We start from the raw sequence: 54,205 nt of genomic DNA, 5'->3' as shown, positions 1-54,205 counted from the left end.
GGCGCGAGGACGCCCTCGATGCCGGCATCGAGGGCGGTCGCCACCGTGCTCGAGCAGTTGCGGCTGGTCAGATTGTAGGTGGCGTCCGCGCCATAGGCCTCCCAGAAGCGGCGGAGCGCCGCCGCGTCCACGCCGGGGATGGCGACCTTCATGGTGGAGTCGCACCAGCCCGCGGCCTCCTCGGCATAGCTCGGCTGGAAGCGGCCGGGCACGTCGTTGTCCGGCGTGGCGCGGAGCGTGCGGCGGAAGTCGTCCGGCGAGCGCTCGATCTCCACCGCGGGATAGTGGCTGATATAGAGGCCGCCGGCCTCGAGCGCGGCATGGCCGGTCGAGATCACGCCCTGCGCGTCGCGCGCCGCGACATAGCGGCTGACGGCGCGGTCCACCGAGGCGAGGGCGCCGGTCGGGGTCCAGACATGCACCGTGGCGGTGATGCGCGGGCCGGCCGGGAGGGGCGGGAGCGCGGGCAGGCGCTGCATCATCGCCAGGCCGCGGCCGCGCTTGAGGAGGCCGCGCGCGACGGCGCGCGAGATCGGCGCGCCCGCCGGCAGCCAGGCCAGGCGCCAGGTCAGGGTGCAGAGGCCGAGGGCGGAGTACATGAGCAGCGTGCCGACATCGATGCCCACCTGGCCGCGCCAGTTCGTCGGCCAGGGGATGAAGGACCAGACCGCGAAGGCGGCCTCGAGGACGGAGAAGGCGATGGCGCGCCGCCAGCCGGCGAACCGGACGACATGGGCGCTGCTCGCCCGCCAGGCCGCGTCGACGAGCAGGAAGGTGCCGGCGGCGAAGCCGATCACCATGTCGGCGCGCCCGGCCGTCGCGTAGATCAGCAGGGCGAGGAACAGGAACAGCCCGGCCTTGGCGTAGCGCAGCCCCTTGCCGGCGCCGATGCTGCCGAAGGCGGCGCCCAGCGAGAGCAGGCCGTCGATGACGAGCGGGATGGTGAACCAGACGGGGTTGATCCGGACTTCCTCCGTCAGCGCGTTGACGAAGATGCCGAGGCCCAGCGCGAACCACAGCAGCCCGCAGGCGCCGAGCAGCCACCAGCGGCGCCGCACCACGGCGCCGCCATACAGGATCAGCACGAGTTCGATCATCGACGGGCTCCGGGCTGACGCGGGGACGTTCCGGCCTGCGCGCCGCGCCCGGCCGCCGGGCACGGGCGTGGAACAGGCGTTGGCATCATATGCGAATCATGTCATTCTTATAATGAACAGAAAAGGCGGAGGCTGGAAAGATGCAAGCGCGGCGATGCGGAGGCTGACCCATGTCCCATGACCGGCCGGCCCTCTCGCCGCGGGCGCGGCGCCTCTCCCTCGCGGCCGTCATCGCGGCCGCGACCATCTTCGGCCTGACCTACAGCCTGGCCGCGCCGCTGCTCGCCCTGAACCTCGCCGCGCGCGGCCTGGGCGAGACGATGATCGGCCTCAACGCCGCCATGCATGCGCTCGGCGTGCTGCTGGTGGCGCCCGCCCTGCCGCGCCTCGCGGGGCGCTTCGGCGCCCGGCCGCTGATCCTCTTCGCCCTGCTGCTCACCGCCCTGCTGCTGCCGCTGTTTCCCGCCCTGCCGCTGGTCTGGGCCTGGTTCCTGCTGCGCATCGGGCTCGGCATCGGCGCCGAGATCCTCTTCGTGCTGACCGAGACCTGGGCGAGCGAGCTCAGCGACGACGCGACGCGCGGCCGCATCATGGCGACCTACACCGCGCTGCTCTCGCTCGGCTTCGCCGGCGGGCCGCTGCTCCTCTCCCTCACCGGGGCGGAGGGGCTGCTACCCTTCGCGGCCGGCAGCGGCATCGCGCTGCTCGCCCTGCTGCTGATGCTGCATCCGGGCGTGGTGCGGCCGCCGATGCGGGCGCATGGCCCTGGCGGCCTGCTGCGCTGGCTGCGCCTCGCGCCCGTCGCCATGGCGACGACGGCGCTCAATGCCGGGGTGGAGACGGCGGGCCTCTCCTTCCTCACCCTCTATGCCGTCCGGCTGGGCTGGGAGGAGCAGGCGGGCACGCAGCTCATCACCACGCTCATGCTCGGCGCCATCCTGCTGCAGCTTCCCATCGGCTGGCTCTGCGACCGGATGGACCGGCGCCGGCTGATGCTCGGCCTCGGCCTGCTGGCCACGCTCGGGGCGCTGGCCTGGCCGGTGCTGCTGCGCGAGCCCTGGATCGCCTATCCCGCCCTGTTCCTCTGGGGCGGCGTCTTCGTCGGCCTCTACACCACCATGCTGGCGATCATCGGCGACCGCTTCCGCGGCACCGACCTGGTCGGCGTCTATGCCGCGATGGGGCTGCTCTGGGGCGCAGGGGCGCTGCTCGGGCCGAGCCTCGCCGGCCTCGCCCTCGATCTCTCGACGCATGGCCTGCCGCTCGTCGTCGCGCTCGCCTGCGGCGTCTTCACCGGCTTCCTGCTGCTGCGGCGGGAAGCGCATCGCGGGCCGGCCCGGGAGGCATCCGCCACATGACCCTTTCCTCGATCTGGCGGCGCGGCCTGGCGCTGCCCGGCCTGCTGGCCGCGTTCATCGCGGCGCCGGCCCTGGCGCAGGAGCCGCCGGATGTCGGCCGGAAGCGCCAGGGCTTCGAGCTCAACCTCGGCGCCGGGGCGACCTTCTGGCCGGCCTATCCGGGCAGCGCCGTCACCCGGGTGCGGCCCTTCCCCTTCATCAATGGCGGCTATGGGGAGTGGCTCGATGTCGATGTGCTGGACGGGCTGCGGCTCTCGGCGCTGCGCGGCCATGGCGTCTCCTTCGGGCCAATCCTGCGCTTCCGCGAGGGGCGCGATTCGGATGCCAGCCGGCGCAACCTGACCGGGCTGCGCAGCTTTGCCGACACGGTGGAGGCGGGGCTCTTCCTCGCCTACGAGTCCGGCCCCTTCTACGCCGATGCGAGCTTCACCCAGGACGTGGCGCACAACCACCGCGGCGCGGCGCTCGATGCCCGGGCCTTGCTCTCCGTGCCGGTCGGCCGGGTCGCCTTCTCGATCGGCCCGGAGCTGCGCGTGGTGACGCAGCGCTTCGCGCAATCCTTCTACGGCGTCGGCGAGGCGGAGGCGGCGACCTCCCGCTACCAGCCCTATCGCGCGGGCGGCGGGCTCGAGCGCATCGGCGGGCTGCTCGCCGTGCAATGGCAGGTGACGGAGCGCTGGAGCCTGTTCGGCTATGCCGAATACGGGAGGCTGCAGGGCGCGGCCGCCGATTCGCCGATCGTGCGGACCACCGACGGGTCGGCCGACCAGGTGCTCGGCGGCCTCTTCCTCTCCTACCGCTTCTACTGAGCGCGCACTGATACGAACGGCTGTTGATGGTGACCCATCAACAGCCCCTCCGTCGCCGGGCGGTTTGCTCCGCAACCCTTGGCACCGCGCCGTCGCGCCGTCAGGCGCGCCTGACGGCGCGACCGGCGCCCATCCGGGCGCTCGGCATCAGCCGCGCGGCGCCGCCGCCCGTGCCAGCCGGTCGTTGATGGCGGCGCCGAGCCCGGTCTCCGGCACAGGCATGACGGCGATGCCGCGGCAGCCGCGCCGCGTGCCCTCGGCATCCAGCCAGCGCAGCCCGGCGAAGAGCCGCGCCGCCGCCTCCTGCAGGTCGCCGCGCTCGGAGAGGTTCCAGGCCAGGGCGGCGCCGGGCAGCGGCCGGCCGAAGGCGAGCAGCGCCTCGTCCGGCGCCAGGCTGATGGCGTCCAGCCGCACCGGCAGGCCGGGCGCGTAATGCGAGAGCAGCAGGCCCGGCGAGCGCAGGCTCGCGGTCGCCGCCGCGGCGGCGACCGGCAGGGCGCGGCCGATCGGGCCGAGCAGCGCCTCGATCGCCTCGGCCGGCACGCCGCCCGGGCGCAGCAGCACCGCGGCCCCCTCGGGCCCGTTGCCGGCGAGGTCGAGCACCGTACTCTCGACCCCGACCGTGCAGGGGCCGCCATCCACCACCGCGGCGATGCGGCCGCCGAGCCCGTCCAGCACATGCGCGGCCGTGGTCGGGCTCACCTGGCCGGAGCGGTTGGCCGAGGGGGCGGCGACCGGCACCCCGACCTCGCGCAGCAGGGCGCGGGCCAGCGGGTTGGCCGGCACCCGCACCGCCAGCGTGTCGAGCCCGGCGCCGGCCAGCAGATCGACCCGGCAGGCCGCGGCGCGCGGCAGCACCAGGGTCAGCGCGCCGGGCCAGAACTGCGCGGCGAGGCGGTGCGCCCGCTCGTCGGCCAGGACATCGGCGAAGGCCGCCTCGGCCGAGGGATAGTGGCAGATCAGCGGGTTGAAATGCGGCCGCCCCTTGGCGGCGAAGATGCCGGCCACGGCCTCGGCATTGGTGGCGTCGCCGCCGAGGCCGTAGACGGTCTCGGTCGGGAAGGCGACGAGGCGGCCGTCGCGCAGCAGCGCCGCGGCGCGGGCGAGGTCCCCGGGGCCGAGCAGCTCGGTCATGCCCCCGCCCCGCCATGGCAGACGAAATCCGGGTTGCGCCAGCCCGGCTTGCCGTAGCGCAGCGGGCCACCATCGACCAGCGTGACGCTGCCCCCCGCCGCCTCGACGATCGCCTGGCCGGCCGCCGTGTCCCATTCCATGGTGCCGCCGAAGCGCGGGTAGAGATCGGCCGCGCCCTCGGCGACGCGGCAGAATTTCAGCGCCGAGGAGACCGCCTGCCGCGTGGCGATCGGCCGGCCGGCGAGGAAGGGCCGCATGCGCGGGTCCTCCGCATAGGCGCGGCTGGCGAGGACGGTGAGCCCCTCGGGCGGCACCCGCCGCACCGCGATCGGCCGCCGGCCGCCGGCATCCTCCTTCCAGGCGCCGGCGCCGCGGCGGCCGGCGAAGAGCTCGCCGCTCGCCGGCAGGGCGATGGCGCCGAGCAGCGGCCGCCCCTCCTCGATCAGCCCGATGCAGGTGGCGTATTCCCGGCTGCCCTTGGCGAAGTCGCGCGTGCCGTCGAGCGGATCGACCAGCCAGGTGCGCCGCGCCGCGGCGGTGACGATGCCGGCCGCGACCTCCTCCTCGGCGACCACCGGCCAGTCCGGCGTCGCCTCGCGCAGCGCCTCGACGATCAGCGCCTCGGCGACGCGGTCGGCCTCGGTGACCGGGCTCTCATCCGTCTTGCGCTCGACCGCGAAGCCGGCGCGCTTCACCGCCTCGATGGCGGCGGCGGCGCGGCGGGCGAGGGCGGCGGCGAGGTCCAGCAGGTCGGCATCGGTCATGGAAGGGGTGTAGCAGGCCGGGCGGGGCGGCAGAATGGCGCATCCCCGCCCAGGCCCGCCACCCAGGCCCGCCGCCCGTGCCTGGGGGACCATGCCCCCGCCCGCTGGCGGCCCCGCAGGCGGGTGCTATCCTCGGGCGAGGCCGCCAGCCAAGGATTCCTGCAGGATGCTCGACATCGCCTTCGTGAAGCCCGCCCTGCCGCGCAGCGGCGCCCTGGTGCTGCCCCTGCCCGAGGGGGGCGACGGCACGCTGGCGCTCGCGGGCCTCGCCCAGGCGATCGACGCGGCGAGCGGCGGCGCCATCGCCCGCGGCCTCGCCGCCGCTGGCTTCAAGGGCCGCAAGGGCCAGAGCGCGACGCTCTGGGCGCCGGCGCTCGAGGGCGGCGCGCCCGGCCCGGCCCGGGTGGTGGCGATCGGCCTCGGCAAGCCGGGCGAGCTGACGCCCGAGGCGGCGGAGGCCGCCGGCGGCGCCGCCCTGCCGCTGGTCAGCGCCGAGCGCGAGGCGGTGGTCGCCGCCGAGGCGCTGGCGGCGCCGCATGCCGCCGCCTTCGCCCTCGGCCTGCTGCTGCGCAGCTACCGCTTCGACCGCTACCGCACCACGGTGAAGGAGGAGGAGAAGCCGAAGCTCGAGCGCGTGGCGCTGGCGAGCGACGCGGCGACGGCGGCGAAGACCGCCTGGGCGCCGATGCGGGCGGTGGCCGAGGGCGTCTTCCTCAGCCGCGACCTGGTCTCCGAGCCGCCCAACATCCTCGACCCCGAGGAGATGGCCGAGCGCTGCAAGGTGCTGGAGAAGCTCGGCGTCGAGGTCGAGATCCTCGGCCCGAAGGAGATGCGCAAGCTCGGCATGGGCGCGCTGCTCGGCGTGGCGCAGGGCTCGGTGAAGGAGCCGCGCCTCGTCGTCATGCAGTGGCACGGCGCCGGCGGCGGCAAGGGCAAGAAGGCGACGACGACCCCCGTCGCCTTCATCGGCAAGGGCGTCACCTTTGACACCGGCGGCATCTCCATCAAGCCCGCGGGCGGCATGGAGGACATGAAGTGGGACATGGCCGGCGCCGGCGCGGTGGTCGGGCTGATGGCCGCGCTCGCCGGGCGCAAGGCGAAGGTCGATGCGGTCGGCCTGGTCGGGCTGACCGAGAACATGCCCTCCGGCGAGGCGCAGCGCCCGGGCGACGTGGTGCGGACGATGAGCGGCCAGACCGTCGAGGTCATCAACACCGACGCCGAGGGCCGCCTCGTCCTCGCCGACGTCATCCATTACTGCCAGGAGCGCTTCGCGCCGCGCTTCATGGTCGACCTCGCCACGCTGACCGGCGCCATCATCGTCGCGCTCGGCCATGAGCATGCCGGGCTGTTCAGCAACGACGACACGCTGGCGCAGCAACTCGCCGCGGCCGGCAAGTCGGTCGGCGAGGCGCTCTGGCGCATGCCGATGGGCGAGCCCTACGACAAGGCGCTGAAATCCGACATCGCCGACATGAAGAATGTCGGCGGCCGGCCGGGCGGCTCGATCACCGCGGCGCAGTTCATCCTGCGCTTCGTGGGCAAGGCCGGGCCGGCGCAGGCCCCGATCCCCTGGGCGCATCTCGACATCGCCGGCACCGCCTGGAGCAGCAAGGACCTGCCGACGGTGCCGAAGGGCGCGACCGCCTTCGGCGTGCGCCTGCTCGACCGGCTGGTGGCCGACCATTACGAGGGCTGAGGCGGGGCGGGGCCGCGCGCCCGGATCGGGCGGGTGCTGAAGGTCCGGCTGCGGCCGGCGCCGCGCGGCCGGGGCGAGCCGCGGCTGCTGCCGGTCGCCGGGGCGGCCGGGGTGCCGCATGCCCTGCGGGCCGCCGCCGCGGCGGCCGGCTTCACCGGCGCCGCCGGGCAGTGCCTCGACCTGCCGGAGGACGGGGCGCAGGGCGGGCCGCAAGGGGGCGCGCCGGGCGGGAGCGCGGCCCGGCTGGTGCTGGTCGGCACCGGCGCGCCGCGGCGGTCGCTGGACTGGGAGCGGGCCGGCGGCGCCGGGCTCGCCGCGGCCGGCGCCGTGCGGCACCTCGCCCTCGACGCAAGGGGCCTGCCGCCGGAGGCCGCCGCGGCGTTGGCGGCCGGCGCCTGCCTGCGCGCCTGGCGCTTCGAGGCGGCGCGCTCCGAGGCCGCGCGCCGCGGCGCGCCGCCCGCGCCCGAGGCGCTCGACCTGCTCGTCGACAGCCCCGAGGCCACGGCGCCGCATTGGGAGCGCGCCGCGGCCGGGGTGCGGGGCTGCCTGCTGGCCCGCGACCTCGCCGCCGCGCCGGGCAACCACCTGACCACCCGCGCCTTCGCGGCGCGGCTGGAGACGCTGGCCGAGCATGGCATCGCGGTCGACGTGCTCGGCCGCAAGCGGCTGGCGCGGGAGGGGCTGGGCGGGCTGCTCGCGGTCGGCGGCGGCAGCGCCAACCCGCCGCGCCTCGCCGTGCTGCGCTGGCGCGGCAGCCATGCCGCGCCGCCCGTCGCCTTCATCGGCAAGGGGCTCTGCTTCGACACCGGCGGCCTCAGCCTGAAGCCCGCCGCCGGCATGGCGGCGATGCGCGCCGACATGGCCGGCGCCGCCGCCTGCGCCGGCGCCATGCTGGCGCTCGCGCTGCGCCGCTCGCCGGCCCCGGCCGTCGCGGTGCTGCCGCTGGCCGAGAACGCCATCGGCGGCGCCGCCTACCGCCCCGGCGACGTGCTGCGCATGGGGTCCGGCAGGACGGTCGAGGTGGTGGACACCGATGCCGAGGGGCGGCTGGTGCTGGCCGATGCGCTGCATGTGGCGCGCCGCTTCCGCCCGGCGGCGATGCTCGACCTGGCGACGCTGACGGGCGCCATCGTCACCGCCCTGGGCGCGCATCGCGCCGGGCTCTTCGGCACCGATGCGGCGCTGATGGCGCAGGCGGCGGCGGCGGGGGAGGCGGTGGGCGAGCCGCTCTGGGCGATGCCGATCGGCGCCCGCCACCGCGAGGACCTGGCCAGCGACATCGCCGACCTGCGGCAATGCGCCAGCGGCCGGCTGCAGCCGGATGCCTGCCACGCCGCCGCCTTCCTGCGCGAGTTCGCCGGCGACTGCCCCTGGGCGCATCTCGACATCGCCGGCGTCGAGGTCCGGGCCGGCGCGGATGCGCTCGGGCCGAAGGGGCCGAGCGGCTTCGGCGCGCGGCTGCTCGATTCCCTGGTCGCGCATTACTTCGAGGACCCCGACCGGATCTGACACCCGGCGCACGAGGTGCCGACCTGCGGCCCGCGGGGCCGAGCGCCCGGATGGGCGCCGCCGCACGCGCGGCAAAGGCCCAGCGGTTGAGGCGCGGGACGGTGAAACCGTCCTGCGCTCGGCATGCGGCGGGCAACGGGCCCCGCCGCGCGGCGTTCCGGCCCCGTTGGCCAGCGGAGCGGGGCGGCGGATGCGGGACGGGGCGGCGAGGCCGGAGGCGGATTTCGATGACGAGACCCTGGCCTTCGCCCGGCGCGTCTTCCAGGCGGCGCGCGCCGGCGAGGGCGAGGCGCTCGCCGAGCTGCTGCGGCGCGGCCTGCCGCCCAACCTGCGCAACGAGAAGGGCGATAGCCTGCTGATGCTCGCCGCCTATCACGGCCAGCTCGGGGCGGTGCGGGCGCTGCTCGCGGGCGGCGCCGATCCGGACCTCGCCAATGATCGGGGCCAGATGCCGCTCGCCGCCGCCGCCTTCAAGGGCGCGGCGCCGGTGGTGACGGAACTGCTCGATCGCGGCGCCTCGGTGGACGGGCGCGGCGAGGGCGGCCGCACCGCGCTGATGGTGGCCGCGATGTTCAATCGCACCGAGATCGTCGCGCTGCTGCTCGCCCGCGGCGCCGATCCCTTCCTCGAGGACGGCGCCGGCCATACCGCCCTGAGCGCCGCCGAGCAGATGGGCGCGCAGGACACGCCGGAGCAGTTGCGCGAGGCGATGGCCTAGCGGGCGCGCCAGGCGGCCCGCTGAGTGGCCTGATGACCGGGATGCCGGGTGGGTCGCTCCCGCCGGCGGGCCGCGATAGTCTCGGCCGGGCATGGCCGAGATCGCCTTCTACCACCTCACCCGCACGCCGCTGGACCAGGCGCTGCCGAAGCTGCTCGGCCGCGTGCTGGCGGGCGGCGACCGCGCCCTGGTGCTCTGCGGCTCCGAGGACCGGGTCGCCGCGCTCGATGCCGCGCTCTGGCTGAGCAGCGACCCGGACTGGCTGCCGCATGGCAGCAAGGCGACGGGGCATGCGGCGCAGCAGCCGATCTGGCTCACCGCCGAGGATGTGGGCGAGGCGGGGGCGCCGAACGGCGCGCGCTTCCTGGTCCTGGTCGATGGCGCGGAGAGCGCCCGGCTGGTGCTGTTCGACCGCGTGCTCGACCTCTTCGATGGCGGCGACGAGGCGGCGGTCGCCGCGGCGCGCCGGCGCTGGAGCGCGGCGCGGGCGGCGGGGCATGCGCTCTCCTACTGGCAGCAGGGCCCGCGCGGCTGGGAGAAGAAGATGGGCTGAGCCCTGGCGCGGCGATTGCACGGCGCGGATCGCAGCAGGAGCCCGGCCCATGATGCCACGCCGCCGTCGCCGCCCGCCGATGCCGCGATTCGAGGCACCGCGCCCGGAAAGCGCGCCGCCGCCGCGGGCCGGCCACAACAACGGTCCGCCCCTCGATCCGGCGGAGAGCTGGCGCGGCTTCGTCTGGCGGAAAAAATGCAAGCAGGCCTGGAAGGTGCCGCGGGAGATCGCGCTGCGCCGCCTCGCCCGGGCCGAGGCGCTCGGCATGAGCTACCGCGACTACACGCTCGAGATCCTGGAGCGCGGGCGGTACCTCTGATACCCGGCGTACGACGGTCCGGCCCGCAGGGCCGAGCGCCCGAACGGGCGCCGCCGCGGCGCGGTCCTACCCCTCCAGCCGGATGCCGGTGAGCTCGACCAGCCCGCGCCACCGCGCCACCTCCGCCCGCTGGAAGGCGGCGAATTCCACCGCCGGCAGCGGCGCCGGCAGGAAGCCGAGAGTGGCCAGCCGCGCCGTCATCCCCGGCTCCGCCAGGATGCGCGGCAGCGCCGCGGAGAGCCGGTCGATGATCGGCTGCGGCGTCTGCGCGGGCGCCCAGAGGCCGAACCAGGCATCGACCGCCATATAGGGCGCGCCGGCCTCGGCGAAGCTCGGCACCTCCGGCAGCTCGGCCAGGCGCCGCGGCGCGCCGAGGCCGAGGCAGCGCAGCCGCCCGTCCTGCACCAGCGTCACCACCTGCGGCCAGGTGGAGACGAAGAAATCGACCGTGCCGGCGACCGTGTCCGTCACCGCCTGGGCGCCGCCGCGATAGGGCACATGCACCGCCTGCAGCCTCTCGCGCCGCACGAAGCTCTCGGCGATCACATGGCTCGCCGAGCCGACGCCGGAGGAGGCGTAGGTGAGCGGCCCGCCCTCCCGGCCGCGCGCCGCCAGCGCGGCGAGGCTGCGCGCGGCTGAGCTGGCCGGCACCACCAGCGCGTGGTGCACCTCGGCGAGCCGGCCGATCGGCGCGAAATCCTCGACCGGGCGATAGGGCAGGTCGCGCACCATGGCGGCGTTGGCGGCATGCGTCTGGTTGGTGCCGAGGCTGAGCGTGTAGCCGTCCGGCGCCGCCACCGCCGCCGCCTGGGTGCCGACCACGGCCGCGCCGCCTGGGCGGTTCTCCACCACGAAGCCGGGGCCGCCGAGCGTCGCCGCCAGCCGCTCGGCCAGCGTGCGCGCCAGCACATCCGTGCTGCCGCCGGGCGGGTAGGCGAGGAGGATGCGAACCGGGCGGCTCGGCCAGGTCTCGGGCGCCGCCGGCGCCTGGGCCCGGGCCCGCGCCAGCCCGGCCGGGACGAGGGAGACGGCGAGCAGCCGGCGACGGGCGATCATGGATGCATCCTCCTTGCGACATGACGGGGCGACATGACGGGGCGACATGACGGGGCGACGTGGCGGGGGCGAGTCGGCAGGGCCGCGACGGGCTTGCCGCAGGATCGGCGCCCTGGCCAGGGCCGGCGGCCGGAGCGGGTCGCCGGGGCGGGCGGCGCTGCACGCCGGCCCCCCGATGGATTTCAATACCGCAATAATCACTGTGTTGTGCAATCCACACCAGGGCAAAAGCAGCACTTGGAAACATTCGGTATTGTTTCCGTCGTCATTACGCCACAGCAGTTGTGCGATAGTGCGTCCGCAACCAGGGGTACGGAACATGTCGGGCGGGCAGGCATCCCCTCACAGGACGGGCCGGAGGTGACGCGCATGGAAAAACGCGTCGATCCCTGGGGCGACTTCCTGCGGCGGCTGCTGCTCTCGGCCAGCCTGGCGGGCACCGCCCTGCCGGCGGCGGCCGCCGAGGACCCGGACCCACCCTCGGCCGAGATCGCCGAGGCCGAGCAGGCCGCGGCGCCGCCGCAGCCCCGGCCCGCCGTCATGGCCGGGCTGGTCGAGGAGGCCGGGTCGCAGGGCTGAGCCCGGCGGCGGCCTCATCGGCCGGGGGGGCAGCACAACCGGACGCGGGCGAAATGGTTGCGCTGCGTCACGGCATCGTGCCCCGCCTCTCTCCCCCTCAGCGCCGGGCCGCGAAGAACGCCCGCAGCAGCGCCGCGCACTCCCCCTCCCGCACCCCGCCCACCACCTCCGGCCGGTGATGGCAGGAGGCCGCGGCGAGCACCCGGGCGCCATGCTCCACCCCGCCGCCCTTCGGGTCGTAGGCGCCGAAGACGAGGCGGCCGATGCGGAACAGGCTCGCCGCCTGGGCGCACATCGGGCAGGGCTCGAGGGTCACGGTCAGGATGCAGTCGCCGAGGAATTTATTGGCCCGCCCCGCCGCCGCGGCGCGCAGCGCCAGCAGCTCGGCATGCGCCGAGGGGTCGCCCCGCGCCTCCACCTCGTTGCCGGCGGCCGCCAGCACCCGCCCCGCGGCATCGGTCACCACCGCGCCGACCGGCACCTCGCCCCGCGCCGCGGCGGCGCGGGCCTCGGCCAGGGCAAGATCGATCGGGCGGGGCATCGCGCGAATCTTGTACCGGCCGGGCGAACAGGTCTAGCAACCGCGCATGCGCACCCGCCCCGTCATCGGCGTCACCCTGGATGCGGAGGAGCCGGGCGGCTACTCCAAGCTTCCCTGGTACGCCCTCCGCAAGAACTACTTCTCCGCCTTGGCCGAGGCGGGGGCCCTGCCCATCGCCCTGCCGCACCATCCCGAGCTCGCCGAGACCTATCTCGACGCGATCGACGGGCTGCTGATCACCGGCGGCGCCTTCGATGTCGATCCTTCGCTCTATGGCGGCGGCCCGACCCATCCGACGGTGACGCTGAAATCCGGCCGCACCGATTTCGAGTTGGCCGCGACGCGCGGCGCCCTGGCCCGCGACCTGCCGGTGCTCGGCATCTGCGGCGGCCAGCAGCTCCTCGCCGTCGCCTTCGGGGGCACGCTCATCCAGCACATCCCCGATTCGGTGCCGGCGGCGCTGGAGCACGAGCAGCCGAATCCGCGCGACGAGCCGGGGCACGAGATCGCCATCGCCGAGAACACGCTGCTCGCCCGCATCACCGGCCGCGCCCGCATGGCGGTGAACAGCGCGCACCATCAGGCGGTGGCGAGCGCCGGCCCGGGCGCGGTGATCAACGCGCGGGCGCCGGACGGCGTGGTGGAGGGCGTCGAGCATCCCGGCCACCGCTTCGCCCTCGGCGTGCAGTGGCACCCGGAATACGCCGTCGACCCGGCCGATCCGCTGATCTTCCGGGCCTTCGTCGAGGCCTGCCGCGGGGCCGGCGGCGGGCGGGGCCGATGAGCGACGAGACCGAGGCGGAGGAGGAGGGCGGCCGCGGCGAGCGGATCGCCAAATGGCTCGCCCGCGCCGGCGTCGCCAGCCGCCGCGACGCCGAGGCGATGATCGCCGAGGGGCGCGTGAAGCGCGAGAACCAGGTGGTGGAGACGCCCGCCACCTTCATCCGGCCGGGCGACCGCGTCACCGTCGATGGCCGCCCCGTCGCCGGGCCGCAGCGCACCCGGCTGTTCCGCTACCACAAGCCGCTCGGGCTGGTGACCACGCATCGCGACGAGAAGGGCCGCCCGACGGTCTTCGACTCGCTGCCGCCCGGCCTGCCGCGCCTGGTCTCGGTCGGCCGGCTCGACCTGAACTCCGAGGGGCTGCTGCTGCTGACCAATGACGGCGCCCTGGCGCGGCGGCTGGAGCTGCCGGCCAATGGCTGGCTGCGCCGCTACCGGGTGCGGGTGAACGGCTTCATCGACGAGCGGGCGCTGGCGGCGCTGGCCGAGGGCGTCACGGTGGAGGGGGTGCGCTACGCCCCGATCGAGGCCGGGCTCGACAGCCGCAAGGGGGCCAATGCCTGGCTCACCGTCGCCCTGCACGAGGGCAAGAACCGCGAGGTGCGGCGCGTCATGCAGCATCTCGGCCTCAACGTCTCGCGGCTGATCCGCACCGCCTATGGCCCCTTCCAGCTCGGCGGCTTGCCGCGCGGCGCGGTCGAGGAGGTGAACCCGAAGGTGCTGCGCGAGCAGCTCGGCCTGAAGGCCCCGCCGCGGCCCCGGCGCGGCGCGGCGCCGGCGGAGGGCTGATGCCGCCCCCTCCATCGCCGGGCGGCTCGGGCCGCGAAGCCCGGCGTCGCCGCAGGTGCGGCGGCGCCCATCCGGGCGCCCGGCACGCATGACGCCTGCATGCCGTCGGTAGGGGAGGGAGGAGGGGCATGCGCATCATCGCCGGGCGGCATCGCGGCCGGCGCCTGCTCGCCCCGGCCGGCGCCGCCACCCGCCCCACCGCGGACCGGGTGCGGCAGGCGCTGTTCGACATGCTCTGGCACGCGCCCTGGGCAGGCCGCGAACGGCTCGAGGGGGCGATCGTGCTGGATGCCTTCGCCGGCACCGGGGCGCTCGGCCTCGAGGCGCTCTCGCGCGGCGCCGCCGCCGCCAGCTTCCTCGAGACCGACCGGGCGGCGCTCGCCGCGCTGCGCGGCAACATCGCCGCCTGCCGCGAGGAGGCGCGCTGCCGCGTGCTCGCCGCCGACGCCACCCGGCCGCCGCGCGCCGCCGCGCCCTGCGACCTCCTCTTCCTCGATCCGCCCTACCGCGAGGGGCTGATAGAGGCGGCGCTGGCCGGGCTCGGCGCCGCCGGCTGGATCGCCCCCGGCGCCCTGCTCTGCGCCGAGTATGGCGCCGCGCCGGAGGCGGTGCCGCCGGGCTTCGCCCTGCTGGCCGAGCGGGCGCACGGGCCGGCGCATCTGCGGGTGCTGCGCGCCGCGGGAGGCGCCTGATGCCGCTGGGCGGGCGGGGCCTCTCCCGGGCCCTGCTGGCGCTGCCCTCCCGCGGCCTCGGCGGCACGGAGCGGCACAGCGCCGTCCTCGCCCGCGCCCTGGCCGCCTCCGGCGTCGCTGTCACCGTCGCGCTCGCGCCGCCGCTCGCCGCCGGCTTCGCCGCCCTGCTTGGCCCGCCGCCGCCCGGCCCGGGCGGCGTGCGGCTGCATCCGGCGCCGCTCGCCTGGGAGGGCGATGCCGACCCCGCCGCCGGCATCGCGGCGCAGGCGGCGGCGCTCGCCGCGGTGCTGGCCGGGACGCGGCCCGACCTGGCGATCCTGCCGCTGCCCTGGCCGGAGCACGGGCTCGGCCTGCTGCGGGCGGTGGCCGAGGCCCGCCTGCCGGCGCTCGCCATCCACCACCTCGCCGGGCGCGCGCCGGAGCCGCCGCTGCCGGAGGCGGCGCGGGCGGTGACCGAGCGCCTCGCCGTGGCGTCGATCCGCTGGGTCGCGGTCTCGGCGCCGGTCGCCGCCCGCGCCGCGGCGCGGCTCGGCCTGCCGGCGGGGCGCGTCGCGGTGGTGCCGAACGGCGTGCCGGTGCCGCCCGAGGCCCCGGGCGCGCGGGCGGCGGCGCGGGCGCGGCAGCGCGGCCGGCTCGGCCTGGCGCCGGAGGCGCGGCTGCTGCTCTTCGCCGGCCGGCTGGAATGGGAAAAGGGCGCCGACCTGCTGCCCGCCATCGCCACCCGGCTGCGGGCGGCGGGGGAGGCGACCCTGGTCGGGCTCGGCGAGGGCTCGCTCGGCGAGTCGCTGCGCCGGAGCGAGGCCGCCCGCGCCGCGGCGCTGCGCCTGCCCGGCCATGTGGAGGACGTGCCGGACTGGCTGCTGGCGGCCGATGCGCTGCTGCTGCCCTCCCGCCTCGAAGGCTGCCCGCTGGTCTTCCTCGAGGCGGCGGCGCGGCGCTGCCCGGTCATCGCCTCGGGCGATGCCATGGAGGCCTTCGGGGCGGAGGCGGACCGCCTCGCCGCCATCGCCCCGGGCGGCGGCGTTGCGGACTTGACAGGATTGTCATCCATACGGTTGAACGATCCCATGGTTGCAAGCGCATGCGTTGAGTCGGCCCATCGCCTGGCCCTGGTCGCGGACGAGGCCGCGATGCTCCGCCGCTATGCCGCGCTGATCCGGGCGGCCCTTGCCTGAGGCGCCGCCCGGCGGCCCGCCCGTCGCGGCGCCGCGACCGGCGGGCGCCGATCCCGCCGCCATCCGAATCGCCATCGTCATCCCCGCCTGGAACCAGCCGGGCCTGCTGGCCGAGGCGATCGCCTCCGCCCTGGCGCAGCAGGGCGCGCCGCCCTTCGCCCTGGTCGTCGTCGAGGATGGCTGCCCGGCCGCGGAGACGGCGGCGACCGTGCTGCACCAGGCCGCGGCGCATCCCGGCCGGGTCTTCCTGCTGCGGCAGCGCAACCAGGGCCTCTCGGCGGCGCGCAATGCCGGGATCGACTTCGCCCTCGCCGCCTTCCCGGCCTGCGAGGCGCTGTTCTTCCTCGATGCCGACAACCGGCTGCGCCCGGCCTTCCTCGCCCGGGCCTGGGCGGCGCTGCGGGCGGCGCCGGCGGCGGTCGGCTGGCTCTATCCCGACATCGACGGCCTCGGCATGGGCGAGGGCTGCGCCTGCGGCGGCGATTTCTCGCTGCTGCAGCTCCTGGTGCAGAATTACTGCGAGGCCGGCAGCCTGGTGCGGCGGGCGGTCTTCGAGGCCGGGCTGCGCTTCGACACCGGGACGATGCGCGCCGGCTTCGAGGACTGGGATTTCTGGCTGCAGGCGGCGCGCGCCAGTTTCCGCGGGCAGCACCTGCCGGAGGCCGGCTTCCTCTACCGGCGACGGCCGGAGAGCATGCTCGCCGCCGCCGAGCGGCAGCGCGAGCATCTGCTGCGGCTGCTGCGCGAGCGGCACGCGCCGCTGCTGCGGCCGCGCCGGCTGATGGCGCTGGAGGCCGAGGAGGCGCCGCGCTTCGCCCTCCTCGCCGCCGACCGGCCGGAGGTGCGGCTCTTCCTCGATCCCGCCTGCCCGGCCCCGGTCGAGGCCATGGCCTTCCGCCACCGCCTGCGGCAGGCGGCGGCGGCGCCGGGCGCGGTGCATGCGCCGGCCATCGCCCTCTTCGCCGATGCCGCGGTCGTGGACCGGCTGCAGGCGCTCGGCCTGCTGCCCATGCTGCTCTGGTGGGTGGAGCGGCTGCTGCGCGGGCATGAGATGGTCGCGCTCGAGCTGGTGGGCGCGGCGGGGGCGGAGCTCGCCCTGGACCGGCCGCAGGCGCCGGAAGATCTCGCCGGCGCGGCGGTGCTGGCGCTCCGGACGGAGCGGCTGCTGCAGCGCGCCGACGCGCCGGCCGGGGCGGCGCGCCTCGACGGGCCCCAGGACGATGCCCATCCCGGGCTGCGCCTCGCCCGGCTGCGGCTGCACCTGCCCGGGCCGGTGCCGGCCCCGGGCGCGGCGGCGCTGCGGCGGCTGCAGGCGGAGCTGGCGGCGCTGGCCGCGTTGCAGGCGGCGGCGGGGCTGGCGCCGGCGCCCTGGCGCCCCGACTGGCGCACCGACTGGCGCGGCGCGCGCAGCGGGATGGCGGCCGCCGCCCGCGCCGGCCTCGGCCTCGGCGCCACCCTGCCGCTGTTGCCGGATCCCGGCCGGCGCGACATCGCCTTCCTGTTGCCGGTCTTCGCCTTCGCCGGCCTGGAGAAGGTGGTGCTGCGCCAGGCCGCCGTGCTGCGCCGCCGCGGCTGGCGCACGCATCTCGTTGTCGCCGGGGCGATGCGCATGGCCTGGGCGCCGGAGATCGCCGACAGCTTCGACACGGTCAGCCTGTTCCAGGGCCTCGGCGAGGACCGCCTCGCCCATGACGCGGGGTATTTCGGCGCGCCCCTCTCGCGCATGGCCGAGGATCCCGGCGCCGCCGACGTGCTCGGCCTGCTCGCGCAGTGCCATGCCGTGGTCAACACCCATGCGGCCGGCTGCCACGCCCTCGCCGCGCCGCTGCGGGCGCTCGGGGTGCGGCTCTTCGGCGCCCTGCACCTGGTCGAGCGGACGCCCTGGGACGAGCCGCTGGGCAACCCGCACATGCTCGCCGCCTACGAGCATGCCTATGACGGCGTGCTGGTGATCTCCGAGGCGTTGCGCCGCTGGTGCCTGGCGCAGGCGCTGCCGGCGCAGAAGCTGATCCCGGTGCCGAACGCCCCGGGCTACCCGACCACGCCGGCGCGGCGGCAGGCGGCGCTGGCGGCGCGGGCCGGCCGCGATGGGCGGCTGCGCGCGCTCTTCCTCGGCCGGCTCGACGCGCAGAAGGGCATCGACCGCCTCGCCGGCATCATCGCCGCCACCGCGGCGCCCGACATCGCCTGGCGCGTCGTCGGCCGCGCCGTGCTCGACGGCGGCGCGCAGCCGCTGCTCCCCGTGGCGCCGGAGGCGCCGGTGCAGGCGCCGGCGGCCCTCGATGCGCTCTATGCCTGGGCCGACCTGCTGGTCCTGCCCTCGCGCTTCGAGGGCGTGCCGCTGGTGATCCTGGAGGCGCAGCGCCTGGGCTGCGCCGTCCTCGCCACCGATGTCGGCGCGGTCGGGGAGATCGTCGCGGATGGCGAGGACGGCATCCTCGTCCCCGCCGACCTGCCGGAGGAGGCCATCATCGCCCGCTTCGCCGAGGCCATCCGCCATCTCGCCGCCGACCGGCCAATGCTCCGCGCCCTCGGCGCCCGCGCCGCCGCCCGGGTGGCGGGGCTCGACTGGGAGGCCAGCCTGCAAAGCTTCCTGGCGCGGCTCGACGCGCTGGTGCCGCCGCCCGCCGCGGCGCCCCTGCCAACCCCGGCCCCGGATCTGGCCCGGCCGCCATGCCCGGCGGTGGCGTGATGCTGGCCGGCGCCGCGCCGCTGGTCGCCCGCGAGGGCCTCGCCGCGCTGTTCGACGGCAGCCCGAAGCTCATCCTGCTGCCCGGGGTGGCGGCGCCCGAGGCCCTGGCGCTGCCCGGCCTCGCCCTGTGGGCGCTGCGGCCGCAGGGCGGCGTGCCCTGGCTCGCGCCGCTCGCGGCGGCGGCGGTGGCGGTGGAAGGGCTGCCGCTGCCGGCCGCGCCGGGCGGGGTGCTCGCGCTGGTCGGCCCCGCGGCGGCGGCGGCGGCACCCCTGCTCGACTGGTGGGAACGGGCCGCGCCGCAGGCGGTGCCGCCGCTGATCCTGGCGGGGCAGGGCGCGGCGGCGCTGCCCGAGCTCGCCGCCCGGGCGGTCGCCGCCCTCGCCGCGAGCGCCGGCGCCGCGGCGGCGGCGCAGCAGGCCTTGCTGGCGCTGCGCGGCGAGCACGAGGCGCTGCGCCTCGCCCAGGCCCGGCTGCGCCAGGCCAGCGCCCAGCTCCTGCCGCCCGCGCCGCCGCTGCTGGTCGCGGCCACCGTGCCGGACGAGGCCGGCGCGGCGGTGGCGGCGGTGGCGGGCGAGCTTGCCCTCGGCCAGTCGCTCGGGGTCGGCCTAGAAGGCCTCGCCGCCATCGCCCTGCACCTGCAGGCCGTCGAGCCCGGCGCCAGTGGCCTGCTGCGGCTGCGGCTGCTCGGGGCCGAGAGCGGGCGCATCCACGGCGCCTGGTGCCTGCCGGGGGAGAGCCTCGCCCCGGGCTGGCTCACCCTCGACCTGCCGGAGCCGCTGGAGCCGCTGCACGAGACGGCCTGGCTGGAGGTGCGGGCGGCGCTCGGGCCGGAGGACCGCCTGGCCCTCTCGCTCGCCGCCGCGCCGGCGCCGCCGGGCGGGTCCGTCGCCGTCGCGGGCGGCGCGGCGGAGACGCGCGCCCTCGCCCTCGCCCTCTGGACCGGCCTGCCGGGCCGGCGCCTGGTGCAGGCCGCCTTCTGGGACGAGGAGACGATCGGGCTGCCGGCGCCGCCGACCGGCGCGCCGGTCGCGCTGCCGGAGCAGCTCTGGCGGCAGGCGCGGCTGGCCGAGGGGCGGATCGAGCGGGTGGCGATCGGCCGCGAGGCGGCGCGGCTGGTGGCGGCGCTGGGCCCGGGCGAGCGGGCGCTGGTGGTGCTGCCGGCGGTGCCGCTGCACGGGCTCGACCTGCTGCGGGCGGAGCTGGTGGTGGCGCTCGGCGACGCCGCCTGGCTCGAGGCCGCGCTCTGGCTGCAGCCGGCGGGGCACGAGATCGAGTCGGTGCTGGATCTCTCGACCGCCCTGCCGGGTGCCCGCTGGTCCGGCTGGCATGCCGGCCATCCCGGCGAGCCAGGCTGCCGGCCGGTGCTCGCCCTGCCGCCGGGGCCGGTGCGGCAGGCCGGGGTGGCGCTGGTGCTGCGCAACCGGGAGAGCGCGCCGGAGGCGGTGCTGCAGGTCGAGATCGCCGGGCTCGCCGGCATCCGGCGGGCGCAGCCGCCGCCCGCGGCGCCGCGCCGGGCGCCGCCGCGGCTGCTGCCGGCCGCGCCCGCCACCCCCTTCGCCGCCATGGTGCGGCTGATGGAGTGCTACCGCAGCGCGGATGGCGGCTACCGGCACCTCGACCTGCTGCTGGAGACGGTGCGCGCGGAGGGACAGTCCTGGCCGCGGCTGCGCTGCAAGCTCGCGCTCAATGGCGGGCAGCCGCTGCTGGAGTTCCGCCAGCGGCCGGACTGGCCGCAGGCCTTCGAGCGCTGGCCGGCCTCGCCGGCCGATGCCGCCGGGGCCTATCTGCACCTGACGGAGGCGCGCCTGGCCGCCGGCTTCGCGCGCGAGCTGGCCACGGCCCGCGACCGGGCAGCGCTGCTGGCGGTGTTGCGGCTGCTGCCGGCGGCGGTCGCCACCGCGGCGCGCGACGCCACCACCGATCCGGAGGATTACGAGCGTTGGATTGCCGCGGCCCGGCAATTGGCGGCGACGGCCGAGGCCCTGGAGCCGGCGCCCGCGGCGTGAGGCGGGGCCGGCGGCCGGGCGGGGCAGGTCGCGGCGCCAGAGGGCCGATCAGAGGGCCGGTCAGAGGGCCGGTCAGAGGGCCGGTCAGAGGGCCGATCCCCGCCGGGCGGGGCGGCCCCGCGCCTCGGCGCGGCGGCGTCCCGTCGAAGGTCCGGCATGGCGGCCATCGCCATGCCGCCGGGCATCAGGCGGCCGCGGCCGCCTTCTTCGCCTGGGCGCGCTGGATGCGGCGCTTCAGCACCTGCGCCTCGGTCGGCAGCTTGCGGTTCGGCGTGCCGAGCAGGAAGGCGTCGAGCCCGCCATTGTGCTCGATCGTGCGGATGCCGTTCGTGGTCAGCCGGAGCTGCACGCTGGCCGCCAGCACGTCCGAGAAGAAGGACGTCTCCTGCAGGTTCGGCAGGAAGCGCCGACGAGTCTTGTTGTTGGCGTGGCTGACGTTGTTACCCGTCAGCACGCCCTTGCCGGTGATGCCGCAGCGGCGGGCCATGGCGCAAAATCCCGAATACAGCAGCACGCGGCGGAGGCCGCCGCGTGCGGATGGGCGAAGAAGGTTGCGGCGTATGGCCCGCGGCGCCCGGCAAGTCAAGCGGCGGCGGGGCCGGCGGGGCGGCGCCGGGCCGGCTCAGCCGCCCGGCGGCTGATCCGGCATCGCCTCGCGCATCTCCCGCAGCTCGCCGGATTCCACCGACATCAGCGCGTTGCGCAGCACGCCGGCGATGGCGCGGTCGTCCATGGTGCGGGCGAGCAGCCCGAGGGCGCCGCCGAGCAGCGCCGAGGCCACCGAAATGGGCGCGATCTTCTGGTCCATCATGTATTCGATGGCCTTGTCCACCACCGAGCCGGCATGGCTGAGGTCATCCGGGGCCATGCCCTGGGGGTCGAGTTGCATGCAGCGCCCTCCTGTCGCCAGGGCAGATAGGCAGCGAAGCACCGGCATGGAACCCCTCTTCGATCCGCATGCGGCCGCATTCCCAGCCGCCGCGGCGTCACGGTTCCGGGCGTTCGAGGCCCTCGATCGCCGGCTCCGCGGCCTCGGCCGGCAGGCGAGCCGCCCCGGGCGATGCCGCGAGCCGCGCCTGCGCGGCGGCCTCCGCCCCGGTCTCCGGCTGCGGGCGATCGGCGCCGCCGAGCCGCGCCGCCCGCTCGCTGCGGGGCTGGTCGAGATCGGCCGCCGCCTGCGCCGCCGCGGCCGCCTCGGCCATCGCCACCGCCTCGGACTGCCGCCGCCACATCTCGGCATAGAGGCCGCCGGCGGCGATCAGCGCGGCATGGGTGCCGCGCTCGGCGATGCGGCCCTCCTGCAGCACGATGATCTCGTCCGCCTCCACCACGGTGGAGAGGCGATGGGCGATGACGAGGGTGGTGCGGTCGGCCGAGACCTCGCGCAGCGCCGCCTGGATCTCCTGCTCGGTGCGGGTGTCGAGGGCGCTGGTCGCCTCGTCGAGGATCAGGATGCGCGGATCCTTGAGGATGGTGCGGGCGATGGCCACGCGCTGCTTCTCGCCGCCGGAGAGCTTGAGCCCGCGCTCGCCCACCATGGTGCGGTAGCCCTCGGGCAGGCGCATGACGAAGTCGTGCACCTGGGCGAGCCTCGCCGCCCGGACCACCTCCTCCTCGGTGGCGCCGGGGCGGCCATAGGCGATGTTGTAGCGGATGGTGTCGTTGAACAGGACGGTGTCCTGCGGCACCACGCCGATGGCGGCGCGGAGCGAGCGCTGTGTCACCCCCTCGATCGGCTGGCCGTCGATCAGGATGCGGCCGCCGGTCACGTCGTAGAAGCGGAAGAGCAGGCGGGAGATGGTGGATTTCCCGGCGCCGGTCGGCCCGACGATGGCGAGCGTCCGCCCCGGCGGGACATGGAAGGTGACGCCCTTCAGGATCGGCCGGTCGGGGCGGTAGGCGAAGCGGACCTCCTCGAAGGCCAGCGCGCCGGGGCCGGGGGCGAGGTCGGGCGCGCCCGGGCGGTCGGCCACCTCCTGCTTCTCGCCGAGCAGGGTGAACATGGCCTCGGTGTCGGTCAGCCCCTGCCTGATCTCGCGATAGGCGAAGCCGAGGATGTTGAGCGGCATGAAGAGTTGGATGAGATAGGTGTTCACCAGCACGAAGTCGCCGACCGTCATGCCGCCGGCCAGCACGCCGCGGGCGGCGAGCAGCATCACGGCGGTCAGCCCGAGGGCGATGATCGCCGCCTGGCCGCCGTTCAGCATGTTCAGCGTGGTCTCGGAGCGGACATAGGCGCGCTCGTAGCGGGTCAGGCTCTCGTCGTAGCGGCGGGCCTCGTGCGGCTCGTTGCCGAAATACTTCACCGTCTCGTAGTTCAGCAGGCTGTCGATGGCCTTGGTGTTCGCCTCCTGGTCGGTCTGGTTCATCTCCCGCCGGAAGCGCAGCCGCCAGTCGGTGAAGCGCAGGGTGAAGACCACGTAGAGGCCGATCGTCGCCAGCGTCACCGCGGCGAAGGTGAGGCTGAACATCCGCCAGAGGATGACGGCGACCAGCAGGATCTCGAGGATCGTCGGCAGGATGTTGAAGAGCAGGAAATTGAGCACGAAGGTGATGCCGCGCGTGCCCCGCTCCACCACGCGCGACAGGCCGCCGGTCTGCCGGTCCATGTGGTAGCGGAGCGAGAGCGCGTGCAGGTGCACGAAGACCGCGAGGGCGATGCGCCGCGCCGCCCGCGCCTGCACCTTGGCGAAGACGGCGTTGCGCAGCTCGCCGAAGGCGCTCGCCGCCAGGCGCAGCAGGCCATAGGCGACGATCAGCGCCACCGGCACCATGAGCGCCGCGGCCACCGGGTCCTTCGGCGCCAGCGCATCCACCGCCCGCGCATAGGCGATGGGCACCAGCACGTTCGCCGCCTTGGCCGCGACCAGGCAAAGCAGCGCCAGCGCCACCCTGAGCCGCAGGCCCGGCTCGCCGGCCGGCCAGAGCCAGGGCAGCAGGTCGCGCAGGGTCTGCCAATGCGAGCGGTCTTCGGGCGGGGCGGCAGGGGGCAAGGGATCGGCTCTCCGGCGGGGCCTCCGGACATAGGACGGATGCCACCGGCGACAAACCGGCCATCCGGCCCCCCGTTGCCTCCCGCCGGGGCGGCGGGAGGGGCGTGCAATTGCCGGGGGAGGGGCGGTAGATCGCGGGATGAGTCCCTTCCAGCGCCATATCGACGCCTGCAACAGCCTCGGCTCGACCGCCGGGCTGCTGCCCTTCTCGATCGCCGGCAGCCAGGTCGGCTGGCTCGGCCCGGAACTCGCCCGGGCGCTCGCCGCCCATCCGCGCGCGGTGCATCTCGATGCGGCGGGCGCCAGCCTCGCCGGGGAGCTGCGCAGCCCCGCCGCCCGCAGCGAGGCGCTGGCCGGCATCGCCCGGGGGCTGGCGGAGCGCGGCCATGTCCGGTGGCGCGACGAGCCCTTCGATGTCCGGGCGGTGCCGGAGGGGCCGGTGCTCGCCACCCTCGACCGCGGCGCCCTGCCGGCCTTCGGCATCCGCGCGGCGGGCGTGCATGTGAACGGGCGGGTGGCGCGATCGGACGGGCTGCATCTCTGGATGGGCTGGCGCTCGCGCCACAAGGCGGTGGCGCCGGGCCAGCTCGACAACCTCGTCGCCGGCGGCATCCCGGCCGGGCTCGACGAGCAGGCGACGCTGCTGAAGGAGGCGGGGGAGGAGGCGAGCCTGCCGCCGGCGCTGGCGCGGCAGGCGCGGCGGGTCGGCCGCGTCTCCTACGCCATGCGAGGCGAGGGCGGGGTGCGGCGGGACCTGCTGCACTGCTTCGACCTCGACCTGCCCGAGGGCTTCGAGCCGCGGCCGAACGACGACGAGGTGGAGCGCTTCGAGCTCTGGCCGGTCCGCCGCGTCTTCGAGGCGGTGCGGGATGGCGACGACGTCAAGTTCAACGTCAACCTGGTGCTGATCGACCTCTTCCTGCGCGAGGGGCTGATCGATCCCGACGGCGCGGAGGGGCGGGCCCTCCGCGCCGGCCTCGATCGGGGCTGCTGAGCCCCTCCCTACCAGCCATAGGCGGGGCGGTAGGCGATCGCCGGTGGCGGCGCGTAATAGGCCGGGGGCGGGGCGTAGTAGGCGACCGGCGGCGGCGCGTAGACCACGGGCGGCGGCGGCGCGTAATAGGCCGGCGGCGGGGGCGGCGGCGCGGCGAGGGCCGCGGCGCCGAGGGCGCCGAGCGCCAGCCCGCCGATGATGCCGGCGGCGATCGCGCCGCCCGAGCCGCCGTGATGCCGCGGCGGGCCGCCCCAACCGGGGCCACCCCAGCCGGGGCCGCCCATCGGCGCGCCCATCGGGCCACCACGCGGCGGGCCGCCGGCGAAGCCCGGCCCGGGCCCGCGGCCCCAGCCCTGCGCCTCGGCGGCGGTGGGGGCGAGCGGGGCGGCGAGGGCGGCGGCGAGCAGGGCGACGGTGGCGATGCGGAGCTTCATGATCGGGACCCTCCTGGGTCTGTCCCCGGGAGAGAACACCCCGATCGCGCCCGGATCATGGCGGGAAGCCGGCGGAATGGGGCCGTTGCGTCACAGACCGTGCAGGAAGCCGAGCAGGGCCGCGTTCACCGCCTCGGGCGCCTCCTGCTGCACCCAATGGCCGGCGCCCTCGACGATCACCTGCCCGCGCAGGCCGGGCACGGTCCGCGGCAGCGCCTCCAGCGCCCGGCCGGACCAGCCCAGCACCGGGTCGCGGCGGCCGGCCACGAAGAGCGCCGGCACCGGGATCGCGGCGCCGAGGAAGGGCGCCAGCAGCGCCCAGTTGCGCTCGATGTTGCGGTACCAGTTCAGCCCGCCGCGGAAGCCGGTGCGGCGATAGGTCTCGACATACTGGGCCAGCTCCGCCGCCGGCATCCAGGCCGGCGGGGCGGGCGGCTCGTGCAGGCTGGCGAGGAAGCCGCCCTCGGGCAGGTCGGGGTTCCAGCGCTGCGCCTCCGGCGGGTCGCCGGAGAGGGTGTGGAAGCTGCGGCGCAGGGTGAGCGCCGGGTCGGCTTCGAGCTGCGCCTCGGCCCGGCCGGGCGGCTGGAACCAGAGCTGGTAGAAATTGGTCCGCCCGGCGCGGCGCAGCGCCTCGAAGGGGCTGACCGGGCCACGCGGCGCATAGGGCACGGAGAGGGCGGCGACGGCGGGGAACAGGTCCGGCCGCAGCAGCGCCGCGTTCCAGGCGACGGGCGCGCCCCAGTCATGCCCAACGATCACCGCCCGCGGGATCTCCAGCGCCTCGAGCAGCCCGACCATGTCGCCGACGAGGTGCAGCAGCGTGTAGCCCTCGACCGCCGCCGGCGCCTCCGTCCCGCCATAGCCGCGCATGTCGGGGGCGATGGCGCGGAAGCCGGCCGCGGCCAGCGCCGCCATCTGGTGCCGCCAGGAATGCCAGGCCTCCGGGAAGCCGTGACAGAGCAGCACGGCGGGGCCTTCGCCCGCCTCGGCGAGATGCAGGCGGATGCCGTTGGCGGCGACGGTGCGGTGACGGATCTCCATGGCGGCCCTTTCCCGATCCTCGAGGCGGGAGGCTCAGCGCGCGAAGTCGGGCGCCTCCTGCAGCAGGATCCGCTTGATGCTCTCGAGATGCAGCACGGCGCTCTCGCGGTCGCCCTCGCGCATCTGCCGGTAGGTCCGCGCCGCCATCTCGGGCGGCACCGGCTTCAGCGCCCGGCCGGTCGCCATGGCGAGCCGCTGCACCTCGCAGGCGCGCTCCAGGTAGTAGAGATCATCCCAGGCCTCGGCGATGGAAGGGCCGAGCACCATGACGCCGTGATTCTTCATGAAGACGACATCCGCCTCGCCCACCGAGGCGGCGATGCGGTCGCCCTCCGCCTCGTCCAGCGCCAGCCCGCCATATTCCTCGTCGACCACGGTGCGGCCGTAGAATTTCAGCGCCGTCTGCCCGGCCCAGACCAGCGGCGGGCCCTCCAGCATCGCCAGCGCCGTCGCGTTCGGCATATGGGTGTGGAAGCAGGCGCGGGCGCGCGGCAGGGCCTTGTGGACCCGGGCATGGATGAAGAAGGCGGTCGCCTCCGGCACGCCCTCGCCGGCGACGACATTGCCGTGGAAGTCGCAGACCAGCAGGCGGGAGGCGGTGATCTCCGAGAAGCCCCAGCCATAGGGGTTGACCAGGAAGAGGTCGTCGCGGCCCGGCACCACGAAGCTCAGATGGTTGCAGATGCCCTCGTGCAGGCCGAGCTTCGCCGCCATGCGGAAGCAGGCGGCGAGGTCGATCCGCGCCTGCTGCACGGCATCGGCGTCGAGGTCGCTGTTGCGCAGGATGGCGGGCGCCTTGGCGCCCCCGAAGGCATGGGCCATGTCCAGGGCTCCCGGTCACTCGGGGCGAGGCTAGAGCAGAACGCGGCCGGGCCATAGGGCCGGCGCCGGCAGAGGCACCGGCACTGGCGCGGGGCGGCAGGGAGGGACGCGGCATGGCGGTCAGGCGCATCGTGGCGAATATCGCGGCGGAGGATCCCTCGGCGGCCGCAGGCTTCTATGGCGGGGTGCTCGGCCTCGACTGCGTCATGGACCATGGCTGGATCATGACCTTCGCTGCCCCTTGCGAGGCGCCGGGGAGCGCCGCGCCGCCGCAGGTCAGCATCGCGCGGGAGGGCGGCAACGGCATGCCGGTGCCCGACCTCTCCATCGAGGTCGACGACCTGGAGGCGGTGCTCGACCGGGCGCGGGCGGCGGGCTGCGCCATCCCCTATGGCCCGGTGCGCGAGGCCTGGGGCGTGCGCCGTTTCTTCCTCCACGACCCCTTCGGCCGGCTGCTGAACATCCTGCAGCACGTGTGAGGGGCGCCACCGCGGCGGCGCCGCGGGCGGCCTGAGCGCCTATCGAAACCGTCGCTGCCCGTTATCCTGCCGGGGCTTTGCGGGGGCGTTGCTAATGGGGATAGCTGCGCCAGCCCTGGCGGCGGTAGCGCTGCTCGTCCCAGCGCTCGAACTGGTCGCGGCTGAGGTTGCGCCTCGCCTCGCGCGGGCCGTTCCAGAACCGGTCCGCCGCCTCCTTCTCCCGCTGCCGCGCCCAGAAGGCGTCGAGCTGGCCCTGCCGCTCCGCCGGGCTGGCCGGAGCGGGCGGGGCCTGCACGCCCTGCTGCGCCGCGGCGGCCGCCGGGAGGAACAGGGCGGCCAGGAGGGTGCGGCGGCGCATCCCGGGCATATCGGGTGGCTGGCCGCGGCGCGCCAGCCTCCCGCCCCCGCGAGCCCGTGCCCGGGCGCCGGGCCGCCCATGGCGTCGCCTGCGGGGGCCGCGCCCGCCGGCCGCGCGGCAGCGGGAGCGCCCATGGCCGCGGCCTGGACGGGCCTCGGCCGGGACGCGCCCCGCCCCGGCTCTGGCCGGTCCGGTGGGGCTCGGCTACACCGGGGCGGAACGAGCGGCGCCTCCGCCTGGCCCGCCAGACTGCGTCCAGGGAACCAGACCATGCCGCTGCCAGGGCTCGAAACCCTCGAATGCTACCGTCTGGAGGTGGCGGATTTCGTCGCCACCGCCACCATCGACCGGCCGCCGGTCAATGCCCAGAACGGCAAGTTCCGCGAGGAGACCTGCCGCCTCTTCGACGTGATCCATGACAGCCCGGAGGTGCGGGCGGTGGTGCTGACCGGCGCCGGCCGCGCCTTCTCGGCCGGCGCCGACCTGAAGGAGCGGGGCGGCATGGCGGAGATCCGCGGCGCCTATCCACGCCACAACCGCCTGGTGCGCGCCGCCTTCGATTCGCTCATCGAATGCGACAAGCCGATCATCGCCGCGGTGAACGGCGCGGCGATCGGCGCCGGCGCCGCGCTCGCCCTCTGCGCCGACATCATCCTGGTGGCCGAGGACAGCTTCATGTCGATGACCGAGGTGGATGTCGGCCTCGCCGGCGGCGTCAAGCACATCCTGCGGCATTTCGGCCAGTCCGATGCCCGGCTGATGATCTACACGGCGCGCCGCATCCCAGGGCCGGAGCTGCTGCGGATGAACGTCGCCTCGGCCTGCCTGCCGGCGGCCGAGCTGCTGCCGGCGGCGCAGGCGATCGCCCGCGAGATCGCCGGCAAGGTGCCGCTGGCGGTGCGGGCGGCCAAGCGCTCCTTCACCCTGGTCGAGGACATGCCGCTGCACGAGGGCTATCGCTACGAGCAGAGCCAGACCGTGGCGCTGGCGACCACCGAGGACACGCGGGAGGCGCAGCGCGCCTTCGCCGAGAAGCGCAAGCCGGTCTTCAAGGGCCGCTGAGGGAGGATCGCCATGCGCATCCCGCCGGCCTCCCGCCGCGCCCTGCTGGCCGGCCTCGCCGCGCCGGCCCTCCTCCGCCCGGCCGGCGCCCAGCAGCGCAGCATCCGCGCCCTGCTCGGCTGGCCGCCCGGCGGCTCCTCCGACGTCGTCTGCCGCACCATCGCCGAGCGGCTGCGCGGGCCGCTGAACGCCAATATCGTCGTCGAGAACCGGCCCGGCGCTGGTGGCCGCATCGCGCTGGAGGCGGCGAAATCCTCGCCGACCGATGGCAGCTTCTACGTCCAGACGCCGGCCTCGATGCTGGTCATCTACCCGCATCTCTACAAATCGCTGCGCTACGACCCGGACGCGGATTTCGTGCCGGTGACGCCGGTCTGCGCCTTCCCCTTCGCCTTCACGGTGCGGGCCGACCATCCGGCGAAGACGCTGGCCGAGTTCATCGCCTGGGCGAAGGGGCGGCCGCAGATCGACTGGGCCAGCCCCTCGCCGGGGACCATGCCGCATTTCCTCGGCGTCGAGCTCGCCCGCCGCACCGGCCTCGCCCTCAACCACGTGCCCTATCGCGGCGGCGCGCCGGTGATGACCGACGTGCTGGCCGGGGTGATCACCGCCGGGATGAACGTGCTCTCCGAGCCGGTGCCCTTCCACCTGGCGGGGCAGATGCGCATCCTCGCCGTCAGCGCGCCGCAGCGGGTGCCGCGGCTGCCGGAGGTGCCGACCTTCGCCGAGGCCGGCTTCCCCGAGCTGACGCGCCAGGAATGGTTCGGCATCCTGCTGCCGGCCGGGACGAAGCCCGAGGTGGTGCAGCCGCTGCATGCGGCGCTGGTCGATGCGGTGCGTACGCCGGAGGCGCTGGAGGTGCTGGGCAAGCTGGAATTCACGCCCGACACCATGGAGCCGGCCGCCTTCGCCGCGCGCATCCGCAGCGAGCGCGAGAGCTGGGGCCCGATCGTCGCCGCTTCGGGCTTCAAGCCGGAGGAGTAGATGATTCCCCACGACGCCGCTGCGCGTCTTCGTGGGGACCCCGTGATTTGTTCCCCACGACGCCGCTGCGCGTCTTCGTGGGGGCCCCGTGATTCGCTTTTGGTCCAAGGGGCGTCACAGCCTGCCGCGGCGAAGCCGCGACAGGGCAGCGGGTGGCGACCTTGCGGCGTGCGCGTCGAAGCTCTGGCCTGCGTGGGTTCAGCCTTGCTCTTTGGGGGCGGCGTCAAGAAAGGCGGAGAGGGCGGCGGTGCGCTGGCGGGGGCCGGCCTGGTCGGCGGCCATCTCCTCGTAGAAGCGGGCGATCGCCTGGTAGATCGCCGCCGCCTCCGGGCCGGTGAAATCGGCGATCTCCTCCATCTCGCCGACCCAGCGATAGGCCTTGTCGTACATCGGCGGCACCATGCGCCGGAAGAAGCCGAGCAGCTCCGGCTGGCTGCGCGCCAGCTCGGCGCCGAGCCCTTCCGCCGCGCCGCCCCGGCTCGCCGCCAGCAGCATCGCCGCGCCGAGCGCGGTCAGCCCCTTGGTGATGCCGGCATAGGACATCTTCAGCGCCGAGGCGGCGCCGACCGGCCCCGGCGTCACCCGCACGTCCAGCCCATGCGCCCGCAGCGGCGCCAGGCGCTCCGCCGCCTCGCCGGCGACGTAGAGCACGGGCGTGTAGCCATCCTCGCGCGGCGGCCCGCCAATGATGCCGCCATCGACGAAATCGGCGCCGGTCGGGGCGATGAGGCCGGCGACCTCGGCGGCCGTCGCCGGGCTGATGGCGTTGCAATCGACATAGACCGCCTTCCGCGCCGCCGCCCGCAGCGCCGGCGCCATCCAGGCGGCGCAGGCCCGGGCCTCGGCGGGCGGCAGCACGCTGAGGACGATGTCGGCCGCGGCGAGCGCTTCCGGCGCCGCGTCCTGCATTCCGGCCTCGGCGGCGCGGCGGGCGCTGGCGGCGCTGCGGCCGGCCAGGCTGGTCAGCACCGTGGCGCCCTGGCCCGTCAGGCGGCGGCCGATCCCGGCGCCCATGGCACCCTGGGCGACGATGGCGATGACGGCCATGCTGTGCTTCCTTCCTGCCGCCGGCAGGATAGGGCCGATGCGGCGGGGCGGGAAATGCCCCGGGAAGGGCCCGAGGGAGGGGGAGTATCTGCCCATGGATCGCCTGACGCTCGCCGTCGTCTCGCGCAACTACTTCAACCTGCCCGCCTGGATCGGCCTGCATGCCGGCTTCTTCGCCGCCGAGGGGCTCGACCTGCGCATCGACCATATCGAGGGCATCGAGGAGGTGAACGACCGGCTGCGGGACGGCCGCGCCCAGCTCGCCTATGGCGTGACCGAGCACGTGATCCTCGATGCCGAGGCCGGCGGCGGCCAGCGGATCGTCGGCGGCAATGTCAACCGGCTGCCCTTCACCCTCATCGCCCGGCACGGCATCCGCGACATCGCCGGGCTGCGCGGCAAGCGGATCGGCGTCTCCTCGCTGCGCGCCGGCTCCTCCTCGCTCGTCATGCGCATCCTGGCCGGGCATGGGCTGCACTGGCCCGGCGATTACGAGCTGGTCGCCTGCGGCCCGATCCTGGCGCGCTGGGACCTGCTGCGCACGGGCGGGATCGATGCCGGGCTGCAGGGCGCGCCGCTCGACCGCATGGCGCTCGACGAGGGATTCGTCGCGCTGTGCCACCCGCGCGACGAAGTGCCGGAATTCCAGTTCACCAGCCTCGATGTCGAGGCCGGCTGGGCGGCGGCGAATCGCGACCTGATGCTGCGCTTCGGCCGCGCCTTCCTGCGCGCGCATGGCAGTTTCTACGAGGACCGCGAGACGGCGACGCGCATCGCCATGCAGGAGAGCGACATCCCCCGCCGCTATGCCGACCTCGCCTGGGAGGACTACACGCGCGACGGCATCTTCCCGCGCGACGGCGAGGCGAGCGAGGCCGGGGTGCAGGCGCTGATCGAGACCAGCGCCCTGATCCGCGACCTGCCGGCGCGGCCGCGCCGCGCCGCCGACTACATCGACCGCTCCTGGCTGGCCGCGGCGCGGGCCTCCCTGTGAGCCAGGACGCACGCATCGATTACGGCGACGCCGCCCGGCTCGGCCTCATCATGCCCTCCGGCAACAGCATCGCCGAGCCGGAGCTGCGCGCCATGCTGCCGGAGGGCGTGGGCATGCTGGTGACGCGCCTGCCGCTGCGCGGCAGCGGCGCCGCCGAGCTCGAGGCCATGCTCGCGGCGCTGGAGGCGGCGGCGCGGCTGCTCGGCGATGCCGAGCCCGACCTCATCGGCTTCCACTGCACCGCCGTCTCCACCTTCGCCCCGGAACGGGCGGCCGGGATCCGGCAGCGGATCGAGGCGGCGACGGGGCGGCCGGCCTGCAGCACGGCGGATGGCATCCTGGCGGCGCTCGCCGCGCTCGGCGCCCGGCGCGTGCTGCTGGCGACGCCCTATATCGCGGAGGTGCATGCGCGCGAGGTCGCCTGGCTCGGCAGCCAGGGCATCGCCGTCACCGGCGGCAGCCATCTCGGCATCGACCGCAACACCGAGATGGCGCGCCTGCCGCCGGCGGCGATCCTCGACCAGCTCCGCGCGGCGGCGCGGCAGGCGCCGGGGGCCGAGGCCTGCTTCATCAGTTGCACCGCCATCCGCAGCGGCGGGCTGATCGCGGCGATCGAGGCCGAGCTTGGCCTGCCGGTGGTCACCAGCAACCAGGCCATGGCCTGGCATGCGCTGCGCCGGCTCGGCATCGCCGCGCGCCGCCCGGGCTTCGGGCGGCTGATGGCGGCCTGACGGGGGCGCCATGGGGGGGCGTTTCCGCCCCGCCGCGAAGGGTTCTAGGATGGCGGCGAGGAGACGCCCATGCCGCCATCGCCGCCCGATCGAGCCGCGCCCGCCCATGCCGCCGGAGGCGCCGCATGTCCGCGACGCTGAGCCCCGAGCTGCAGGGCTGGGTCGGCCGCAGCCGCGTCGTCGAGGAGGATGTCGGCCTCGCCGCGGTGCGCCGCATCGCCGGCATGCTGGACCTGGACCCGGCCGGCTTCCGCAACGGCGACCCGCTGCCGCCGCACTGGTTCACCCTGTTCTTCGCCGATGCGGCGCGGCAGAGCGAGATCGGGCCGGACGGCCATCCGCAGCCCGGCGTCGTCCTGCCGCCCATCCCGCTGCCGCGCCGCATGGGGGCGGGGCGGCGGGTGGTGATCCATGAGTGCCTCCGCGTCGGCGACACCGCCAGCAAGACCGCCGAGGTGGCGGCGATCCTGCCGAAGCAGGCGCGCACCGGCTTCATCACCGTGCTGACCATGCGCCACACCATCCGCCGCGGCACCGACCTGATCGCCGTGGACGAGTTCGACGCCATCTACCGCGAGGCGGTGAAGCCCGGCGAGACAAGCGGCACCGGCGCGCCGCTGCCGGCGCCGGCCGGCGCGGCCTGGCGGGTGGAGAAACATCTCAGCCCGACCCTGGTCTTCCGCTATTCCGCCATCACCTGGAACGCCCACCGCATCCACTACGACGCCGATTATGCGCGGCAGGAGGAGGGCTACCCGGCCACGGTGCAGAATGGCGGGCTGACCATGCAGCTCCTGCTCGACGCCGCCATCGCCCATACCGCCGGCCGGCTTGCCGGCTTCACCGCGCGGCTGACGCGGCCGATCTATGTCGGCGACACCGTCGCGCTCTGCGGCACGGCGCCGCAGGACGGCAAGGTCACGGCCTGGGTCGAGGACCGCGACGGGCATCTCTGCGCCCAGCTCGATTGCAGCTTCACCTGATGCCCGAAGGCGGATCGACGGGCGGGCCGCTGGAGGGAGTGCGGGTGGTCGACCTCACCACGGTGGTGGTGGGGCCGATCTGCACCCGCAGCCTGGCCGACCAGGGGGCGGAGGTGATCAAGGTGGAGGCGCCGGAGGGCGATATCCTGCGCCGCCTCGCCTCCGGCTGCCGCACGCCCTCCATGTCCGGCAAGTTCATCAACTTCAACCGCAACAAGCGCGGCATCACGCTCGACATCAAGCGGCCGGAGGGGCTGGCGGCGCTGCGGCGGCTGATCGCCGGCGCCGATGTCTTCGTCTCCAATGTCCGCCCCGCCGGGCTGCGGCGCGCCGGGCTGGATGCGGCCTCGCTGGCGGCGCTGAACCCGCGGCTGATCCATTGCGGCATCACCGCCTTCGGCAGCGGCGGGCGCTATGCCGGCCGCCCGGCCTATGACCCGATCATCCAGTCCCTCTCCGGCGTCGCCGGCACCTTCCACCGCGCGGTGGGCGAGCCGCGCTTCGTGCCCATGGTGATGACCGACCACGTCACCGGCCTGGTGGCGGCGCAGGCGATCGGCTTCGCCCTCTACCGGCGGGAGAAGACCGGCATCGGGGAGGCGATCGAGGTGCCGATGTTCGAGGTGGCGGCGAGCTTCGTCGCCAGCGAGCATCTCGGCGCCGCCAGCTTCGACCCGCCCGAGGGGCCGACCGGCGATGCCAGGCTGCTGAGCCCGGACTATCGCCCGCTGCCGACCAGCGACGGCTACATCACCGTGCATCCGAACAGCGACGCCCAGGCGCATGCCTTCTTCGAGGCGATCGGCCGGCCGGAGCTGAAGGCCGATCCGCGCTTCGCCACCGCCATCGCCCGCACCGAGAATGCCGCCGATTATTTCCGGGTGCGCGTCGCGGCCCTGGCGCAGCGGAGCACCGCGGCGTGGCTGGAGATCTTCGCCGCCCGCGACGTGCCGGCGGCGCGCTACAACACGATCGACGACCTGCTGGAGGACCCGCATCTGCAGGATGTCGGTTTCTGGCAGGCCGAGGACCACCCGACCGAGGGGCGGCTGCGCCATGCCCGCACCGCCGTCACCTTCGGCGGCGGCATGCGCGCGGCGACCCTGCCGGCGCCGCGGCAGGGCATGCAGACCGACGAGATCCTGGCCGAGCTCGGCTATTCCCCGGCCGAGATCGCCGCCCTGCGCGAGACCGGCGCCGCCCGATGAGGACCACCCCCATGCCCCTGCCCAACTGGCGCTCCCTGCTCTTCGTCCCGGCGACCGCCGAGCGCTTCGTCGCCAAGGCGCATACCCGCGGCGCCGATGTCGTCATCCTCGATCTCGAGGACAGCATCCCGCCGGCGGAGAAGGCGGCGGCGCGCGCCGCGCTGGCCGGCGCCGCCGCGGTGGTGGGGCAAGCGGGGGCCGAGGTGGCGGTGCGCATCAACCGCCCGCTCGAGCTCGCCGTGCCGGACATCGCCGCCGCGGTCATGCCCGCGGTCACGGCGCTGATGCTGCCGAAGGTGATGGGGCCGGAGCATGTCCGGCTGCTCTCCGAGGTGGTGGCGGCGCGCGAGGCGGCGCTCGGCATCCCGGTCGGCCGCACCCGCTTCATCGGCATCGTCGAGACGCCGCAGGCCCTGCCGCATCTCGCCGCCATCGCCGCGGCCGATCCGCGCATGGCGGCGCTCGGCGTCGGCTCGGAGGATCTCTCGACCGAGTTGGAAGCGGTGCCGGGGGCCGACATGCTCTACCATTTCGGCATGATGGTGGTGGCGGCGACGCGCGGCGCCGGCATCCTGCCCATGGGCTCGGTCGGCGCCTTCGCCGATTTCCGCGACCTCGAGGGCTATCGCGCCTCGCTGCGGCGCTCGCGCAGGCTCGGCTTCGCCTGCACCGCCTGCATCCATCCGGCGCATGTGCCGATCATCAACGAGGAATACGGCGTGCCGCCCGAGGAGGCGGACCGCGCCCGCCGGCTGATCGCCGCCTTCGAGACGGCGCTCGCCCGCGGCGAGGGCGCCGTCGCCTTCGAGGGCGCCATGATCGACCTGCCGGTGGTCGAGCGAGCCCGCAGGTTGCTCGCTCGCGCAAGATAGGGGAGGGCGAGATGGGCGTGCTGGCGGGTATCAGGGTGGTGGAGCTGGGGCAGGTGCTCTCCGGGCCCTTCGCCGGCGCCATCCTCGCCGATCTCGGCGCCGAGGTGGTGAAGGTGGAGAAGCCCGATGGCGGCGACGACGCCCGCCAGATGGGCCCCGCCTTCCGGCATGGCGACGCGCTGAACTTCCACGAATTCAACCGCGGCAAGCGCAGCGTCACCCTCGACCTGAAATCGCCCGATGGCGTCGCGGCGCTGCACGCGCTGCTGCAGGACGCCGACATCCTGGTGCACAACCTGCGGCCCGGCGTCGCCGAGGCGCTCGGCATCGGGCCGGCCGAGGTGACGGCGCGGCATCCGCGGCTGATCTACTGCGCCATGGGCGCCTTCGGCCATAAGGGGCCGCTGGCGCATCGCCCGGGCTACGAGCCGCTGTTCCAGGCCTTCGCCGGCCTGTCCTCCATCACCGGCGAGCCGGGCGGGCCGCCGGTGCGCATGGGCGCCAGCGTGGTGGACCAGGGCACCGGCATGTGGACGGTGATCGGCGCGCTGGCCGCCTTGCAGCAGCGCGCCCGCACCGGCCGCGGCTGCGTGGTGAACACCTCGCTCTTCGAGACGGCGCTGATGTGGGCCGGGCAGAAGATCAGCGCCTATGTGAACCAGGGCAAGCTGCCGGAGCGGCATGCCTCGGGCCATCCGAATTTCGTGCCCTACCAGGCCTTCGACTGCGCCGACGGGCCGCTGCTCGTCTGCTGCGGCAACGACCGGTTGTTCCGCAAATTCGCCGAGGTCGTCGGCCGGCCGGACTGGCCCGGCGATGCGCGCTTCGCCAGCAACCGGGCGCGGCTGGCGCACCAGGCGGTGCTGCTGCCGGAGATCGCGGCGCTGCTCCGCGCCTGGCCGCGCGCCACGCTGGCCGAGGCGCTGGTCGCGGCCGGCGTGCCCTGCGCGCCGGTGAACGGCATCCCCGAGGTGCTGGCGGAGCCGCAGACCGCGGCGATGGAGATGCTGCAGACGGTGCCGGGCGAGGATTTCCCGCTCGTCGCCATGCCGCTCTCCTTCGACGGCGAGCGGCCGCGCATCCGCCGCGGCGCGCCGCGGCTTGGCGCGGACATGACCTCGGACGTAATCGATCCGGCGCGGCGCGACGGGTGATCCTGCCGGCGTCGATGGCGCAGCGGCCATCGCGCAGGACAGGAGAGACCCGATGCATGACGAGCTGATCGAGCGCTACATCGCCTGCTGGAACGAGGATGATGCGGCGCGGCGGCGCGACCTGATCGCGACGACCTTCACCGAGGGGGCGCAGTATTGCGACCCGATGCTGCAGGGCGAGGGCCATGCCGGCATCGAGGCGCTGATCGCCGCGGCGCAGGCCCAGTTCCCCGGCCTGCGCTTCCGCCGCCGCGGCGGCGCGGATGCGCATCACGACCGGCTGCGCTTCGCCTGGGAGCTCGGGCCAGAGGGGGCGCCAGAGGGCGCGCCAGAGGGCGCGGCGGCCATCGCTGGCGGGACGGACATGGTGGTGCTCGCGGCGGATGGCCGCTTCGCCGCCGTGACCGGCTTCATCGATTTCGCGCCGCAGGGGTAGGGGCCATGATGGACCGCATCATCCCTTCGGATTTCCTCCGCGCCGTGCTTTGGGCCGATGCCGCGAGTTGCGCCGCGATGGGCCTGCTGCTCGCGGCGCTGGCGACGCCGCTGGCGCGCTGGTTCGGCCTGCCGGCCGCGATGCTGCTGCAGGTCGGCATCGTCCTGCTCGGCTTCGCGCTGCTGGTCGGCGGCCTCGCCTGGCGCCGCGCCTCGCCGCACCTGCTGGTCTGGGCGGTGATCCTCGGCAACGCGCTCTGGGCGCTGGACAGCCTCCTGCTGCTGGTCTCGGGCTGGGTGGCGCCGACGCTCCCCGGCGGGCTGTTCGTCGTGGCCCAGGCGCTGGTCGTCGCGGTGCTGGCGGCGCTGGAACATGCCGGGCTCCGCCGCTCCGCGCCGCTCGCGGTCTGACCCCGCAGCCCGTCCTACCGCTGCCGCCCGGCGACCGGCGGCGGCGTCTGGTCGGCGGGCGGGACGATCCATTGCGCGCCCGCCGGCGGCACGTAGTAGACCGGCGGCGGGGCGTAGATCACAGGCGGCGGCGGTGCGTAATAGACCGGCGGCGGGCCATAGACCGGCGGTCCCCAATAGCCGCCGTAATAGCCATAGGGCGCGACCGGGCCGAGGGTGACGCCGAAGCCGCCGCCATACCAGCCCCGGGCCTCGGCGGCGCCGGGCAGGGCGAGGGCGAGGCCGAGCCCGGCGGCGAGCCAGGCGATGCGGTGGCGGGACATGCGGACCCCTTCGCGGACCATCTCCGGGGGCCGCCTCCGGCGCGCCCCTTTCCGGTGCAGAGATAGGGCGGCGCGCCGGCGGATGCGAGCCTCCGCGGCGGTCAGGCGGCGAGGCCGCGGGCGAAGCCGAGGCAGCGGGCCCGGGCCGCCTCCACCCGGCCGATGACCGCCTCGAGCGCCGCCGCGTCGCGGGCGAGCAGCCCGTGCCGCGCCGCCAGCATCCGCGCCATCTCCTCCGGCGCCGGGCCGCCCATGACGCCGCGGGCGCGGATGTTCGCCGCCGGGTCGAGGGCCTGCGCCACCGCCGTCTCGGGCAGGGCGAGCGGGCGGCCGAACAGCGTCGCGGCGGCCTGGTCGAGATCGGCGCTGCGGATGGCATCGGCGCTGCGCCCGGCCGCCAGCGCCTCCCGCACCACCAGGGCGACGACGGCATGCGCCATGCGGAAGGAAAGGCCGCTCTCCCGCACGATGACGTCGGCGAGCTCGGTGGCGCTGCCGAAGCCCTCGGCGGCGGCGCGGGCCATGCGCTCGGGCCGCAGCGTCAGGCCCTGCAGCACCTCCTCGATCAGGGCGAGGATGCGGCGGCTGCGCGTCGTGGCCTCCAGCACCGGCTCGTTCACCGCCGTCACCGCGTCGTTCACATCGGCGAAGCTGGTGTTCTTGGTGCAGGCGAGGGCGGCGGCGAGGGCGCCCTGCACCATCCCCGCGGCGGCGCGGATATGCTCGAGCGCCGCCGGGTTCTTCTTCTGCGGCATGATGGAGGAGACGGCGCAGTGCCGGTCGGCCAGCTCGAGGAAGCCGTATTCCCAGCTGGACCAGGCCATGAGGTCGGTGGCGAGGCGCGACAGGGTGGCACCCAGCACCGCCAGCGCCGAGACCGCCTCCAGCGCGTCGTCGCGGGAGGCGACGGCGTCGTAGGCGATCTCGAGCGGCGCGGCGAAGCCGAGCAGCGCGGCGGTCAGGTCGCGGTCGAGCGGGAAGGCGGTGGTGGTGAGCGCCCCGGCGCCGAGCGGGCAGAGATCGGCATGCCGCAGCGCCCCGGCGAGCCGCGTGCCGTCGCGCGCCAGCGCATCCGCCACGGCCAGCAGCCAGTAGCCGAAGGTGACCGGCTGGGCGTGCTGGCCATGGGTGTAGTCCGGCATCACCACGCCGGCCTGCGCCTCGGCGAGGCGCAGCAGCGTGCCGCGCAGGGCGAGCAGGGCGCGCTGCGCCGCGATCAGCTCGCCGCGCAGCGCCATGCGCCAGGTGGTGGCGTTGAGGTCGTTGCGGCTGCGGCCGGTATGCAGCCGGCCGCCGATATCCGGCCCGAGCGCCTGGACGATGCGGCGCTCGACATAGGAGTAGAGGTCTTCCTGCCGCTCATCGACCGGCACGCTCTCCGGCCCCTGCTCCGCCATCTGCAGCACCAGGCGCAGGCAGGCGGCCAGGGGCGCGCGGGCGACGATACCCTGGCGTTCCAGCATCAGCGCGTGCGCGCAATGCGCCCACATCTCATGGTCAAAGACCTGCGCCCGGGCGCGGGCGACGGCGGGGCGGTAGTAGCTTTCGACCAGCCGGGCGGAGGGCGGCTCCTTCACCCGCTCCCGCAGGCTCACCTGCTCGGCCATCCTCTCCTCCCTTGCCGTTGCCGTGGCGCGGGCCGAGGCTAGCCCGGATCGCGGGCAAGGCGAAAAGGAGGGGACCAGCATGCGGATCGAGCGCGTCGAGGCCATCGCCATCGAGATCCCGCTGCCGCGGCGCTTCGCCGGCAGCGTCTATGCCATGACCACGCGCTGCGCCGTCATCACCCGCATCCGCACCGCGGGCGGGCTGGCGAGCGAGGTCTACAACGGCGACAACCGCGAGCATGGCGCCGAGATCGTGCGCATCGTCACCGAGGAGCTGGCGCCGCTGCTGCTCGGCGAGGAGGCCACCGACTATGAGCGGCTGTGGCAGCGGATGCACGCCGTCACCATCCCCAACCGCGACCGCAAGCTGGCCATGGAGGCGATCGCCTGCGTCGATACCGCGCTCTGGGACCTGCTCGGCAAGCGGGCCGGGCTCTCGGTGCGCCAGCTCCTCGGCGGCTGCCGCAGCGCGCTGCCGATCATCTCCATCGGCGGCTATTACGCCGAGGGGAAGACGCTGCTCGACCTGGCGCGGGAGATGGAGCAGCTCCGCGCCTGGGGGATGGGCGGCTGCAAGGTGAAGGTGGGCGGCCTCTCGCCCGAGCAGGACGCCGAACGGGTGAAGGCGGCGCTCGATGGGGCCGGCGATGGCTTCCTGATCGCGGTCGATGCCAATCGCGGCTGGAGCACGGCGGAGGCCATCCGCTTCGCCCGGCTGATCGAGGAGCTGCCCATCGCCTGGTTCGAGGAGCCCTGCCACTGGTATGACGAGGCGCGCGGCATGGCCGAGGTGCGGCGGGCCACCCGTATCCCGGTCAATGCCGGGCAGAGCGAGTATTCCGCGCATGGCGTGCGCCGGCTGGTCGAGGCGGGGGCAGTGGACATCGTGAATTTCGACGCCTCGGAGGCCGGCGGCATCACCGAATGGCGGCGCGCCGCGGCGCTCTGCGGCCTGCACGGCATCCGCATGGCGCATCACGAGGAGCCGCAGATCGCCGCGCATCTGCTGGCCGGCATCCCGCATGGCCTCTGCGTCGAGTGCTTCGCCGATCCGGCGCGCGACCCGCTCTGGCCGCATCTGCTGCCGGAGGCGCCGCGGCCGCGCGACGGCCTGCTGGCGGTGCCCGACCGCCCCGGCTTCGGCATCACCCTCGATGCCGAGGCGGTGCGGCGCTACACCATCGCCTCCGCCGCGGCGGGCTGAGCGCCCGCCCCGCAGGGTCGCCCGCCGTCCCGGTCGTCTCCCGTTGCCCTGGCGAGGCTTTGCCTCGGCAGGCTGTGACGGCCCTCGGGCCCGGAGCGAATCACGGGGCCCCCGCGGCGGTGCGCAGCGACGTCGTGGGGAGTATTATTCGTAGACGAGCGACAGCGTCTCGGCGACCAGGGCCGGGCGCTCGCTGCCCTCGACCTCGACCCTCGCCTCCATGGTCAGCCGGGCGCCGCCCTCGATCGCCTCGACATTCTTCAGCGTCAGATGCCCGCGCACCCGCGCGCCGGCCGGCACCGGGGCGGTGAAGCGCACCTTGTTCGAGCCGTAATTCACCCCCCGGCTGCGCTTCTTCAGCGTCCAGATGCCGTGGTTCAGCCGCGGCAGCAGCGACAGGGTGAGGTAGCCATGCGCGATGGTCTTGCCGCCGGGCATCTCCCGCTTCGCCCGCTCAACATCGACATGGATCCACTGGTGGTCGCCCGTCGCCTCGGCGAACTGGTCGATCATCTTCTGGTCCACCACGACCCAGTCGCTGGTGCCGAGCGTCTTGCCCACATAGTTGGGCAGGTCGGCGATGGTGGCGATCTCGAGCATCGTTTCCTCCTCGGGCGTCGCGGAATTCCTGCCATGCCGGCCGCGGCTTGGCCAGATGGGCCCCGGACCGGCTTGGCGGCCGGCGCGGCGCGCGGGATCATGCGCGGCGATGCCCGATTTCCAGCCCGCCCCCGCCAGCCTGCCGCCCGGCCAGCGCGTCTATGCCATCGGCGACGTGCATGGCTGCGCCGACAAGCTCGCCACCCTGCATGCCCGGATCGCCGAGGACCTCGCGGCGCGGCCGGTCGATGCGCCGCTGCTGCTGCATCTCGGCGACTATGTGGATCGCGGGCCGGACAGCGCCGGCGTCGTCGCCCGGCTGGCCGCTGGCCCGCCGCTGCCGGGCGTGCCGGTGGTGAACCTGATGGGCAACCACGAGCGCACCATGCTCGACGCGCTGGCCGGGGAGCGCGCGGCGGTGACCGACTGGCGCATCAGCGGCGGGCGGGAGGCGCTGGCGAGCTGGGGCCTGGACGCGGATGGCGACCCCGCCGGCTGGGCAGCCGGCATCCCGCCGGCGCATCTCGCCTTCCTCCGCGGCCTCGGCCTGCATCACCGGCTGGGCGGCTATCTCTTCGTCCATGCCGGGCTGCGGCCGGGCCTGCCGCTCGAGGCGCAGTCGCCCGACGACCTGCTGCGCATCCGCCACAGCTTCCTGGCCTCGGAGGCGGAGTTCGGCGCCGTGGTGGTGCATGGCCATTCGCCGACCCGCGGCCCGGTGGTGAAGCCCAACCGCATCGGCATCGACACCGGCGCGGTCTTCGGCCGCGAGCTCACCTGCCTGGTGCTGGAGGCGGACCGGCTGGCCTTCCTGCAGGCCTGACCCCCTGCCTCAGCGGCGGTACTGCGCGTCCGTCACCTGCTCCATCCAGGTGACGGGCGAGCCGTCCAGCTTCTCCTGGATGGCGATGTGGCTCATTGCCGTGGTCGGCGTGGCGCCGTGCCAGTGCTTCTCGCCGGGCGGGAACCAGACCACGTCGCCCGGCCGGATCTCCTCGACCGGCCCGCCCTCGCGCTGCACCCAGCCGCAGCCGGTGGTGACGATCAGCGTCTGTCCGAGGGGGTGCGTGTGCCAGGCGGTGCGCGCCCCCGGCTCGAAGGTGACGAGGGCGCCGGCGACCCGGGCCGGCTCGGGCGGGCTGAGCAGCGGGTCGATGCGGACCGCGCCGGTGAAATACGCGGCCGGCCCCGGGCCGGAAGGCTGCGATCCGGCGCGCCTGATCTCCATGGGTGCTCTCCCCGATCCATGCTGTCCCATGGGCCCGAACGCCGCTGGCCTGGCTCGGATGCGGCCAGGCCAGCCGGCGCGTCGGCGCTGGCGCCGGCGATGCGGCCCCGCGCCGGCGCGGCGGGGAGGAAACCGGCGGGCGACGCGGGGCAGGGATGCCGGGGCCGCCCGCGTCGCACGACGCTTTTCCTCGCAATGGTCAGGATCGCTCCTATATAAGCGGCACTCGCAGTCAGGGGCGCGCGGCGCTCCCGCGACGCCCCATGCCAGATAGGCCCTCGAACGGCCCGGGGCTTGCATCTCCGAGGCCCGATCCTCGGGCATGCAGCCCATCTGGCCCGTTCCATGGCGCGACCCCCGCGCGGGTCGCGGAGAGTCCTGAGATTTGACCACACCCTTCGATGCCGCCTTCGACCTGGCCCATGAGCCAGCCGAGGCCAGCCAGCAGGCCGTCTCGCCGGCCGAGGCGGCGATCCTTGCCTCCGGCCTCGCCGTCGAGGCACGGGAGATGTCCGCCCTGATCCGCCGCGTCGCGCGGCAGTTGCCGGCCGATGCCGAGACGATCCGCACGGCGCTGCTGGCGCTGCGCCGGCGCGGCTGGATCACCCGCCTGAACGACCTCGCCAGCCGCGCCGGCCGCCTCTGGGCCCGCCGGGCCGACAAGGAGACTGCGGCCGGCACCGTCGCCGAGCTCGCCCCGGCCGACGAGACCCTGCTCGCCGCCCTGGAGGCGGTGCTGGCGCAGCGCTTCCGCAGCCTCGGCCCCACCCCCGAGGCGGCGCTGGAGGCGGTGCTGGCCGAGCTGACCGAGGCGGGGCAGCCGGCCCTGTCCGCCGACCGGCATGCGCAACTGGCGCGCGAGGTCGCCGTGGCCTTCGGCCTTTCGGGCGAGGACTCGCTGCCCTTCCTCGACGCGGTCGGCGCCCGCGAGGCCCGCCGCCGCCGCGAGCAGCGGGAGGCCGAGACCGCCGCCCGCAGCCGCAAGCGCGAGGAGGTCGCCCGGCTCCGCGCCTGGGAGAAGAGCCTCGTCGAGTTCCGCGAGCTGCCCGGGCTGCTCGGCTGCCAGGAGCGGGAGGCGCTGCGCTGGATCGCGGCCGGGTTGATCCCGGTCGCCCGCCGCATCCCGCAGCGGGGCGGGCGGGAGCGCTGGGAATTCGACCCGGCCGAGCTCGCCACTCTGCGCCGTGCCGTGCCGCAATGGCGCGAGACCGACCGCGCGGCGGTCGAGGCGAAGCGCCGCGGCGGCCCGGCGGCGCCGGCGCTCCGGCTCGGCAAGGGGGCGGTCGCCGCCATCGCCCGGGTCGCGGCGCTCGACCGCTATGCCGGGCATTTCGCCACGGCGCGGGCGCTGAACCGCCGCATCACCCTGGTCACCGGCCCGACCAATTCGGGCAAGAGCCATACCGCGCTCGATGCGCTCGCCGCGGCCGAGACCGGCATGGCCCTCGCCCCGCTGCGCCTGCTGGCGCATGAGTTCCGCGACGCGCTGGCCAGCCGCGGCGTGCCCGCCTCGCTCTCCACCGGCGAGGAGCGCATCCCGGTCGCCGGGGCGCGGCATCTCGCCGCCACGGTCGAGATGTGCCCCTTCCACCTGCCGGTGGATGTCGCGGTGGTGGACGAGGCGCAGATGCTCGCCGACCGCGACCGCGGCGCCGCCTGGACGGCCGCCATCATGGGCGCCCCGGCGCGGCAGGTCTTCGTCCTCGGCGCCCCGGAATGCGCGACGCAGGTGAAGCGCATCGCCGCCCTCTGCGGCGACCCGGTCGAGGAGGTGTCGCTGCGCCGCAAGGGGCCGCTGGTGGCGGCGCGCGCGCCGGTCGGGCTCGGCGAGCTCGGCCCGGGCGATGCCGTCGTCGCCTTCTCCCGCCGCGACGTGCTGGACCTGCGCGCCGAGCTGGTCCGCCGCGGCCGCCGCGTGGCCGTGGTCTATGGCGCGCTGAGCCCCGAGGTGCGGCGCGCCGAGGCCGCCCGCTTCCGCGAGGGCGATGCCGATATCCTGGTGGCGACGGATGCGATCGGCATGGGCCTCAACCTGCCGATCCGCCGGGTGATCTTCTCCACCCTGCGGAAGTTCGACGGCACCGAGCGGCGCGAGCTGAACACCCAGGAGATCAAGCAGATCGGCGGTCGCGCCGGCCGCTTCGGCCGCTTCGAGGAAGGGGTGGTCGCGGTGCTGGCCGGCGGCGGCAGCCCGGAATTCGTGAAGACGATGCTGGAGGCGGCGCCGCTGCCGCCCGAGGACCCGCGGCCGCTGGTGCAGCCGGATGCCGACATCATCGCCAATGTGGCGCAGGAGATCGGCTCGGACAGCCTGTTCGGCGTGCTGGCGCGCATCAAGCGCGCGGTGCTGCGGCCGGACGACCCGAATTACCGCCTGGCCGACCTCACCCAGGCCATGGCGGTCGCCGGCGCCATCGACGGCGTCGCCGGCCTCAGCCTGCTGCAGCGCTGGACCTATGCGCTCTGCCCGGTGGACGAGCGCGACAACGGCGTCGCCCGGCTGGCCCGCTGGGCGATCGAGCATGGCGCCGGCCGCGGCGTGGTGCCGCCCAATGCCGGCCGGCTGCCGGCGCCCGAGCGCGCCAGCCGCGACGAGCTGGAGCGCGCCGAGAAGACCCACAAGCGCCTGGTCGCCTGGCGCTGGCTGGCGCTGCGCTTCCCCGCCGCCTATGTGGCGCGCGAGGAAGCGCATGCCGAGACCGAGCGGCTGGACCGCTGGATCGAGGATGTCCTGCGCCAGCAGCGCCGCGCCAAGCTGGTGGCCTGATCCCCTGCGGCGACGGCCGGCCCCCGCGCCGGCCCGCCGCCCTTTTCTTCCGTTTTGTCGGGGCTGCCGCAGCCCCCTGCGAGTCGCCGAACCATGCCCTTTCCCGCCCTTCCCCAATCCCTCCTCACCGCCCTCGCCGAGCGCGGCTATGCCGAGCCCACTCCCGTCCAGGCTGCCGTGCTGGAGCCGGAGACGCTCGGCCGCGACCTGCTGGTCTCGGCCCAGACCGGCTCCGGCAAGACCGTCGCCTTCGGCCTCGCCATGGCGGCCGAGCTGCTCGGCGAGGCCGAGCGCCTGCCGCCGCCCGGCGCGCCGCTGGCGCTGGTGGTGGCGCCGACCCGCGAGCTGGCGCTGCAGGTGCAGGCCGAGCTGGCCTGGCTCTACGCCAAGGCCGGCGGCCGCGTCGTCTCCGGCGTCGGCGGCACCGATCCGGTGGCCGAGCGGCGTGCGCTGGCCCGCGGCGCGCATATCGTCGCCGGCACGCCGGGGCGGCTGCGCGACCATCTGGAGCGCGGCAACCTCGACCCCTCGTCGATCCGCGCCGTCGTCCTCGACGAGGCGGACGAGATGCTCGACATGGGCTTCCGCGAGGAGCTGGAGGCCATCCTCGAGACCACGCCGGCCGAGCGCCGCACGCTGATGTTCTCCGCGACGGTGCCGAAGGGCATCGCGCAGCTCGCCAAGCAGTACCAGCGCGACGCGCTGCGCATCTCGGCCGGCGACGAGGGTGGCCAGCATGGCGATATCGACTACCGCGCCCTGCTGATCGCCCCGCACGAGACCGAGCGCGCCGTGGTCAATGCGCTGCGCTTCTTCGAGGCGCGGGCGGCGATGGTGTTCTGCCGCACCCGCGCGACGGTGGCGCGGCTGCACGGCAACCTCGCCGAGCGCGGCTTCGCCGCCGTCGCGCTCTCGGGCGAGCTGTCCCAGGCCGAGCGCAACCGCGCCCTGCAGGGGCTGCGCGACGGCCGCGCCCGGGTCTGCGTGGCGACCGACGTGGCGGCGCGCGGCATCGACCTGCCGGATCTCGGCCTGGTCATCCATGCCGAGCTGCCGAACGACCCGGAGACGCTGCTGCACCGCTCCGGCCGCACCGGCCGCGCCGGCCGCAAGGGCACCAGCGCGCTGCTGGTGCCGCACAACCGCCGCCGCGCCGCCGAGCGGCTGCTGCAGGCGGCGCATGTGCGGGCGGAATGGGGCCCGGCGCCCTCGGCCGACGCGATCCGCGAGCAGGACGACACCCGCATCCTCGCCCAGGCGCTGGAGGGGACGGCGGAGGAGCCCGGCGAGGGCGACCTGGCCCTGGCCCAGAAGCTGCTCGCCGAGCGGTCGCCGGAAGCGGTCGCCGCGGCGCTGGTGCAGGCGCTGCGGGCGCCGCTGCCGGCGCCCGAGGAGCTGGCCGCCCTGGCCGATCGCGCCGCCGCGCCGCCGCGCCTGCCGCGCGAGCCCGGCCAGGAGGGCGTCTGGTTCCGCATGAGCCTCGGCCGCAACGGCAATGCCGATCCGCGCTGGGTGCTGCCCTTCCTCTGCCGCCGCGGCCATGTGACGCGCCAGGAGATCGGCCGCATCCGGGTGCTGGAGCGGGAGACGCAATTCGAGGTGGCGCCCTGGGCGGCCGCCCGCTTCGCCGCGGCGGCGCAGAAGCCGGGCGAGGAGGAGGATGCGCATATCGGCATCCAGCCCATGGCCGGCGGCACGGGGGCGCCGCGCGGTGGCGCCAGGGATGGCGGGGCCAGGGAGGCCGAGGCCGGTGGCCGGCCGCCGCTGCGCCGCGACCGCCGCCCCGGCGAGGAGCGGCGGCGGCGCGCCGCCCATTGATCGGCCGAGGCTGGATGCGCCTGTTCCACACCCCCGGCTCCCCCTTCGCCCGCATGGTCCGGGTGGCGCTGCGGGAGACCGGGCTGCTCGGCCGCGTCGCCGAGGTCGAGACCACGCTGCGCGACCCGGCCTCGAGCCTGCTGCCGGCGAATCCGGTCGGGCGCGTCCCAACCCTGCTGCTGGCGGACGGCACGGCGCTGACCGAGACGGCGCTCATCCTGCCCTTCCTCGACGGGCTCGGCGGCGCCTATCCGCTGCTGCCCCTGGGCGATGTGGCGGCGCGGGCCGCCTTCGGCCGCATCCTCGGCATGATGGACGGCATCGGGGTGTGGAACCGGGAGCTGCGGCGGGTGCCGGAGGAGCGTTCGCCGGGCGTCATCGCGCTGGAGACCGGGCGGGCCGGGCGCGTCGCCGATGCGCTGGAGGCGGAGATCGCCGCCGGTGGCTGGCGCCTGGCCGGCCCGCCCGACGCGGCCCGCATCGCGCTCGGCTGCACCCTCGGCTATGCCGAGCGGCGGCACCGCGCCTGGGACTGGCGGCCGGGACGGCCGGCCCTCGCCGCCTGGTTCGACGCCCTCGCCGCCCGTCCCGCCTTCCAGGCGACGCTGCCGCCGGAGAGCGGCCTCTGATCGCCTGGTCCCGGCCCGCCGGGATTTGACATCGCGCCGGCCGCGGCGAGACTCGCCGGCGGCACGGAGGTCCGCGATGTCCATGCAGCCGCGCGAGCGCATTCCCTATTCCGCCATCGTCGACCGGCCGCCGCTGCGCCTGCCGGACGGGGCGCGCCTCGTGCTCTGGAGCATCGTCAACCTCGAGGTCTGGGACATCGCCCGGCCGATGGCGCGGCAGGTGCTGCCGGCGCCGACCGGCCAGGTGCTGCTGCCCGACGTGCCGAACTGGTCCTGGCACGAATACGGCATGCGGGTCGGCGTCTGGCGCTTCTTCCGGCTCTACGAGCGGCTGGGCATCAGGCCGACGCTCTCGATCAATGCCCGCGTCGTCGAGGAATACGAGCGCGTCGCCGCCCAGGCGCGCGCGGCGGGCTGGGAGTTCATGGGCCATTCCTGGGAGCAGGGGCCGATCCACAAGGAGGCGGATCAGCGCGGCATGATCCACCGCTCGCTCGACCGGCTGGAGCGCTTCACCGGCCGGCGCCCGGTCGGCTGGCTCGGGCCGGGGCTGACCGAGACCTACGAGACGCCCGAGCTGCTGGCGGAGGCCGGCGTGCAGTATATCGGCGACTGGGTCTATGACGACGAGCCGACCACGATCCGCACCGCGCATGGCCCGCTGGTGACGCTGCCCTACACCGTCGAGCTGAACGACATCCCGATGATGATCGTGCAGCACCATGAGGGCGCGCATCTGCTGCGGCGCGCCATCGACCAGTTCGAGCGCCTGTATGAGGAAGGGGCGGAGAGGGCGAAGATCATGTCGCTCGCCATCCACCCCTACATCTCCGGCCAGCCGCACCGCATCGGCTATCTCGAGGAATTCTACGATCACGTCGCCAGCCGGCCGGGGGTGCTGCACTGGAACGGCGAGCAGCTGCTCGACTGGTACCGCGGGGAGTGCGGCCGGATCGGCCGGGGCTAGGGGCACTTCCCTTGAACACCGGTTCAGGGGAAGTGCCCTAGACTATTGTTTTCGGAGCATCGTCACCCGCTCCGGTGAGGCCACCTGATCGGGATCTGCTCCAGGCCAAGACCCGCTCACGCAGGGTCACGGATCCTGCTCCGGGCCGTTGCCGCCCTGATCGGGTGACGGTGCGCCGCGCCCCGGCGGCTGTGACCCCGAGCACAGCCGGCGCCGCGGCAACAGGTGAGACTGGCGATGGCCGCGGCCTATCGGGGCCCACACGCCACACGAGAATTTTCCAAATGCGTCTCACGCCCAAGTTATCTCATCCTCCTCCTGCAATGCCTTAAATCCCGCCCTGCGACAGCGGCCATGGTCGTCTTGGCCAGCCGCGATTTCACATAGAATTTGCTGCGTCGCATGTAACCATCTAGGGCAAGAAGCGATGTCCTGGGTACGGCCATGCCGGCAGAACAATCCTGCCTCGGGTCGAGCGTTTGTGAGTCCTGGTCTTTTATGGCGTTCTGCCACGCTGCAACGGATTAATTCTTGAGGCTTACATTCGCCGGCCAGGAATGGCCGATGTCTTGCTGACAAGAGGAGCGCCACGATGGCCACGTATAGGTTCGGAAGCGGCAACGACGTCTTCGGAACGACCTATGAGGGTGACTGGACGGGGACCATCGTCTTCGCCGGGGCGGGTGCCGACACCATCACCCTGGGGTTCAAGCCGCCGGGAGGCTTCACCCCGTACGCGGTGAACTATTCCATCGCCTTCGGCGAATCGGGCAATGACACGCTCTCCGCCATCGGCACCGGCAATTGGCTGCTCGGCGGCAGCGGCGCGGACCTCATCACCGTCACCGGCACCGGCAACAGCGCCTTCGGCGAGTCCGGCAACGACCATCTGATCGCCGCCGGCTACGACTACCATCTGAGCCGCTACAGCTTCGTCTACGAGGCGACCAACAACCAGCTCATCGGCGGCGCCGGCAACGACCTGCTCGAGAGCCATAGCACCCCGGCGATGCGCAGCGGCTATGCCTACACCACCGAGGGCGTCGCCGGCACCATCATGACCGGCGGCCCCGGCCATGACAGCTTCCTGCTGCGCAACGCCAGCGACCTCATCGTCGCCAACGATGTCGACGGGACGATCTCGCAGGGCGACATCCTGCGCGGGGTGATCGACGAGATCACCGACTACCAGGCGGGCGAGCATGTCGATATCGGCGCCCCGACCCTGCTGCAGCAGGTCACGCTCAGCACCGGGCCGCAGCACATCCAGGACCCAAGCAATGCCGGGACGCCGGTGCAGCTGAGCGATGCGCACAAGCATCCGGTGCTGGCGGACGGCACCTATGCCGCCTTCCGCGGCGACATCACCGCGCCGGGCGAGTTCACCGTCGGGTCGGCGGGGCATGACCTGCTCGTGGTCTACGACACGGCCAACGGCGTCGATGCGCCGCTCTACCAGGGCGCCGTGGCGCTACACGGCGTCACGGATGTCCACCAGGTGCTCTTCGCCTGATCTGGAGCGGCTTCACCCGATCAGGCGAGTCCGCCTGATCGGGATCGGCTCGAGGTCGGGCGGCATCGCCCGAGGCGGTGACGCGGCCCTGGCAGCACGGCCCTGATGCGCCCAGGCATCAGGGCCGTTTCGCGTCAGGCCACCACGCGCCGGTAGAGGTGCCAGGTGGCATGCCCGAGCACCGGCATGACGATGGCGAGGCCGATGAAGGCCGGGATGCTGCCGATCGCCAGCAGCGCCGCCACGATCAGGCCCCAGAGCGCCATCGGCCCGGGATTGGCGAGGCAGGCCTGGATGGAGGTGCCGATCGCCGGGCCGATGCCGACGTTGCGGTCGATCAGCATCGGCGCCGAGACCACCGTCAGCACCAGGACGACGACAGCGAAGAGGAAGCCGACGCCGTTGCCGAGCAGCAGCAGCCGGTGCCCCTCGGGCGTGGTGAAGGCGGCATCCGCCATGTCGCCGAGGCTGGCCACCGGCAGCTCGCCGATGGTGGTGTTCCAGATCCAGTGCGCCACGCCGACCCAGGCGACGAAGATCGCCATCAACAGGATGCCGAGCATGACGATGTTCGCCAGGTTCGGATGGCGCAGCACCGAGAAGGCGGTGAGCCAGGACACCTGCTCGCCGGCCTCCCGCCGGCGGCTGATCTCGTATAGCCCGACCGCGGCGACCGGCCCCACCAGGCTCAGCCCGGCGATGAGCGGCCAGAGCAGCGGCAGCAGGTCCCCGCCCGAGACGGCGCGCGCCGCGACCAGGCCGACGATCGGATAGAGGATGCAGAGGAAGATGAGCTGCGTCGGGATGGCGCGGAAATCCTGCCATCCCTCCCGCAGCGCCGCCCGCAGATCGGCGGTGCCGATCCGGCGGATGGTCGCCACGGGGGCGATGCCGGCAGCGCGGGCCTGGGTCGAGGCTTGAGGCAAGGCGAAACCCTCCTTCAAGGCCGCATTCCTGCGGTTTGGCCATGGTGCGGACCGAAGCCCGGGGGTCTCGGACCCTGGCTCCGGCGCACGGACGGCACGACCCCATGCCCGGGCCGCAACCTCCTTCGCTGCAACGCGCGACCGGGCGTTGCGCTCCCCGGGCCTGTTCTCTCCCCGGTGTCATCCTTGTCGGGCGCCGGCGATCCGGCGGGGCCGTAGCGGCAGGGGGGGATCGGAAAGGCAAGGATGCCGGCCGCGGCGCGTCCCGGCCGGCCGCGGCGGCGCCCGGCCGCTGCGATGCCGGGACGGGTTGCGGGTCCCGCCGCTTCGGTTATATCCCTGGACGGCCCATTCCCGTGCCCCGCGCGCGCGGTGCCACCTGTCCGCGTTGCCACCTCGTCGCCTCTCAGGGACGCCATCGCCGATGCAATCGCTCGAACTGAACAAGGCCTTCGCTGCACTTCTCACGGCCGGCATCACCTTCATGGTGGCCGGGCAACTCGGCAAAGTGCTGGTGCATGGCGAGCGGCCGCACGAGGCGGCCATCAAGCTCGGCGAGGAGGCAGGCGGGGCGACGGCGGCGCCGGCGGCGGGGCCGACCGGCCCGACCGTCGAGCCCATCGCCGGGCTGCTCGCCAATGCGGATGTGGCCGCCGGCCAGAGCGTCGCGCAGAAACAGTGCGGCAGCTGCCACACCTTCAACGATGGCGGCAAATCCGGCGTCGGGCCCAATCTCTACGGCGTGGTCGGCGCGCCGCATGGGCATCTGGAAGGCTTCAACTACTCCGCGGCGCTGAAGGGCAAGGAAGGGCCGTGGAACTATGACGAGCTGAACCATTGGCTCGCCAAGCCCTCCGCCTATGCCCCGGGCACCCGCATGGCCTTCGCCGGCCTGAGCAACACCAAGCAGCGCGCCGACGTCATCGCCTATCTGCGGTCGATCTCGCCGAAGGCGCCGCCGCTGCCGGCCGCCGAAGAGGCCGCGCCGGCGAAATAAGGCTGCCGGGCCCGGGCCGGCCGCGCCGCCGGCCGCGGCCGGAAGCGTGATCGCCTGCGGCTGAACAAATCCTTAGAGCGTGTCCTGCGAACTTCCGTTCATCTGCAATGCTCTAGGTGTTTGTTTTTGCGAGCATCTTCACCTGTCCGGATGAGGTCATCCGGACAGAATCTACTCTAGCGGCTCAGCTCGCGGGTCATCGCCTCGATGCCGCCGAGCGTCAGCGGATACATCCGCTGCTCCAGCAGCCGGTGCAGGATCTGCGCCGATTGGTAGCGGCCCCAGGCCGGCTCCGGCATCGGGTTCAGCCAGGCGCTGCGGCGGAAATGCCCGAGCAGGCGCAGCAGCCAGGCCTGGCCGGTCTCCTCGTTCCAGTGCTCGACGCTGCCGCCGGGCTGGACGATCTCATAGGGGCTCATCGCCGCGTCGCCGACGAAGATGGCCTTGTAGTCCGGCCCGTATTTCCGCAGCACCTCCCAGGTCGAGACCTCGCTGTCCCGGCGCCGCCGGTTGCTGGTCCAGAGCCGCTCATAAGGGCAGTTGTGGAAGTAGAAATGCTCGAGATGCTTGAACTCCGCCCGGGCGGCGGAGAACAGCTCGGCGCAGACCCGCACATGGTCGTCCATCGAGCCGCCGATATCGAGGAAGAGCAGCACCTTCACCGTGTTGTGCCGCTCCGGCACCAGCTTCAGGTCCAGCGTCCCGGCATTGTTGGCCGTGGCCCGGATGGTGTCCGGCAGGTCGAGCTCGGTCGCCGCGCCCTGGCGGGCGAAGCGGCGCAGCCGCCGGAGGGCGAGCTTCATGTTGCGCGTGCCGATCTCGATATCGCCGTCGAGGTCGCGGAACTCGCGCTTGTCCCAGACCTTGACTGCGCGGCGGTGGCGGCTTTCCTCCTGGCCGATGCGCACGCCCTCGGGGTTGTAGCCATAGGCGCCGAAGGGCGAGGTGCCGCCGGTGCCGATCCACTTGCTGCCGCCCTGGTGCCGGCCCTTCTGCTCGGCGAGGCGCTGCTTCAGCGTCTCCATCAGCGTGTCGAAGCCGCCCAGCGCCTCGATCTGCGCCTTCTCCTCCTCGGTGAGGTATTTCTCCAGCATCTTCCGCAGCCATTCGGCCGGGATCTGCGCCTCGGCCCCGGGGTCACCCTCGGGCGGCTCGAGGCCCTTGAAAACCTCGCCGAAGACGCGGTCGAAGCGGTCGAGGTGCCGCTCGTCCTTCACCAGGGTGGCGCGGGAGAGGTGGTAGAAGTCGTCGACGCTGTAATCGGCGACGCCCTCCTTCATGCCGCGCAGCAGGGTGAGGTATTCCGTGATGCTGGCCGGGATGCCGGCGGTGCGGAGCGCGACGATGAAATGCGCCAGCATCGTCCGGCTCCTAGCGCTGCTGCCGCCGCGAGAGGAAGGCAAGCCGCTCGAAGAGATGCACGTCCTGCTCGTTCTTCAGCAGTGCGCCGTAGAGCGGCGGGATGGCGACCTTGGCGTCCTGGCTGCGCAGCACCTCGGGCGGCAGGTCCTCGATCATCAGCAGCTTGAGCCAGTCGAGCAGCTCGGAGGTGGCGGGCTTCTTCTTCAGCTCGGCGACGCCGCGGACCTCGAAGAAGACGTTCAGCGCCTCGCGCGCCAGCTCCTGCTTGATGTCGGGGAAATGCGCCTGGACGATCTGCTCCATCGTCGCGCGGTCGGGGAAGCGGATGTAGTGGAAGAAGCAGCGGCGCAGGAAGGCGTCCGGCAGCTCCTTCTCGTTGTTCGAGGTGATGATGACGACCGGCCGGTGCTTCGCCACCACCGTCTGGCGCGTCTCGTAGACGAAGAACTGCATGCGATCGAGCTCGAGCAGCAGGTCGTTCGGGAATTCGATATCGGCCTTGTCGATCTCGTCGATCAGCAGCACCTGCGGGCGGTCCGCCTCGAAGGCGTCCCAGAGCTTGCCGCGGACGATGTAGTTGCCGATCTCGTGCACCCGCGGGTCGCCGAGCTGGCCGTCGCGCAGGCGCGAGACGGCGTCGTACTCGTAGAGGCCCTGCTGCGCCTTGGTGGTGGACTTGATGTGCCACTCGATCAGCGGATGGCCGAGGGCGCGGGCCACCTCATGCGCCAGCACGGTCTTGCCGGTGCCCGGCTCGCCCTTCACCAGCAGCGGCCGCTGCAGGGCGACGGCGGCGTTCACCGCGACCTCGAGGTCGCGGGATGCAATATAGCTCTCGGTGCTGCGGAACCCGGCCACGCCTGCCCCCTGGATGCTTCGGAGAGAGGGTAAGCGTCGCTTCCGCACCACTGGCATTTTTGCTTGACGGTAGGGCTGTGGTCAGGTGGCGCTGTTCCGTTACGCGGCGTGTTGGCGCCAGTAGTCCCGGA

At 74.5% G+C, this 54,205-nt stretch carries 54 protein-coding genes (1 of these 54 cut by a window edge); 34 read left to right on the top strand and 20 right to left on the bottom strand.

Annotated features, from left to right (window positions below):
- A protein-coding gene (locus DOO78_RS21570; RefSeq protein WP_207803003.1) for a protease crosses the window boundary here: on the bottom strand, positions 1 to 1,097 show its 5' portion. 280 nt of this gene lie to the left of the window's left edge; 1,097 of the gene's 1,377 nt are visible here — the first part of the coding sequence; its start codon is at positions 1,095 to 1,097; the stop codon falls past the left edge of the window.
- Positions 1,098 to 1,267: 170 nt separating this feature from the next.
- Here DOO78_RS21570 and DOO78_RS21565 point away from each other — a divergent pair, with 170 nt between their 5' ends.
- Both DOO78_RS21565 and DOO78_RS21560 read left to right on the top strand, forming a co-directional pair.
- Entirely contained in the window at positions 1,268 to 2,455 is a 1,188-nt protein-coding gene (locus DOO78_RS21565) for an MFS transporter (protein WP_111471948.1), read from the top strand.
- Positions 2,452 to 3,264, top strand: a complete 813-nt coding sequence (locus DOO78_RS21560) for a MipA/OmpV family protein (RefSeq protein WP_111471947.1) — start codon at positions 2,452 to 2,454, stop codon at positions 3,262 to 3,264. Before DOO78_RS21565 ends, DOO78_RS21560 begins: the two co-directional genes overlap by 4 nt.
- A 147-nt stretch (positions 3,265 to 3,411) precedes the next feature.
- Here DOO78_RS21560 and DOO78_RS21555 read toward each other — a convergent pair whose 3' ends face one another.
- Together DOO78_RS21555 and cysQ are read right to left on the bottom strand one after the other, a co-directional pair.
- Positions 3,412 to 4,398 (bottom strand): L-threonylcarbamoyladenylate synthase, encoded by a 987-nt coding sequence (locus DOO78_RS21555; RefSeq protein ID WP_111471946.1) that lies wholly within the window; start codon positions 4,396 to 4,398, stop codon positions 3,412 to 3,414.
- Positions 4,395 to 5,162: a 3'(2'),5'-bisphosphate nucleotidase CysQ gene (gene cysQ, locus DOO78_RS21550; protein WP_111471945.1), complete on the bottom strand. Its 768-nt coding sequence runs from the start codon at positions 5,160 to 5,162 to the stop codon at positions 4,395 to 4,397. Before cysQ ends, DOO78_RS21555 begins: the two co-directional genes overlap by 4 nt.
- 166 nt (positions 5,163 to 5,328) lie before the next feature.
- Between cysQ and DOO78_RS21545 the strand changes: the two genes are divergently transcribed.
- From DOO78_RS21545 to DOO78_RS21525, 5 genes are all read left to right on the top strand, one after another.
- Entirely contained in the window at positions 5,329 to 6,861 is a 1,533-nt protein-coding gene (locus DOO78_RS21545) for a leucyl aminopeptidase (RefSeq protein WP_111471944.1), read from the top strand.
- Between the two features lie 33 nt (positions 6,862 to 6,894).
- Complete coding sequence (locus tag DOO78_RS21540) at positions 6,895 to 8,370, top strand: leucyl aminopeptidase family protein (protein WP_111471943.1); 1,476 nt, start codon at positions 6,895 to 6,897, stop codon at positions 8,368 to 8,370.
- Between the two features lie 190 nt (positions 8,371 to 8,560).
- Positions 8,561 to 9,088 carry an ankyrin repeat domain-containing protein gene (locus DOO78_RS21535; protein ID WP_111471942.1) on the top strand — a complete coding sequence of 176 codons (528 nt, stop codon included), beginning with the start codon at positions 8,561 to 8,563 and terminating at the stop codon, positions 9,086 to 9,088.
- A 91-nt stretch (positions 9,089 to 9,179) separates the two neighbouring features.
- Positions 9,180 to 9,641: a DNA polymerase III subunit chi gene (locus DOO78_RS21530; RefSeq protein ID WP_111471941.1), complete on the top strand. Its 462-nt coding sequence runs from the start codon at positions 9,180 to 9,182 to the stop codon at positions 9,639 to 9,641.
- Between the two features lie 79 nt (positions 9,642 to 9,720).
- A complete protein-coding gene (locus DOO78_RS21525; protein ID WP_111471973.1) occupies positions 9,721 to 9,960 on the top strand; it encodes a hypothetical protein in 240 nt (79 codons plus the stop codon).
- A 66-nt stretch (positions 9,961 to 10,026) separates the two neighbouring features.
- Here DOO78_RS21525 and DOO78_RS21520 read toward each other — a convergent pair whose 3' ends face one another.
- Entirely contained in the window at positions 10,027 to 11,016 is a 990-nt protein-coding gene (locus DOO78_RS21520) for a Bug family tripartite tricarboxylate transporter substrate binding protein (RefSeq protein ID WP_111471940.1), read from the bottom strand.
- 369 nt (positions 11,017 to 11,385) lie between these two features.
- Here DOO78_RS21520 and DOO78_RS21515 point away from each other — a divergent pair, with 369 nt between their 5' ends.
- Positions 11,386 to 11,595 (top strand): hypothetical protein, encoded by a 210-nt coding sequence (locus DOO78_RS21515; protein ID WP_111471939.1) that lies wholly within the window; start codon positions 11,386 to 11,388, stop codon positions 11,593 to 11,595.
- Positions 11,596 to 11,692: 97 nt separating this feature from the next.
- Here the strand turns inward: DOO78_RS21515 and DOO78_RS21510 are convergent, their stop codons facing one another.
- Complete coding sequence (locus DOO78_RS21510; RefSeq protein WP_207803002.1) at positions 11,693 to 12,136, bottom strand: nucleoside deaminase; 444 nt, start codon at positions 12,134 to 12,136, stop codon at positions 11,693 to 11,695.
- A gap of 46 nt (positions 12,137 to 12,182) precedes the next feature.
- Here DOO78_RS21510 and DOO78_RS21505 point away from each other — a divergent pair, with 46 nt between their 5' ends.
- The 6 genes from DOO78_RS21505 to DOO78_RS21480 all read left to right on the top strand — a co-directional run bounded on the left by DOO78_RS21505 (position 12,183) and on the right by DOO78_RS21480 (position 20,273).
- Positions 12,183 to 12,920: a gamma-glutamyl-gamma-aminobutyrate hydrolase family protein gene (locus tag DOO78_RS21505; protein WP_111471938.1), complete on the top strand. Its 738-nt coding sequence runs from the start codon at positions 12,183 to 12,185 to the stop codon at positions 12,918 to 12,920.
- A complete protein-coding gene (locus DOO78_RS21500) occupies positions 12,917 to 13,708 on the top strand; it encodes a pseudouridine synthase (protein ID WP_111471937.1) in 792 nt (263 codons plus the stop codon). Before DOO78_RS21505 ends, DOO78_RS21500 begins: the two co-directional genes overlap by 4 nt.
- Before the next feature lie 128 nt (positions 13,709 to 13,836).
- A complete protein-coding gene (gene rsmD / locus DOO78_RS21495) occupies positions 13,837 to 14,400 on the top strand; it encodes a 16S rRNA (guanine(966)-N(2))-methyltransferase RsmD (RefSeq protein WP_111471936.1) in 564 nt (187 codons plus the stop codon).
- Complete coding sequence (locus tag DOO78_RS21490) at positions 14,400 to 15,575, top strand: glycosyltransferase (protein ID WP_111471935.1); 1,176 nt, start codon at positions 14,400 to 14,402, stop codon at positions 15,573 to 15,575. Before rsmD ends, DOO78_RS21490 begins: the two co-directional genes overlap by 1 nt.
- The gene (locus tag DOO78_RS21485; protein WP_111471934.1) at positions 15,568 to 18,267 is read left to right on the top strand and encodes a glycosyltransferase; all 2,700 of its coding nucleotides are present in this window, start codon (positions 15,568 to 15,570) and stop codon (positions 18,265 to 18,267) included. Before DOO78_RS21490 ends, DOO78_RS21485 begins: the two co-directional genes overlap by 8 nt.
- Positions 18,249 to 20,273, top strand: coding sequence for a DUF6212 domain-containing protein (locus tag DOO78_RS21480; RefSeq protein ID WP_111471933.1), 2,025 nt, complete (start codon positions 18,249 to 18,251; stop codon positions 20,271 to 20,273). The genes DOO78_RS21485 and DOO78_RS21480 overlap by 19 nt, the downstream gene beginning before the upstream one ends.
- A 184-nt stretch (positions 20,274 to 20,457) precedes the next feature.
- Here DOO78_RS21480 and rpmB read toward each other — a convergent pair whose 3' ends face one another.
- From rpmB to DOO78_RS21465, 3 genes are all read right to left on the bottom strand, one after another.
- Positions 20,458 to 20,760, bottom strand: a complete 303-nt coding sequence (rpmB, locus tag DOO78_RS21475; protein WP_111471932.1) for a 50S ribosomal protein L28 — start codon at positions 20,758 to 20,760, stop codon at positions 20,458 to 20,460.
- A gap of 135 nt (positions 20,761 to 20,895) precedes the next feature.
- Positions 20,896 to 21,162 carry a hypothetical protein gene (locus tag DOO78_RS21470; protein ID WP_111471931.1) on the bottom strand — a complete coding sequence of 89 codons (267 nt, stop codon included), beginning with the start codon at positions 21,160 to 21,162 and terminating at the stop codon, positions 20,896 to 20,898.
- A 97-nt stretch (positions 21,163 to 21,259) separates the two neighbouring features.
- Positions 21,260 to 23,266, bottom strand: a complete 2,007-nt coding sequence (locus DOO78_RS21465; RefSeq protein ID WP_111471930.1) for an ABCB family ABC transporter ATP-binding protein/permease — start codon at positions 23,264 to 23,266, stop codon at positions 21,260 to 21,262.
- A 139-nt stretch (positions 23,267 to 23,405) separates the two neighbouring features.
- Between DOO78_RS21465 and DOO78_RS21460 the strand changes: the two genes are divergently transcribed.
- Positions 23,406 to 24,260 (top strand): NUDIX hydrolase, encoded by an 855-nt coding sequence (locus DOO78_RS21460; protein WP_111471929.1) that lies wholly within the window; start codon positions 23,406 to 23,408, stop codon positions 24,258 to 24,260.
- Positions 24,261 to 24,268: 8 nt separating this feature from the next.
- Here the strand turns inward: DOO78_RS21460 and DOO78_RS21455 are convergent, their stop codons facing one another.
- The 3 genes from DOO78_RS21455 to DOO78_RS21445 form a co-directional block, all read right to left on the bottom strand.
- Complete coding sequence (locus DOO78_RS21455; RefSeq protein ID WP_111471928.1) at positions 24,269 to 24,694, bottom strand: hypothetical protein; 426 nt, start codon at positions 24,692 to 24,694, stop codon at positions 24,269 to 24,271.
- Between the two features lie 90 nt (positions 24,695 to 24,784).
- Positions 24,785 to 25,735 (bottom strand): alpha/beta fold hydrolase, encoded by a 951-nt coding sequence (locus DOO78_RS21450; protein WP_111471927.1) that lies wholly within the window; start codon positions 25,733 to 25,735, stop codon positions 24,785 to 24,787.
- 33 nt (positions 25,736 to 25,768) lie between these two features.
- The gene (locus DOO78_RS21445) at positions 25,769 to 26,557 is read right to left on the bottom strand and encodes an aldolase (RefSeq protein ID WP_111471926.1); all 789 of its coding nucleotides are present in this window, start codon (positions 26,555 to 26,557) and stop codon (positions 25,769 to 25,771) included.
- Positions 26,558 to 26,670: 113 nt separating this feature from the next.
- Here DOO78_RS21445 and DOO78_RS21440 point away from each other — a divergent pair, with 113 nt between their 5' ends.
- On the top strand, positions 26,671 to 27,036 hold the full coding sequence (locus tag DOO78_RS21440; protein ID WP_111471925.1) for a VOC family protein: 366 nt from the start codon (positions 26,671 to 26,673) through the stop codon (positions 27,034 to 27,036).
- Positions 27,037 to 27,127: 91 nt separating this feature from the next.
- On the opposite strand, the gene DOO78_RS27685 is transcribed toward DOO78_RS21440, so the two are convergent.
- On the bottom strand, positions 27,128 to 27,394 hold the full coding sequence (locus DOO78_RS27685) for a hypothetical protein (protein WP_165839020.1): 267 nt from the start codon (positions 27,392 to 27,394) through the stop codon (positions 27,128 to 27,130).
- Positions 27,395 to 27,664: 270 nt separating this feature from the next.
- On the opposite strand from DOO78_RS27685, the gene DOO78_RS21430 reads away from it, so the two are divergent.
- The gene (locus DOO78_RS21430) at positions 27,665 to 28,456 is read left to right on the top strand and encodes an enoyl-CoA hydratase/isomerase family protein (RefSeq protein ID WP_111471923.1); all 792 of its coding nucleotides are present in this window, start codon (positions 27,665 to 27,667) and stop codon (positions 28,454 to 28,456) included.
- Between the two features lie 12 nt (positions 28,457 to 28,468).
- Positions 28,469 to 29,440, top strand: a complete 972-nt coding sequence (locus DOO78_RS21425; RefSeq protein ID WP_111471922.1) for a Bug family tripartite tricarboxylate transporter substrate binding protein — start codon at positions 28,469 to 28,471, stop codon at positions 29,438 to 29,440.
- Positions 29,441 to 29,638: 198 nt separating this feature from the next.
- Here the strand turns inward: DOO78_RS21425 and DOO78_RS21420 are convergent, their stop codons facing one another.
- Positions 29,639 to 30,487 (bottom strand): NAD(P)-dependent oxidoreductase, encoded by an 849-nt coding sequence (locus DOO78_RS21420; protein ID WP_165839019.1) that lies wholly within the window; start codon positions 30,485 to 30,487, stop codon positions 29,639 to 29,641.
- Positions 30,488 to 30,581: 94 nt separating this feature from the next.
- On the opposite strand from DOO78_RS21420, the gene DOO78_RS21415 reads away from it, so the two are divergent.
- The 8 genes from DOO78_RS21415 to DOO78_RS21380 all read left to right on the top strand — a co-directional run bounded on the left by DOO78_RS21415 (position 30,582) and on the right by DOO78_RS21380 (position 37,275).
- Positions 30,582 to 31,481 carry an ABC transporter substrate-binding protein gene (locus tag DOO78_RS21415; protein ID WP_111471920.1) on the top strand — a complete coding sequence of 300 codons (900 nt, stop codon included), beginning with the start codon at positions 30,582 to 30,584 and terminating at the stop codon, positions 31,479 to 31,481.
- Positions 31,478 to 32,212: a maleate cis-trans isomerase family protein gene (locus DOO78_RS21410; protein ID WP_111471919.1), complete on the top strand. Its 735-nt coding sequence runs from the start codon at positions 31,478 to 31,480 to the stop codon at positions 32,210 to 32,212. Before DOO78_RS21415 ends, DOO78_RS21410 begins: the two co-directional genes overlap by 4 nt.
- 125 nt (positions 32,213 to 32,337) lie before the next feature.
- The gene (locus DOO78_RS21405) at positions 32,338 to 33,195 is read left to right on the top strand and encodes a MaoC/PaaZ C-terminal domain-containing protein (protein WP_111471918.1); all 858 of its coding nucleotides are present in this window, start codon (positions 32,338 to 32,340) and stop codon (positions 33,193 to 33,195) included.
- Entirely contained in the window at positions 33,195 to 34,403 is a 1,209-nt protein-coding gene (locus tag DOO78_RS21400; RefSeq protein WP_111471917.1) for a CaiB/BaiF CoA transferase family protein, read from the top strand. The genes DOO78_RS21405 and DOO78_RS21400 overlap by 1 nt, the downstream gene beginning before the upstream one ends.
- Before the next feature lie 11 nt (positions 34,404 to 34,414).
- Complete coding sequence (locus tag DOO78_RS21395; protein ID WP_111471916.1) at positions 34,415 to 35,275, top strand: HpcH/HpaI aldolase/citrate lyase family protein; 861 nt, start codon at positions 34,415 to 34,417, stop codon at positions 35,273 to 35,275.
- 11 nt (positions 35,276 to 35,286) lie between these two features.
- The gene (locus DOO78_RS21390; protein ID WP_111471915.1) at positions 35,287 to 36,429 is read left to right on the top strand and encodes a CaiB/BaiF CoA transferase family protein; all 1,143 of its coding nucleotides are present in this window, start codon (positions 35,287 to 35,289) and stop codon (positions 36,427 to 36,429) included.
- A 52-nt stretch (positions 36,430 to 36,481) separates the two neighbouring features.
- On the top strand, positions 36,482 to 36,865 hold the full coding sequence (locus tag DOO78_RS21385) for a nuclear transport factor 2 family protein (RefSeq protein WP_111471914.1): 384 nt from the start codon (positions 36,482 to 36,484) through the stop codon (positions 36,863 to 36,865).
- Between the two features lie 8 nt (positions 36,866 to 36,873).
- Positions 36,874 to 37,275 (top strand): hypothetical protein, encoded by a 402-nt coding sequence (locus DOO78_RS21380; protein ID WP_111471971.1) that lies wholly within the window; start codon positions 36,874 to 36,876, stop codon positions 37,273 to 37,275.
- 14 nt (positions 37,276 to 37,289) lie between these two features.
- Here the strand turns inward: DOO78_RS21380 and DOO78_RS21375 are convergent, their stop codons facing one another.
- Together DOO78_RS21375 and argH are read right to left on the bottom strand one after the other, a co-directional pair.
- Positions 37,290 to 37,598 carry a hypothetical protein gene (locus DOO78_RS21375; RefSeq protein WP_128080112.1) on the bottom strand — a complete coding sequence of 103 codons (309 nt, stop codon included), beginning with the start codon at positions 37,596 to 37,598 and terminating at the stop codon, positions 37,290 to 37,292.
- 101 nt (positions 37,599 to 37,699) lie between these two features.
- The gene (gene argH, locus DOO78_RS21370) at positions 37,700 to 39,205 is read right to left on the bottom strand and encodes an argininosuccinate lyase (RefSeq protein WP_165839018.1); all 1,506 of its coding nucleotides are present in this window, start codon (positions 39,203 to 39,205) and stop codon (positions 37,700 to 37,702) included.
- A gap of 79 nt (positions 39,206 to 39,284) precedes the next feature.
- On the opposite strand from argH, the gene DOO78_RS21365 reads away from it, so the two are divergent.
- On the top strand, positions 39,285 to 40,409 hold the full coding sequence (locus tag DOO78_RS21365; protein ID WP_111471911.1) for a mandelate racemase/muconate lactonizing enzyme family protein: 1,125 nt from the start codon (positions 39,285 to 39,287) through the stop codon (positions 40,407 to 40,409).
- 144 nt (positions 40,410 to 40,553) lie between these two features.
- Here DOO78_RS21365 and DOO78_RS21360 read toward each other — a convergent pair whose 3' ends face one another.
- Positions 40,554 to 41,009, bottom strand: a complete 456-nt coding sequence (locus DOO78_RS21360; RefSeq protein WP_111471910.1) for a MaoC family dehydratase — start codon at positions 41,007 to 41,009, stop codon at positions 40,554 to 40,556.
- A gap of 109 nt (positions 41,010 to 41,118) precedes the next feature.
- Between DOO78_RS21360 and DOO78_RS21355 the strand changes: the two genes are divergently transcribed.
- On the top strand, positions 41,119 to 41,832 hold the full coding sequence (locus tag DOO78_RS21355; protein WP_111471909.1) for a metallophosphoesterase family protein: 714 nt from the start codon (positions 41,119 to 41,121) through the stop codon (positions 41,830 to 41,832).
- 9 nt (positions 41,833 to 41,841) lie between these two features.
- Here DOO78_RS21355 and DOO78_RS21350 read toward each other — a convergent pair whose 3' ends face one another.
- Positions 41,842 to 42,237: a (R)-mandelonitrile lyase gene (locus tag DOO78_RS21350; protein ID WP_111471908.1), complete on the bottom strand. Its 396-nt coding sequence runs from the start codon at positions 42,235 to 42,237 to the stop codon at positions 41,842 to 41,844.
- A 472-nt stretch (positions 42,238 to 42,709) separates the two neighbouring features.
- Here DOO78_RS21350 and DOO78_RS21345 point away from each other — a divergent pair, with 472 nt between their 5' ends.
- From DOO78_RS21345 to DOO78_RS21325, 5 genes are all read left to right on the top strand, one after another.
- A complete protein-coding gene (locus tag DOO78_RS21345) occupies positions 42,710 to 45,004 on the top strand; it encodes a helicase-related protein (protein WP_408887583.1) in 2,295 nt (764 codons plus the stop codon).
- 93 nt (positions 45,005 to 45,097) lie between these two features.
- Positions 45,098 to 46,822, top strand: a complete 1,725-nt coding sequence (locus DOO78_RS21340; protein ID WP_111471907.1) for a DEAD/DEAH box helicase — start codon at positions 45,098 to 45,100, stop codon at positions 46,820 to 46,822.
- Between the two features lie 14 nt (positions 46,823 to 46,836).
- Positions 46,837 to 47,451: a glutathione S-transferase family protein gene (locus tag DOO78_RS21335; protein ID WP_111471906.1), complete on the top strand. Its 615-nt coding sequence runs from the start codon at positions 46,837 to 46,839 to the stop codon at positions 47,449 to 47,451.
- Between the two features lie 76 nt (positions 47,452 to 47,527).
- Complete coding sequence (locus DOO78_RS21330) at positions 47,528 to 48,418, top strand: polysaccharide deacetylase family protein (protein ID WP_207803001.1); 891 nt, start codon at positions 47,528 to 47,530, stop codon at positions 48,416 to 48,418.
- A gap of 592 nt (positions 48,419 to 49,010) precedes the next feature.
- Positions 49,011 to 49,931 (top strand): hypothetical protein, encoded by a 921-nt coding sequence (locus tag DOO78_RS21325; protein ID WP_111471905.1) that lies wholly within the window; start codon positions 49,011 to 49,013, stop codon positions 49,929 to 49,931.
- Positions 49,932 to 50,065: 134 nt separating this feature from the next.
- Here DOO78_RS21325 and DOO78_RS21320 read toward each other — a convergent pair whose 3' ends face one another.
- Positions 50,066 to 50,857 carry a DUF2189 domain-containing protein gene (locus DOO78_RS21320; protein ID WP_243634712.1) on the bottom strand — a complete coding sequence of 264 codons (792 nt, stop codon included), beginning with the start codon at positions 50,855 to 50,857 and terminating at the stop codon, positions 50,066 to 50,068.
- A gap of 424 nt (positions 50,858 to 51,281) precedes the next feature.
- On the opposite strand from DOO78_RS21320, the gene DOO78_RS21315 reads away from it, so the two are divergent.
- Entirely contained in the window at positions 51,282 to 51,854 is a 573-nt protein-coding gene (locus tag DOO78_RS21315; protein ID WP_111471904.1) for a c-type cytochrome, read from the top strand.
- Positions 51,855 to 52,030: 176 nt separating this feature from the next.
- Here DOO78_RS21315 and DOO78_RS21310 read toward each other — a convergent pair whose 3' ends face one another.
- Positions 52,031 to 53,215: a vWA domain-containing protein gene (locus DOO78_RS21310; protein WP_207803000.1), complete on the bottom strand. Its 1,185-nt coding sequence runs from the start codon at positions 53,213 to 53,215 to the stop codon at positions 52,031 to 52,033.
- A gap of 10 nt (positions 53,216 to 53,225) precedes the next feature.
- Positions 53,226 to 54,074 (bottom strand): AAA family ATPase, encoded by an 849-nt coding sequence (locus DOO78_RS21305; RefSeq protein ID WP_243634710.1) that lies wholly within the window; start codon positions 54,072 to 54,074, stop codon positions 53,226 to 53,228.
- Between the last annotated feature and the right edge of the window lie 131 nt (positions 54,075 to 54,205).

The sequence above is a fragment of the Roseicella frigidaeris genome (genome assembly GCF_003258945.1).
Taxonomy (GTDB): domain Bacteria; phylum Pseudomonadota; class Alphaproteobacteria; order Acetobacterales; family Acetobacteraceae; genus Paracraurococcus; species Paracraurococcus frigidaeris.
This window is presented reverse-complemented; position numbering and strand designations above follow the sequence as displayed.

Coding starts and splice junctions, on each gene's coding strand:
- DOO78_RS21400 (WP_111471917.1), top strand. CDS start 33,195: ATGCCCGAAGGCGGATCGACGGGCGGGCCGCTGGAGGGAGTGCGGGTG.
- DOO78_RS21460 (WP_111471929.1), top strand. CDS start 23,406: ATGAGTCCCTTCCAGCGCCATATCGACGCCTGCAACAGCCTCGGCTCG.
- rpmB (WP_111471932.1), bottom strand. CDS start 20,760: ATGGCCCGCCGCTGCGGCATCACCGGCAAGGGCGTGCTGACGGGTAAC.
- DOO78_RS21445 (WP_111471926.1), bottom strand. CDS start 26,557: ATGGCCCATGCCTTCGGGGGCGCCAAGGCGCCCGCCATCCTGCGCAAC.
- DOO78_RS21395 (WP_111471916.1), top strand. CDS start 34,415: ATGCCCCTGCCCAACTGGCGCTCCCTGCTCTTCGTCCCGGCGACCGCC.
- DOO78_RS21330 (WP_207803001.1), top strand. CDS start 47,528: ATGTCCATGCAGCCGCGCGAGCGCATTCCCTATTCCGCCATCGTCGAC.
- DOO78_RS21375 (WP_128080112.1), bottom strand. CDS start 37,598: ATGTCCCGCCACCGCATCGCCTGGCTCGCCGCCGGGCTCGGCCTCGCC.
- argH (WP_165839018.1), bottom strand. CDS start 39,205: ATGGCCGAGCAGGTGAGCCTGCGGGAGCGGGTGAAGGAGCCGCCCTCC.
- DOO78_RS21405 (WP_111471918.1), top strand. CDS start 32,338: ATGTCCGCGACGCTGAGCCCCGAGCTGCAGGGCTGGGTCGGCCGCAGC.
- DOO78_RS21415 (WP_111471920.1), top strand. CDS start 30,582: ATGGATCGCCTGACGCTCGCCGTCGTCTCGCGCAACTACTTCAACCTG.
- DOO78_RS21365 (WP_111471911.1), top strand. CDS start 39,285: ATGCGGATCGAGCGCGTCGAGGCCATCGCCATCGAGATCCCGCTGCCG.
- DOO78_RS21335 (WP_111471906.1), top strand. CDS start 46,837: ATGCGCCTGTTCCACACCCCCGGCTCCCCCTTCGCCCGCATGGTCCGG.
- DOO78_RS21505 (WP_111471938.1), top strand. CDS start 12,183: ATGCGCACCCGCCCCGTCATCGGCGTCACCCTGGATGCGGAGGAGCCG.
- DOO78_RS21565 (WP_111471948.1), top strand. CDS start 1,268: ATGTCCCATGACCGGCCGGCCCTCTCGCCGCGGGCGCGGCGCCTCTCC.
- DOO78_RS21510 (WP_207803002.1), bottom strand. CDS start 12,136: ATGCCCCGCCCGATCGATCTTGCCCTGGCCGAGGCCCGCGCCGCCGCG.
- DOO78_RS21480 (WP_111471933.1), top strand. CDS start 18,249: ATGCCCGGCGGTGGCGTGATGCTGGCCGGCGCCGCGCCGCTGGTCGCC.
- DOO78_RS21525 (WP_111471973.1), top strand. CDS start 9,721: ATGCCGCGATTCGAGGCACCGCGCCCGGAAAGCGCGCCGCCGCCGCGG.
- DOO78_RS21555 (WP_111471946.1), bottom strand. CDS start 4,398: ATGACCGAGCTGCTCGGCCCCGGGGACCTCGCCCGCGCCGCGGCGCTG.
- DOO78_RS21420 (WP_165839019.1), bottom strand. CDS start 30,487: ATGGCCGTCATCGCCATCGTCGCCCAGGGTGCCATGGGCGCCGGGATC.
- DOO78_RS21440 (WP_111471925.1), top strand. CDS start 26,671: ATGGCGGTCAGGCGCATCGTGGCGAATATCGCGGCGGAGGATCCCTCG.
- DOO78_RS21560 (WP_111471947.1), top strand. CDS start 2,452: ATGACCCTTTCCTCGATCTGGCGGCGCGGCCTGGCGCTGCCCGGCCTG.
- DOO78_RS21545 (WP_111471944.1), top strand. CDS start 5,329: ATGCTCGACATCGCCTTCGTGAAGCCCGCCCTGCCGCGCAGCGGCGCC.
- DOO78_RS21390 (WP_111471915.1), top strand. CDS start 35,287: ATGGGCGTGCTGGCGGGTATCAGGGTGGTGGAGCTGGGGCAGGTGCTC.
- DOO78_RS21310 (WP_207803000.1), bottom strand. CDS start 53,215: ATGCTGGCGCATTTCATCGTCGCGCTCCGCACCGCCGGCATCCCGGCC.
- DOO78_RS21355 (WP_111471909.1), top strand. CDS start 41,119: ATGCCCGATTTCCAGCCCGCCCCCGCCAGCCTGCCGCCCGGCCAGCGC.
- DOO78_RS21425 (WP_111471922.1), top strand. CDS start 28,469: ATGCGCATCCCGCCGGCCTCCCGCCGCGCCCTGCTGGCCGGCCTCGCC.
- DOO78_RS21490 (WP_111471935.1), top strand. CDS start 14,400: ATGCCGCTGGGCGGGCGGGGCCTCTCCCGGGCCCTGCTGGCGCTGCCC.
- DOO78_RS21380 (WP_111471971.1), top strand. CDS start 36,874: ATGGACCGCATCATCCCTTCGGATTTCCTCCGCGCCGTGCTTTGGGCC.
- DOO78_RS21340 (WP_111471907.1), top strand. CDS start 45,098: ATGCCCTTTCCCGCCCTTCCCCAATCCCTCCTCACCGCCCTCGCCGAG.
- DOO78_RS21515 (WP_111471939.1), top strand. CDS start 11,386: ATGGAAAAACGCGTCGATCCCTGGGGCGACTTCCTGCGGCGGCTGCTG.
- DOO78_RS21350 (WP_111471908.1), bottom strand. CDS start 42,237: ATGGAGATCAGGCGCGCCGGATCGCAGCCTTCCGGCCCGGGGCCGGCC.
- DOO78_RS21385 (WP_111471914.1), top strand. CDS start 36,482: ATGCATGACGAGCTGATCGAGCGCTACATCGCCTGCTGGAACGAGGAT.
- DOO78_RS21450 (WP_111471927.1), bottom strand. CDS start 25,735: ATGGAGATCCGTCACCGCACCGTCGCCGCCAACGGCATCCGCCTGCAT.
- DOO78_RS21325 (WP_111471905.1), top strand. CDS start 49,011: ATGGCCACGTATAGGTTCGGAAGCGGCAACGACGTCTTCGGAACGACC.
- DOO78_RS21535 (WP_111471942.1), top strand. CDS start 8,561: ATGCGGGACGGGGCGGCGAGGCCGGAGGCGGATTTCGATGACGAGACC.
- DOO78_RS21470 (WP_111471931.1), bottom strand. CDS start 21,162: ATGCAACTCGACCCCCAGGGCATGGCCCCGGATGACCTCAGCCATGCC.
- DOO78_RS21360 (WP_111471910.1), bottom strand. CDS start 41,009: ATGCTCGAGATCGCCACCATCGCCGACCTGCCCAACTATGTGGGCAAG.
- DOO78_RS21455 (WP_111471928.1), bottom strand. CDS start 24,694: ATGAAGCTCCGCATCGCCACCGTCGCCCTGCTCGCCGCCGCCCTCGCC.
- DOO78_RS21520 (WP_111471940.1), bottom strand. CDS start 11,016: ATGATCGCCCGTCGCCGGCTGCTCGCCGTCTCCCTCGTCCCGGCCGGG.
- rsmD (WP_111471936.1), top strand. CDS start 13,837: ATGCGCATCATCGCCGGGCGGCATCGCGGCCGGCGCCTGCTCGCCCCG.
- DOO78_RS21530 (WP_111471941.1), top strand. CDS start 9,180: ATGGCCGAGATCGCCTTCTACCACCTCACCCGCACGCCGCTGGACCAG.
- DOO78_RS21500 (WP_111471937.1), top strand. CDS start 12,917: ATGAGCGACGAGACCGAGGCGGAGGAGGAGGGCGGCCGCGGCGAGCGG.
- cysQ (WP_111471945.1), bottom strand. CDS start 5,162: ATGACCGATGCCGACCTGCTGGACCTCGCCGCCGCCCTCGCCCGCCGC.
- DOO78_RS21315 (WP_111471904.1), top strand. CDS start 51,282: ATGCAATCGCTCGAACTGAACAAGGCCTTCGCTGCACTTCTCACGGCC.
- DOO78_RS21430 (WP_111471923.1), top strand. CDS start 27,665: ATGCCGCTGCCAGGGCTCGAAACCCTCGAATGCTACCGTCTGGAGGTG.
- DOO78_RS27685 (WP_165839020.1), bottom strand. CDS start 27,394: ATGCGCCGCCGCACCCTCCTGGCCGCCCTGTTCCTCCCGGCGGCCGCC.